Source organism: Sphingobium sp. 15-1 (assembly GCF_013375535.1).
GTDB classification, from domain to species: Bacteria; Pseudomonadota; Alphaproteobacteria; order Sphingomonadales; family Sphingomonadaceae; genus Sphingobium; species Sphingobium aromaticivastans.
Map to the genome: position 1 here is coordinate 2,460,001 of NZ_JABXJG010000001.1, position 56,831 is coordinate 2,516,831.

Here is a 56,831-nt window from a genome sequence, read left to right on the forward strand (position 1 = left end):
GCTATGGGTTGGTGAGCGCGCTGGTCCAGTCGGAGACGATAGAGACCCATAAATTGCGGCAGGCCTTCGGCATCATGCTGTTGCTGAACGGCGGGCTGGCATTGGCGCAACTGGCGATCGCGCCGCTGGCCGCCAGCTATTACGACCAGCCGATGGTGGCCCAACTGCTGCGGGTGCAGGCGCTGCTCTATCTGTCGACGCCTTTCATCTCGATTCCCGAGGCGATCATGGGCCGGGCGATGGACTTCCGGCGGCCCGCGCTGGTCAACCTGATCGCGGCCATCGCTTCGGCGGCGGTGGCGTTGACCGGGGCGCTGTCGGGCTGGGGCGTGTGGACATTGGTGTTCGCGCCGATCGCGGGCTTCTGGGTCAAGGGCATAGGCTATGTGCTGGCGACCGGGTTCCTGCCGATTCCCAGCTTCGATTTTCGCGGGACCGGGGCGATGGTGGCTTATGGCGCGTCATTGCTGGGCGGGCAGCTTTTCTGGATCGTGCAGAGTCAGGCCGACATCTTCATCGGCGGGCGCGTGCTGGAGCCGCATCAACTGGGCCTTTATGCCGAGGCGCTGTTCCTGACGCAGATCTTCGTCAGCAAATTCATCCCGCCGCTCAACGACGTCGCCTTTCCCGCCTATGCGCGGATGCAGAAGGACCCGGCGCGAATCGCATGGTCCTTCTGCAAGGCGGTGCGGCTGCTGCTGCTGATTTCCTGCCCGGTCTATCTGGGCATGGCGGCGACGGCAGGGCCTTTGGTCGAGACGCTGTTCGGCGCGAAGTGGCGGGACATGGCGCCCTTCGTCGCGATTCTCGCCCTCGCCATGCCGTTCATGACGTTGCAGGTGATGTTCGCGCCGGTCAGCAATGCGCTGGGCCGGCCGGGGACGACGGCGCGGGTCGCGGCGGTGGGCGCTGTGCTGATGCCGACCGCCTTCTTCATCGGGATTCGATTCGGGGCGATCGGGCTAGCCTGGGCGTGGTTTGGCGCTTTACCGATTCTGACGCTGATCACCGCCCGGCTGGCGGGCGCGCCGATGGGGCTGCGGCTGATCGACCTGATGCGGGCGGCGGCGCCGGGGCTTGGCTGTTCCCTGTTGATGGCTGGGGCAGTGATGGCGGTCGACCGAATCCTGCCACCCCTCGCCGCGCCGATTCGGCTGGGGATATTGGTTCCGGCGGGCGGGCTCGCCTTTCTGGCCGCCCTGATTCTGTGCGCGCGGGGGACGCTGATGGAACTGGTCACGCTGGTCGCGCGGCGGGCGCCGCCGGTCGAAGCGCCCGCCTGAGACGGGTCAGGCCGTCTGGATATAGTCGCGCAGGGCGGCCGCTTCCGATTCGATCGAATCGATGCGGAACTTCACCAGATCCCCTATCGACACCAGCCCGACCAGCGTGCCGTCGACCACGACGGGCAGATGCCGGATGCGCCGCTTCGTCATCAGCGACAGGCAATGGATGACGGGCGTATGGTCGTCCGTGGTGATGGCCGGGGCGGTCATGATCTCGCCCACCGGACGCTCCAGCACCGCCGCCCCTTCATGCGCCACGCGATAAACCAGATCGCGCTCGGAGAAGATGCCGACCACCTTGCCGTCGTCCACCACCGGCACGCAGCCGATCCGCCGCTCCGCCAGCAATTGCACCACGGACAGGACCGTGTCGCTCGATTGCGCCTGGACGACATCCTGTCCCTTGCGTTGCAAAATCGCCGCGATCGTCATGATCCATCTCCCTCCCTGCCGACTAAATGCCTCAGTCCCTTGATGATCCCACTTTCACACCCCAAAGGAAAGGGATGACGCGCAAACAAGCCCTTGATGATCCAGAGATTGCCAGGACCGCATGGCGGCGATTCCGCCGCATCATGGGGTGGATGGCGCTGGGCGGCGCGCTATGCGTGGCGGCGGCGCTGCTCTTCCTACGCTGGTGGGCCGGTCCGATGCCGATCCACATGATCATCGCGACGATATTGGGCGTCTGGTTGACCTTCATGCTGGGGACGGGTTTGATGGCGCTGGCATTTCTGTCGAGCGGGACGGGGCATGACGAACAGGTCCTCGACCGGATGAAAGATGAGGTTTCCGCTGATGACTGAACAGAGGGGCGAAGTGGTGTTGCGTGTGGTGCCGCACCTGACGGACATCAACACCAACGGGCATATCTTCGGCGGCTGGGTGCTCAGCCAGATGGATATTGCAGGCGGCATCGTGGCCACGCGGATCGCCCAGGGCGCCGTCGCGACGGTGGCGATCGAGAGCATGACGTTCATCGCCCCAATCCTGCTGGGCGACATCGTGTCGGTCTATGCCCATGAGGAACGGCGGGGACGGACGTCCGTCGCCATCCGGATCGACGTCATCGCGACACGGGGACGGCAAGGGGAGACGGTCGAACTGACGAGCGGCCTGTTCACCTTCGTCGCGCTCGATGAAAATCACCGGCCGCGTCCGCTGCCCGGTGCCTGATCCTTCGCCGCACGGCCATGAAAAAAGGGGACAGCGCGGCAGCACTGTCCCCTTTTTCATGCCTCATCCCGCCATCAAGCGGGATAGAGACTTATTCGGCCGCTTCAGCCGCAGGCCGGGCGCGGCGCGTGCGCTTGCGCGGCGCTTCCTCGACAGGCTCGGCATCATTGTCGGCGCGCCCGATCGAGGGCGGCAGCACGGCGAGGTCCAGACCGCCCTGTTCCTCATCCTTGACCGCCGTCTTGCGGGGACGGCCGCGGCGGGCGCGGGGCGCCTCGGCGGCTTCGGGCTGGGCTTCCGGAGCAGGCTGCGCGGCGGCGACCGGCTCGGGCGCGGGCTTCCGTTCGGGGGCCGCTTTGGGCCGGGGCTGTTCCACAGCTTCCTCGGCCACCGTTTCCTCTACCGGCGGACGCTCGCGACGGCGGTCGTTCCGGTCATTGCGATCATTCCGATCGTTGCGCTCATTGCGGTCGCGCCGGTTGCGGTCGTTCCGGCCCTCACGATAGTCGCGCGGTTCGTCACGGCGGCGCTCGAAATCCTGCCCGCGATCGGGGGCCTGATCGGCGCGAATGTCCTCGCCGCCTTCATCGCCCGCGTAGAAATCGTCGAAATTATCGTCGAAGCCCTCATCGCGGGGGCGGAAGCGCTGTTGCTGCTCCTCCTGCCGGGCGCGGTTGTCGGCCAGGACGCGGAAATAATGGTCGGCAAACTGCAGATAATATTCCGCATTCACCCGATCGCCCGCCATCTGGGCGTCGCGCGCCATATTCCTGTATTTTTCAAGAAGCTGGGCCGCATTGCCGCGCGCGCGGTTGTCAATCCGGTTGCCATTGTCGCCACCGCCCCGATTGCCACCATTGGGACGACCACCATTGTTGTTCCGGCCGCGATTCCGGCGACCGGCCTGCCTGTTGTTGATCAAGAGCTGATCCTTGCGTTCACTTTGCCATCATTCACTGAAAACACTGTTCAGTCGCCATCCTCAAAGCTCAGCCTGAACAGTCAGGCCGGGTAAGGCTCCGCCGGACAGGGGCCGCACAACCGGCCCATGCCCTTGCCTGCCAGCGGCGCTTGCGCAGCAGCGCCGTCGTGACTTTGAAGGAGCGGGAAAACGGCCTTTTCTTGTCGCGGCCCCACAGGGCAGATCCTCAGGATAGTGCCGTCCCTAAGCCCCATGTAGTGGCTTCCATGCCATAAACCAAGCAATTTTAGCTTGTCGAAGCGCAAATCCTTCGTCCGGTCAGGCCGGGCGCGCCGGCGCCGCGACCAGACAGCGGTCATGCCCGGCCAGATCGCGGCGCAGCGACACGCTAAGTCCTTGATCGGCAAGCAAGGCCGAGACGGCAAAGCGCTGATCATAGCCGATCTCAATCGCGGCGATGCCGTCCGATGCGAGCAGGCGCGGCAGCATCGGCGCGATCCGGCGATAGTCGTCCAGCCCCTCCGCCCCTGCGAAAAGCGCGCCTTCGGGTTCATGGAGGACGTCGCCCGTCAACGCGACGTCGCGGGCGATATAGGGGGGGTTGATGAGGATCAGGTCGAAGGGGCCGTCCAGCCCTTCGGCCCAGTTGCCCAGCCGGAAGGCGGCCCGTTCGCTGAGGCCCAGCCGATCGGCATTGCCCTGCGCCACGGCGAGGGCGGCGGGAGAAATGTCCACCCCCACCCCCCTCGCCTGCGGCCATTGGCTGAGCGCGGCGAGCAGCAGCGCGCCGGAACCGGTGCCGAGGTCGAGGATGCGGGCGGGGCTCCGCCTGCCGAAATGGTCGATGGCGGCTTCGATCAGCGTTTCGCTGTCCGGACGGGGGATGAGGACATCGGGCGTGACGTGCAGGCTGATCGTCCAGAAATCGCGGGTGCCGGTGATATAGGCGATGGGTTCGCCGGTCAGGCGGCGGTCGATCAGGGATTCGAAACCGGGCGGGACGGTCAAGTCGCGCTGGCGCATCAGCAGGTCGTTACGGTCGATCTCCAGCGCGTGGGCCAGGAGCAGTTCGGCGTCGAGGCGCGGGGTGGCGCTGATGGGGGCGAGGCGCTCGGTTGCTGTGCGCAGGGCGGCGGGAATATCCATATCCGTCATCCCCGCGAAGGCGGGGATCCATCTCCCATCAGTTGCGACCAGATGCGGCGTCCGGAGATGGATCCCCGCCTTCGCGGGGATGACGATGCTCGACAGGGCCGAATGCGCTCACGCCACGCCGTCCAGTTGGGCAAGGCGGGCGGCTTCATCCTCCGCCACCAGCGCGTCGATGACTTCGGACAGGCCCGGCCCTTCCAATATTTCCGGCAGGCGGTGCAGCGTCAGGTTGATGCGGTGATCCGTCACCCGGCCTTGCGGAAAATTATAGGTACGGATGCGCTCCGACCGGTCGCCCGATCCGACCATCGCCTTGCGCGCGCCCGCCTGTTCGCTCTGGGCGCGCTCGCGCTCCACTTCGTAGATGCGGGCGCGCAGTACCTGCATCGCCTTGGCCTTGTTCTTGTGCTGCGATCGTTCGTCCTGCTGCGTCACCACGATTCCGGAGGGCAAGTGGGTGATGCGCACGGCGGAGTCCGTCGTGTTGACGTGCTGACCGCCCGCCCCCGAAGCGCGATAGATGTCGATCTTGAGGTCACTGTCCGCAATCTGGACGTCGACCTCCTCCGGTTCCGGCAGCACCGCGACCGTGGCCGCCGAAGTGTGGATTCGCCCACCGCTTTCGGTGGCGGGAACGCGCTGGACGCGATGGACGCCGCTCTCGAACTTCAGCTTGGCGAACACGCCGATGCCGGTGACGCTGGCGACGACTTCCTTATAGCCCCCGACTTCGGAGGCGTTGGCGGAGATAAGTTCCATCTTCCAGCCCTGCGCGTCGGCATAGCGCTGATACATGCGGAACAGGTCGCCTGCGAAGAGCGCCGCTTCGTCGCCGCCCGTGCCTGCGCGGATTTCCAGCATGGCCGGGCGCGCATCAGCGGCGTCCTTGGGCAGAAGCTGGAGCGCAAGGGCGCGTTCGGCGTCGGGAAGCTTGCCCTTGATGAGCTGCATCTCCTCCTGCGCCATTTCACGCATCAGCGGATCGGAATCCGCATCCTCGCCGCCCGCCATATATTCGAGCGCGCCCAGTTCCTGACGGAGACGGCGGACTTCATGAGCGGCCTTGGCTACCGGCTCGATCTCGGCATATTCCTTGGACAGCCGCACAAATTCTTCCGGCGCGAGGTCGGCGCGCGTCATCGACGCCTGCACTTCGTCCCGGCGCGCCTCGATCTGCGCGATGCGTTCGGCGGAGATATGCATCAGAGGGCCGTCAGCTTCCCGATCAAGGCGTCCAAGGCAACGGCTTCCTGCTCGCCCGTGCCGAGATTGCGTAAAGCCGCCTCGCCCCGCGCCAGTTCATCATCGCCCAGGATCACCGCCCATGCCGCGCCCGAAGCATTGGCCCGCTGCATCCGCTTCTTCATATTGCCGCGATACCCCATGTCGCAGGCGATCCCGGCGCGGCGCAGATCGGCCACGATGCCGGTAGCCTTGACCTCAGCCGCTTCGCCCATGGGAATGACCGCCACGACCGGGCCGGCAATCTCCGGCATATCCACCAGCATCGCCAGCCGCTCGATCCCCGCCGCCCAGCCGACCGCCGGGGTCGAGGGACCGCCCAGATTCTCGATCAGCCCGTCATAGCGCCCGCCGCCGAGCACCGTGCCCTGCGCGCCGAGCCGGTCGGTGATGAACTCGAACGCGGTGTGGCGGTAATAATCGAGGCCGCGCACCAGCCGGGCATTGCGCTCCCACGCCACGCCCGCCGCGTCGAGACCCGCCGTCACCTTCTCGAAGAAGCTGCGCGCTTCGTCCGTCAGATAGGCGTCGATGTCCGGCGCGCTGTCCGCCACCGGGCGGTCGCGCGGGTCCTTGCTGTCTAGGATGCGCAGCGGATTGCGGTGCAGGCGATCGAGGCTCTCCTCCGAAAGCTGGTCCTTATGCGCCTCGAAATGCGCGATCAGCGCGGCGCGCCAGGCTTCGCGGCTTGGCCCGTCGCCCAGCGTGTTGAGATTGAGCGTCACGCCTTCCGACACGCCCAGTTCGCGCAGCAACTGGTCGGCCAGCACCAGCAGTTCCACGTCCGCGCCCGGCTCGCCCGCGCCGATGATCTCGGCGTCGAGTTGGTGGAACTGGCGGAAACGGCCCTTTTGCGGGCGCTCGTAGCGGAAGAGCGGGCCGTGGGTCGCGACCTTCAGCGGCGCATATTGCTGCCAACCCTCAGTGATATAGGCGCGGGAAATGCCTGCCGTGAATTCCGGGCGCAGGGTGATGCTGTCGCCGCCGCGATCCTCGAACGTGTACATTTCCTTGGAAACGACGTCCGTGCTTTCGCCCAGGGAACGGGCGAACACCGCCGTCGATTCGAACACCGGCACTTCCACCCGCTGGAAGCCGTAGAGCCTGCGCACCCGGTCGAAGGTCGCGACCACATGCGCGAAACGTTCCTGAAACGCTTCGCTCGTGCCGCCCAGCATGTCCTGCGTGCCGCGTACCGGACGCGGGGTTTCGATCTTCGCCATGGGGGAGCGCCTTTAACGATAAAGACGCCGCAAGGAAACGCGCTTTTTTGTCGTGCAATATGCCAAGAAGAGTTGGGGGTGGACGAGAGCGGAATGGCTCGCCATGCTGCTGTTATACGGTCGTTCGACCGCACGCTTTTTCGGAGACGTTCATGATCCGCAGCCTTGCTGCCGCCCTTTTCCTTTCCACGGCGATCGCAACCCCGCTGATCGCGCAGGATGCGATCCGCTCCAAACCCACGGCGCTGCCGGTCGACAATGCCGCGCCGACGCCCAAGGACGCCCCCTATCCCGGCGGCACGATCAAACTGGAGGTCGACGCCACCGACACGGTGCAGCGCATCTTCCGCGTCAAGGAAACCATCCCCGTCGCCGCCGCCGGGCCGATGACGCTGCTGATGCCGCAATGGCTGCCGGGCAATCATGCGCCACGCGGGCAGATCGAGAAGCTGACCGGCCTCACCTTCACCGCCGACGGCAAGCCGCTGGCGTGGAAGCGCGATCCGCTCAACGTCTATGGCTTTGTGATCGACGTGCCGCAGGGGACGAAACAGGTCGTCGCAAGCTTCCAGTTCCTCTCGGCCACCCAGCCCAATCAGGGCCGCGTCGTGGTGACGCCCAAGATGCTGAACATCCAGTGGGAGTCGGTGTCGCTCTATCCGGCGGGCTATTATACCCGCCAGATTCCGATCCAGGCGACCGTCACCTATCCGGACGGCTGGCAGGCCGCGACCGCGCTGCGCGGCAAGAAGACCGGATCGACCGTCGCCTATGAGACGATCGATTATGAAGCCTTGCAGGATTCGCCGGTGTTCGCAGGCCTCTATTTCAAGCCGGTCGACCTCGGCCATAATGTGACGCTCAACATCGTCGCGGACGATGCCGACGAGTTGGACGCCAAACCCGACCAGATCGCCCATCACAAGAAGCTGGTCGATGAAGCGGGCGCGCTGTTCGGCACCTATCATTTCAACCATTATGACTTCCTGTTCGCCATCACCGACGAGATGGGCGGCATCGGGCTGGAGCATCACCGCTCTTCCGAAAATCAGGTCGAGCCGGGCTATTTCAAGAAATGGGGCGATGGCGAGGCGCTGCTGGACCGCAACCTCTTGCCGCATGAGTTCACCCATAGCTGGGACGGCAAGTTCCGCCGCCCGGACCTGCTGTGGACGCCTGATTTCAACGTGCCGATGCAGGACAATCTGCTCTGGGTCTATGAAGGTCAGACGCAATTCTGGGGCTATGTGCTGGGCGCGCGTTCGGGGCTTTTTTCCAAGCAGGAGACGCTGGACGCCTACGCCCATATCGCCGCCAAGCTCGACACCACGCGGGGCCGCGAATGGCGGCCGATGGAGGACACCACCCACGACCCGATCATCTCCGCCCGCCGCCCCAAGGGCTGGTCGAGCTGGCAGCGGTCCGAGGATTATTACAATGAAGGCCTGATGATCTGGCTGGAGGCGGACGCGATCATCCGCCAGCAGACCAAGGGCGCCAAGGGCCTCGACGATTTCGCCCAGGCGTTTTTCGGCATCAATCCCGGCGATTGGGGCCAGGTCGTCTATAATCGCGGCGACGTGATCAAGACGCTGAACGCGGTCGCGCCCTATGACTGGACGGGCTTCTTCCAGAAATATGTCGACAGCACGACCAGGGAGACGCCCAAGGGCGGCTTCACGCTGGGCGGCTACAAGCTGGTCTATGGCGACACGCCCGGCGCCATCACCAAGGCGGCCGAGGGTTCGGGCAAATTCACCGACCAGAGCTTCGGCATCGGCATGATCGTCAAGAATGACGGCGAGATCAGCAACGTCGTCTGGGACAGCCCAGCCTTCAAGGCGGGCCTTGCCATCGGTTCCAAGATCGTCGCGATCAATGGCGACGAATATTCGGGCGATGTGTTCAAGGCCGCGATCAAGTCCGGCAAACCGCTCCAGATCATACTAAAGCAGGACAAATATTATCGCACTTTGAGCCTCGCTTATTCCGGCGGCCTGCGCTATCCGCGCCTCGAAAAAATGGGAGAGGGTGAAGGCAGTCTCGATCGGCTGCTGAAACCGAAAACATAACCGCCCGCAAAGACCAACGCGTTTACAAAGGCTTGTAGTCTCATGAATATCGAACTGATCCCCGTTGGCGACGATCCGCCCAACAGCCTGAATGTCATCATCGAGGTTCCGGTCGGCGGCGAGCCGGTCAAATATGAGTTCGACAAGGCTTCGGGCGCGCTGTTCGTGGACCGCATCCTGCACACGCCAATGCGCTATCCGGCGAATTACGGCTTCGTGCCGCACACGCTGTCGCCCGATGGCGATCCGCTGGACGCGCTGGTCATCGCCCGCTCGCCCTTCGTGCCGGGGTCGGTCGTGCGCGCCCGCCCGATCGCCGTGCTGAATCTGGAAGACGAAGCCGGCGGCGACGAAAAGCTGGTCTGCGTGCCCGACAACAAGACCTTCCCTTATTATAGCGAGGTCGATGAAAAGGACGATCTGCCCGGCATCGTGATGGAGCAGATCGAACATTTCTTCACCCACTATAAGGATCTGGAAAAGACCAAGTGGGTGCGCATCGGCACCTGGGGCGGCGCCGAAGATGCCCGCCGCATCACGCTGGAAGCGATCGAGCGCTACAAGGCGGCGAAATAAGCCGCCTGAGCTGCAAGGCTTGATGAAAAAGGCCGCGTGGATTTTTCACGCGGCCCTTTTTGCATATATCCCATAGCGCCGCTGTTTCGGGTGGGAAGCGGACCGCCTGCTTTCCTTGAAATACACCGTGCTCCTGCGAAGGCAGGAGCCCAGTCCCGCCGTCTGTGGATCATCGCACTGTTTGAACTGGGCTCCTGCCTTCGCAGGAGCACGATGCGCTTAACGGCTGAGAATGACCGCAACTGGCCAAAACCTGCCGGAAAAGCGTTCGCATCAGATCAACCGGTCGGCCTCCAACGCCGCGGCGAGCGAATCGCGGCCTCGCGGCATGCGGGCGTGCAGCCGCGCATCGGCTTCGGCCAAGCGCTCGACCCCCGCCGTCAACTGCTCCTCGGATAAAGTGAAGGGCAGCCGCAGGAAGCGTTCGAATGCGCCGCTGACGCCGAAACGCGGCCCCGGCGCGACGCGCACGCCATGGCTTTCGGCAATGGCCGCCAGCGCCGTCGCCTCCCCACGCGGCAGCTCCGCCCAGAGCGATAGCCCGCCCGCAGGCGATTCGACGCGCCAGTGCGGCAAATGCCGCTCGATCAGCCCCAGAAGATGGTCGCGACGCCCGCGCAGCATCTCCGCCCGAGCGCCCAGCCCTTCGTCGCCGTCGATCAGATGCGCGACGGCAAGCTGCTCCACCACCGGGCTCGCCATGTCCATCGTCGTGCGCAGGCGGCCCAGCGCGGCGACGGTCTGCGGATCGGCGCGAATCCAACCGACGCGCAGCCCGCCCCAGAAAATCTTGCTGGCCGAACCCAAAGTGATCACCTGCCGCCCCGAAGGATCATGCACCGCGACGGGCGGCGGCGGCATATTGTCCAGCCCCATCGCCGCCATCGTCTCGTCGATGATCAGCGGCGTGTGCGACCGGGCGGCGGCGGTCACCAATGCGCGGCGGGTGGCCGGGTCCATGCTGCGCCCGGTCGGGTTGTGGAAATCCGCAATGATATAGGCGAAGCGCGGGCTGGTCTGGCGGAAGGCCGCCTCCATCGCGTCAATGTCCCACCCCTGCGCGGGCAGGCCGACCGGCACCGGCACGACATGGGCGCGCTGCAAGGCCTGAATCGCATTATGATAGGTGGGATGATCGATCACCGCCCGGTCCCCCGGCCCGGCCAGCCAGTGCAGCAGGAGCGAGAATCCCTGCTGCGCGCCGTTGGTGACGATGATCTGGTCCGGACTCGTCGGGCATCCCCGCCGCTCATAATGGGCCGCGATCGCCCGACGCAGCGGCGGCAGGCCCAGCGGATCATAGCCCAGCTCGCCCAGAAAGGCGGGCAGCGCCTCCACCGCCACCTGATAGGCGCGGCCGACGCCCGGCGCGGCGGGCAGCGCGGCATGGGTCCAGTTCAGGATATTGCCGCCGCTCGCCGTATCGATCTCTGGCACGGTCTGTTCCATCCGGCCCGGCGGCAGGCGGGTGACGCTGCCCGACCCCTGGCGGCTTTCCAGAAATCCCTCGTCGCGCAACCGATCGAAGGCGGCGGCAATAGTCGTACGGCTGAGCCCCAGCGCGGCGGCCAGTTCCCGTTCCCCCGGCAAGCGGACATTCAAGCCGACGCGCCCGTCCAGCACCAGCATCCGCAACGCCTGCGCCAATTGGCGATAGGCGGGCTCGGCGCTGTCCTCGGCGCGCCAGGCGCCCAGCAGGCGCAAAAGGGATGGTGGCCGCAACAGGGAAGTGGACATGGCAATCCGTTCCAATCCAGAGAATGAAGGGGCCACTTACCCAATACTGGCCGTTTTGTAAAAGGCCATTTCGGGCGATGTCCTCCGCCATGATGATGCACCGCCGCCTGTTTCAGCTTTTCTGGGGCCTGGGCCTCTATGGTTTTTCCATGGCGCTGATGCTGCGCGCCAATCTGGGGCTGGACCCCTGGGACGTGCTGCACCAGGGGCTGGCGCCGCGCCTGGGGCTGAGTTTCGGCATGACGGTCAATCTGATCGGCGCGGTCGTACTGCTGCTCTGGTGGCCGCTGCGCCAAAGGCCCGGCATCGGCACCGTCTGCAACATCGTGGTGATCGGGACGGCGGTGGACCTGAGCCTGATGATCCTGCCAGTGCCGGAGGGCTACGCATTGCGCTTCGCCTGGCTGGCGGCCGGGATCGTGCTCAACGGCATTGCGGGCGGCGCCTATATCGGCGCGGGCCTGGGGCCGGGGCCGCGCGACGGGCTGATGACCGGATTCTGCCGCCGCACCGGATGGCCGGTCAAATGGGTGCGCACCGGCATCGAGATCGGCGTGCTGGCGATCGGCTGGCTGCTGGGCGGCACGGTCGGGCTTGGCACCATCCTTTATGCGGCGACGATCGGCTGGATCGTGCACCATGCCATGCCCTTCTTCACCATCGCGCCCCGCGAGCGTCCCGCGCTGACCTGATCCGGTTGCCCCCTGACCGGCCGGCATGGAGCCCGCCGGCCGGTCCTTTTATTTCGGCAGGGTATCGACAGAGGCGATCGGCGCCATATCTTGGCCTCTCACATCATGAGGAGAGCTTGGTGGCCACCGACCTGTACGACCTGACCGTTCCCGCCTTCATCCGGGGCCTGCGCAACCTGTCCGCGCTTCTGGACAAGGGCGCGGCCTATGCCGCTGAAAAAGGGATCGATCCGCTGACATTGACGCAGGCGCGGCTGATCGAGGATATGGCCCCCCTCACCGCCCAAGTGCAATATGCCAGCGATGGCGCCAAGGGCGCGGTGATCCGCATCGGCGCGCTCGATCCGGTACCGATGGCCGACAGCGAACAGAGCTTTGCCGATCTGCAGGACCGGATCGCGAAGACGATCGCCTTCCTCGAATCCGTGCCCCGCGAACGGATCGACGGCCGGGACGATGTGGAGGTGGTGCTCAAGACCCCGCGCGGCGAATTCCCCTTCACCGGGCGCAGCCATGCGCTGGGCTTCGCCCTGCCCAATTTCTATTTCCATGTGACGACGGCCTATGCGCTGCTGCGGCAAGCGGGTGTGCCGATCGGCAAGCTCGATTATCTGGGCGGCATCTAACCGCCTACCTGCACGGCAAGCCCGGCCTTCAATTCAAGGCTGGGCTTGATCGTCCCGCATACCGCCGCAGCCGCTCAGCGTCCCTTCGCCAAAGGCGATCGCTACCCGGTCGGACCAGACGGCATCGCTCATCCCGTCGCTGCATGGTCCTTCGGTGACGGTCATCGAAAAACCAACGCCCATATAGCGGATGGCCCGCCCGTCGTCGTGGCGCGAAACGGCGTAGCGGACCGGCGCCTTGTCCGGTCGCTCCAATGTGACGACCGATCCCTTCACCGTCACAGCCCAAAAGGGCTCTGTCCCGATCGCCCGATACCGATTCTCAGCGGGTCGGCCGGGATCGGGCGGCGGCGCAGCCGGTTCCTCCTCTGTTCCACGTGGAACCCTTTGCGCCTCGTTTTCAACGCTTTGGTTCGCCACTTCATTCTGGATGATGATCGGCGCGGATGCCTGGGACTGCGCGATATTCGCGGCGGGCACTTCCTTCTCGCCGCCACAGCCCGCCATCGTCAGGGCGGAAGCCAGAAGCCAGAACCGCCTCACGCCGCCGCGACCTGCCCCCGCCGGAAGCAGCTTGCCGCATGATCGTTCACCATCCCCACCGCCTGCATCCAGGCATAGACGATGGTCGGCCCGACAAATTTGAAACCGCGCTGTTTGAGGTCCTTCGAAATCGCTTCAGACAGCGCGGTCTTCGCCGGGAAGGTCAAGCCATCGTTCCGGATCGGCTTTCCCTTCACAAAGCCCCAGGCATAGGCGGAAAAATCCTCGCCCCGCTCACGCATTTCGCAAAATATCTGCGCGCCCCGGATCGTCGCGTCGATCTTCGCCCGCGCCCGGACGATGCCGGGATCGCCCATCAGCCGCTCGACATCCGCCGGGCCAAAGGCTGCCACCTCGTCCGGATCGAAACCGGCAAAGGCGGCGCGGAACGCCTCCCGCTTGCGCAGGATCGTGATCCAGGAGAGGCCCGCCTGGAACCCCTCCAGCATCAGCGTTTCCCAGAGCATGCGCGAATCCCGCTCCGGCACGCCCCATTCTTCATCATGATATTGGCAGTAAAGCGGGTCGGTCCCGGCCCAGCCGCAACGGACCCGCTCCATGAGTTAAACGTCCAGATTGGCGACGTTCAGCGCATTATCCTGGATGAATTCCCGCCGCGGCTCGACCACGTCGCCCATCAGACGGGTGAAGATCTCGTCGGCCACGTCCGCCTGCTCGACCTCGACCCGCAGCATCGAACGATTGTCCGGGTCCAGCGTGGTTTCCCACAACTGCTCCGCGTTCATCTCGCCCAGACCTTTATAGCGCTGGATCGCCAGCCCCTTGCGCCCGGACGCCAGGATCGCCTCCAGCAATTCGCTCGGTCGGGTCACGGTCACCGCGCCCTTGGACGCGACCGGCAGATCGTCGTCGCCCGCTTCCTCGGCGGCGGCGGCGGCCTTGGCCGTCACCAGACGGCTACCGGTGCGATAGCTGTCCGCTTCCTCGGCGGCGATGGCGTGCAGCTTGCGCGCCTCGGCCGAACCGATGAAGCCCGCTTCGATCATATGATGGTCGGTGACGCCGCGCCACAGCCGCTCGAAGTGGAAGCCGCCCTCCTCCGCGATCCGGCCGCTCCACTTCCCCTCATCATCCTGCGCATCCATCCACTGGACAGTCGTGGTCAGCCGCGTGGCCTGCGCGTCATGCGAAAGTTCCGGATCGAGCGCGCCGTTGATCGCCAGCGCCTCGATGATCGCCGGATTGTAGCGGCGCGGCACATAGCGCATCACCGCGCGCATCCGCCGGCCATGCTCGATCAGGTGACGCAGATCCTCGCCCGAACGCATGCCGCCGGTGGTTTCCAGCGCCATCGAATCGACGCCATTGTCGACCAGATAATTTTCCAGCGCGGCTTCATTCTTGAGGTACACCTCCGACCGGCCCCGCGTCGCCTTGTAGAGCGGCGGCTGGGCGATAAAGAGATGCCCCGCCTCGATGATCTGCGGCATCTGGCGGTAGAAGAAGGTCAGCAGCAACGTGCGGATATGCGCGCCGTCGACGTCGGCGTCGGTCATGATGACGATCTTGTGGTAGCGCAGCTTTTCCAGATTGAAATCGTCGCGGATGCCGGTGCCCATTGCCTGGATCAGCGTGCCGACTTCCTTGGACGAGAGCATCCGGTCGAAACGGGCGCGCTCGACGTTCAAAATCTTGCCCTTGAGCGGCAGGATCGCCTGATTATGCCGGTTGCGGCCCTGCTTGGCCGAACCGCCGGCCGAGTCACCCTCGACCAGGAAGAGTTCGGACTTGGCGGGGTCGCGCTCCTGGCAGTCGGCCAGCTTGCCGGGCAGCGAGGCGATGTCCATCACCCCCTTGCGCCGGGTGAGTTCCCGCGCCTTCTTCGCGGCTTCGCGGGCGGCGGCGGCGTCGATCACCTTTTGCACGATCATCTTGCCGTGCTGGGGATTTTCCTCCAGCCATTCCGCCATCTTGTCGGCCATCAGGCTTTCCAGCGGCTGGCGCACTTCGGAGCTGACCAGCTTGTCCTTGGTCTGCGACGAGAATTTGGGGTCAGGCAGCTTCACCGACACGATGGCGGTCAGCCCCTCGCGCATATCCTCGCCGGTCAGCGACACCTTCTCCTTCTTCAACATGCCGGACTTGTCGGCATAATTGTTGAGGGTCCGGGTCAGCGCCGCGCGAAAGGCCGCGAGGTGCGTGCCGCCATCCCGCTGCGGGATGTTGTTCGTGAAACAGAGGACATTCTCATAGTAAGAGTCGTTCCACTCCAGTGCGACGTCGATGGTCACATCGTCGCGGCTACCCGAAATCGCGATCGGATCGGGCATCAGCGGCTGCTTGTTGCGGTCGAGATATTTCACGAAGGCCGCGATGCCGCCCTCATAAAACAGCTCGACTTCCTTCCTTTCCTCATGCCGCGCATCGGCCAGGAATAGCCGCACCCCTGAATTGAGGAACGCCAGCTCGCGATAGCGATGCTCCAGCTTCTCGAAATCGAATTCGGTGTGGTTCTTGAACGTGCCGCCGTCGCCGGGCACCTTCTCGGTCGAGGGCAGGAAAGTGACCTTCGTCCCCTTCTTGCCCGCAGGCGCGTCCCCGATCACCTTCAACGGCGCCACGGCATCGCCATAGGCAAAGCGCATATAATGCTCCTTGCCGTCCCGCCAGATATTGAGGTCGAGATATTCGCTGAGCGCGTTCACCACCGACACGCCGACGCCGTGCAGGCCGCCAGACACCTTATAGGCGTTGTCGTCGGACGTGTTCTCGAACTTGCCGCCGGCATGGAGCTGGGTCATGATGACCTCGGCCGCCGACACGCCTTCTTCCTTGTGGATGTCGGTCGGGATGCCGCGTCCATTATCCTCGACGCTGACGGAGCCGTCCGGGTTCAGGGTGATGAGGATGCGGTCGCAATGCCCCGCCAGCGCCTCGTCGATCGCATTGTCGCTGACCTCGAACACCATATGATGCAGGCCCGAACCGTCGTCGGTGTCGCCAATATACATGCCGGGCCGCTTGCGCACGGCATCCAGCCCCTTCAGGACCTTGATGCTGTCGGCGCCATAGCTGTTGGGGTTGGGGTTGTTCTGACTTTCCTCGCTCATGCACGAGCATATAGGGAAAAGGGGCAAGAAACTAAAGCGAAACATGCCGTCTTTCGCCCATCGGAAGCAGGGTCTATCAGGCGGCTATGCGTGTCGTCCTTGCCCTGGCCCTGATGCTCGCCGCCTGCTCCAAAAGCAGCGACGTGCTGGAGGATTTGCCCAACAGTTCCCTGGCCGGCGCACCGCGGGAGGATGTGCCTGAAACCCGCCTGGAATCGACCCTGACGCGCCCGGTGACGATTGGTGAGGACGGTCCGCGTCTCGACGCCTGCGGGGCGATGGGACAGGCGGCGCGGGTCGGCGCCAAGGGGCTGGCGGTGCGCGCCGCCCCCTTTGCCGACGCGAAGGAGGTCGCCCGGATGGGAGAAGGCGGCCGCGCCTGGGTCTGCACCCGCAGCCTCGACCAGAAATGGCTGGGGGTGGTGATCGTGCCGCCGCCTCCGGCCGACAATGCGGCGGAGCCGGCCGATTGCGGCGTCTCCGAACCGGTGGACCGCAAGCAATCCTATGACGGCCCCTGCCCCAGCGGCTGGGTGTCGAGCGCCGCAATCAGGCTAATCGCGGGTTAGGGGTGGGTGGCGGGTACTGATGTTCGCCCTATGGCGCACCGTGCTCCCCTTCAGAAGCGCCTATCCACCCCATTCAATCCGTCCGCATCGCTTCCGCCACCAGGGCTTCCGCTTCGATCAGCAGCGCGTCCTCCACCTCATGCTGGGCGACCTGCTCGCGGCCGATGAGGATCAGGACCGGAACGGCGAGCGGACTCACCCGATCCAGATCGACGTGCAGCATCGTGGCCGAGGCGCGATCGATCAGATCGCCCAGACGCCCCACATCGGTCATCTTTGCCCGGGCATCGGCCCAGGCCGCCCTCAGCAGCAGATGGTCGGGCTGATATTTGCGCAGCACGTCGTAGATGAGGTCGGTCGAGAAGGTGACCTGCCGCCCGGTCTTGCGCTTGCCGGGATGCTGGCGCTCGATCAGGCCGGAGATCACCGCCACGTCGCGGAACGCGCGCTTCAGCAGGCTCGACTGTTCCACCCATTCGATGAACTCATGGTCCAGAATGTCGGCGGAAAAGAGACTTTGCGGGTCGGTCACAGGCTTCAACCCATAGACGGCAAGCGCATAGTCGTTGGAGACGAAGCCCATCGGCATCAGCCCCTGCGCGTCCATGCGGCGGGTGAGCAGCATCCCCAGCGACTGATGCGCGTTCCACCCTTCGAAACTGTAGCAGACGAGATAGTGGCGCCCTTCATGGGGGAAGGTCTCGATCAGAAGCTGCCCCGGTTCCGGCAGGGCCGAGCGATATTTCTGCACCTCCAGCCAGTCGCGCACATCCTCCGGAAAGCGGCTCCATTGATCGGGTTCGGCCAGGAAATGGCGCACCCGTTCGGCCAGGCGCGTCGACATCGCCATGCGGGTGCCGCCCCAACTGGGAATGCGCGCCTGCTTCGACGTGGCGCGAACGATCAGGTCGGTCGTGTCCATCCGCACCGCCTCCAGCGCCATGCCGGAGAAGAAGAAGCTGTCGCCGGGCCGGAGCGTGGCGGCGAACCCCTCCTCCACCGTGCCCAATTTGCGGCCATTGGCGAAACGCACGTCCAGCGCCGGCTGGTCGACGATGATGCCCGCATTCAGCCGATGCTGCTGGATGAAGCGGGGGTGAGAGACGCGCCATGTTCCATCAGGATCATGGGTCAGCCGCTTGAACCGGTCATAAGCGCGCAGGGCATAGCCGCCGCCCTCGATGAAGTGGAGGACGTTGGCGAAGGCCTCTTTCGTCAGCGCGCCATAGGGGGTGGCGGAGCGGATTTCCGCCAGCAATTGCTCTTCGCGGAAGGGCGCGGCGCAGGCGAGGCCCATGACATGCTGGGCAAGGACGTCGAGGCTGCCGGGGCGGAAATCGTCGGTGTCGCGTTCGCCCGCTTCGACCGCGTCGAGGGCGGCGCGGGCTTCCAGATATTCGAAGCGGTTGCCGGGGATGAGGATGGCTTCGCTAGGCGTGTCGAGCCGATGATTGGCGCGGCCGATGCGCTGGAGCAGGCGCGAGCTGCCCTTGGGCGCCCCCATCTGGATCACGCAATCGACATTGCCCCAGTCGACGCCCAGGTCGAGCGAGGCAGTGGCGACCAGGGCGCGCAGCTTTCCCGCCGCCATCGCCGCCTCGACCTTGCGCCGGGCCTCGATCGACAGGCTGCCATGGTGGATGGCGATCGGCAGGTTGCCGTCGTTGGCCGACCATAATTCCTGGAAGATGAGTTCGGCCAGACCACGAGTGTTGCAGAAGACCAGCGTCGTGGCCCGGCGCTCGATTTCCTCCATGACCTGGCGCGCGGCATATTTGCCGCTGTGGCCGGACCAGGGGATGCGGCCTTCGGGGATGAGGATCGCGACATGAGGCTCCGCCCCCTGCTCACCGATGACTGGAGTGACCGCGCCAATGTCTCCGTCCGGCGCGAGCCAGGCGCGATAGGCGTCGACATCCGCGACGGTGGCGGACAAAGCGACGCGGCGCAGACCGGGATTGATCGCCTGTAGGCGCGAGAGGGAGAGGTTGAGGATGTCGCCGCGCTTTTGCGTGGCGAAGGCGTGGACCTCGTCGATGATGACAGTCTTCAGGCTCGCGAACATCAGGAAGCTGTCGGGATAGCTCAGCAGCAGCGACAGCGATTCCGGGGTGGTGAGCAGGATTTGCGGCGGGCGGGCGCGCTGGCGCGCCTTGCGATCGGAGGGAGTGTCGCCGGTGCGGGTCTCCACGCGGATCGGCAGGCCCATTTCCTCGATCGGCGCGAGCAGGTTGCGCCGGACGTCGACGGCGAGCGCCTTGAGGGGCGAGACATAGAGGGTGTGGAGCCCGTCCGCCGGGTTTTCGATCAGGTCGGTCAGGGTCGGCAGGAACCCCGCCAGCGTCTTGCCCGCGCCGGTGGGCGCGACGAGCAACGCATGGCTGCCGGATCGGGCGGCGCTCAACATGTCGCGCTGATGGCGGCGGGGTGTCCAGCCGCGGGAGGTGAACCATTGCTCCAGCAGTTCGGGTAGGCGTTGGTTCATGGGGAGGATGTAGGATGAGAATATATAAACGTCATCTTGTTCAACGCTGCCTCGCCTCAAAACGCTCCGTGCTCCTGCGCAGGCAGGAGCCCAGTTCAAACGGCAGGACTGGGCTCCTGCCTGTGCAGGAGCACGGAGCGCCTAGTAATTTAAGTTTGGTTCCATGAAATAATCTAACAAATCCGCTCTGGCCCCCTCCCCCCGAAAAGCGTTACACTCCCTGCCATCAGAGCGGCGCAGCAGACGCCGCAGAGACATGCAGGAGAATAGAATGACCGGCGAAACCGAAGCCGACCTCACCGGCGTGGAACCCGCGAACAACCGCCGCCGCCCCAAGCAACCGATCATGGAGATCGAAGGCCGCAAGCTGAAACCCGCGACGCTGATGATGGGGCATGGCTATGACCCCACCTTGTCCGAAGGGTCGCTGAAGCCGCCGATCTTCCTGACGTCCACCTTCGCCTTCGAAAGCGCGGCGGCGGGCAAGCGGCATTTCGAAGGCGTGACCGGCATCCGCCCCGGCGGCGCCGAAGGGCTGGTCTATTCGCGCTTCAACGGCCCCAATCAGGAGATTGCCGAGGACCGGCTGTCCGTCTGGGAAGAAGCGGAAGACGCGCTGCTCTTTTCCAGCGGCATGTCGGCCATTGCGACCACCCTGCTCGCGCTGGTGCAGCCGGGCGACGTGATCGTGCATTCGGCCCCGCTCTATGCCGCAACCGAATCGCTGATCGGGCGCATCCTCGGCAAGTTCGGCGTGCAGTGGCTGGACTTCCCCGCAGGCGCGACCGAGGAGGAGATCGGCGCGGTGATCGAAAAGGCCAAGGGCCTGGGCCGCGTGGCGCTGATCTATTTGGAAAGCCCGGCCAATCCGACCAATGTGCTGGTCGATCTGGAGGCGGTAGTTGCGCGGCGCGACTTTTCGTTCGCAGGCGAAGCAAATCTGCCGCCGATTGCGATCGACAATACGTTTCTGGGCCCGCTCTGGCTGCATCCGCTGAGCCATGGCGCCGATCTGGTCATCTACAGCCTCACCAAATATGCGGGCGGGCATAGCGATCTGGTCGCGGGCGGCGTGCTGGGGTCCAATGCGCTGATCAACACGATCCGGCTGATGCGCAACACGATCGGCACGATCCTCGACCCGCATTCCGCCTGGATGCTGCTGCGGTCGCTGGAGACGCTGGAGCTGCGCATGAGCCGGGCGGGCGAGAATGCGGCCAAGGTCTGCGCCTGGCTGAAGGACCAGCCGCAGGTGGAGAAGGTCGTCTATCTCGGCTTTCCGGAGACGGAGCGGCAAGCCGACATCTACCGCCGCCATTGCACGGGCGCGGGATCGACCTTCTCGCTCTATCTGAAGGGCGGCGAGGCGGAGGCCTTCGCCTTTCTCGATGCGCTGAAGATCGCCAAGCTGGCCGTCAGCCTGGGCGGGACCGAGACGCTGGCGAGCCATCCGGCGGCGATGACGCATCTGTCCGTGCCCGCCGAACGCAAGAAGGCGCTGGCGATCAGCGACAATATGGTGCGCATCTCCATCGGTTGCGAGGATGCGGACGATCTGATCGCGGACTTCGCCCAAGCCTTGCGGGCGGTGGGATGAGGGAAGCGCGCCCGCTGATCCTGGTGGCGCAGCCGCATCTGGCGCCGCTGCTGGACATACTCTCCTCGCACTATGACGTCATGGCCTTGTGGGAGGAGAGCGGGCAGGCGCGGCTGGCGGAGGTCGAGGTGCTGGTGACGGCGGGCGAGTTCCGGCTCGATCCCGCGATGCTGGATCGGATGGCGGCGCTGCGGCTGATAGCCTGCTTCACCGTGGGCTATGACGGGGTGGACCTCGACTGGGCGCGGGCGCGGGGCGTGGCCGTGACCCATGCGGGGGACGCCAATGCAGCCGATGTGGCGGATCATGCCCTGGGGCTGATCCTCGCCCATCGGCGGCAGATCGTTCTGGGTGACCGGCAGGTGCGCTCGGGCGAGTGGACGGCGGGGGCGAAGATGCTCACCCGGTCGATGGCGGGCGCCAGGATCGGGATCGTCGGCATGGGGAGCATCGGGCTTGCCCTAGCGGAACGGGCCGGTGCGATGCACATGCGGGTCGGCTGGTGGGGGCCGCGGGACAAGCCGGAACTGGGCTGGCCACGGGCGGAAAGCCTGGCGGCGCTGGCGCGGGACAGTGACGTCATGGTGGTGGCGGCCAAGGCGACCGACGAGAATCGCGGGATGATCGATGCTTCGGTGATGGACGCGCTGGGGCCGCAAGGGCTGCTGGTGAATGTCGCGCGGGGGCAGTTGGTGGATGAGTATGCGCTGATCGCGGCGTTGCGCGAGGGGCGGCTTGGCGGGGCGGCGCTGGACGTGTTCGAGAGCGAGCCTACGCCCGCGGCGCGTTGGGCCGATGTGCCGAATGTTGTGCTGACCCCGCATACGGGCGGCGCGACCTATGAGGCGGTCGGGCGGATGCGGGACATGCTGTTGGCGAACCTCGCCGCCTTTTTTGCGGGGGAGGCGCTGGTGTCGCCGGTGATCTAGCGAAACCCGGGCGCATCGTGCTCCTGCGAAGGCAAGAGCCCAGTTCTGCCGTCTGGACTGGGCTCTTGCCTTCGCAGGAGCACGTTATCTCGAGCCGCCTATCACGCTCCCTGCTCCCGCTACGCCCAATCCACCCGCTTCCACCCCCGCTCCGCCGCCAGCTTCGCCAGCGGCTTATGCGGGTTCGAAGCGAAGGGAACATCCGCGAACTCCAGCATCGGCGCGTCCGAAACATGATCCGAATAGGCCCGGATATGCGCCTGCGTCCGGTCGATAGCTTCGGCCGCCATCCACGCCTTGATCATCCGCAGCTTGCCGGTGTCGTAGCAATTTTCGCCCGCGATTTTGGCGCGAACATAACGCAGATCCTGCGACAGATGGTCGGTCGCGATCACCGCGTCGAAGCCCAGCCGCCGGGCGATCGGCTCGACATAAAGGCGGTAGGAGGCGGTGGCGAGCACCAGCCTGTACCCGTCCGCCTTGTCCTTCGCGATCTGCGCCAACGCGCCTGAGCGGACATTTTTCGCCACCACCCTGGCCGCATAGCTTTCCACATGCGGCATCAGCCGGGCGCGTTCGACATTATGACCGATCATCAGCGCCTGATTCAGCTCCTTCAGCCGCTGCCGGGTGATGAGTTTCAGCACATAGGCCAGCATCAGCAGGAGCACGCCGGGAAACAGCGCCAGACGCCACGGCGCCATGCGTTTCGCCACGTGCAGCAGAAAGCCGGTATAGGTGCCGCTGAACGTCACCGTGCGGTCCATATCGTAGATTGCGAGCCTGTGCGTCATGCCGTGTCCGAAACTTTTTGGGGCGTCCCTTCGTTTGATCGTGCGGATGGGCCGTTTCGGCTTGCCGTGCAACCGATAATGGACCACATCTCCGCCTTGATGAACAAAGCCGCTGATCTTGCTCAGGAAGTCCGCGACGGCGAGACGGTCATTCGGCTTTCGGGCAATCTTTCCATAGCTTGCCTCAACCAGCTGTCCGACCGGCTGGATGCCATAGAAGGCCCGGTCGATACGATCGACCTGTCGGACGTGGATCATATGGACACGATCGGCGCCTGGGTGCTGCATCGCACGATCAAGCGTTGGGACTGCAGGATCACAGGCGACAAGTGCGACGCGGAGCGGTTGATCGCGGCGGTCGGCCGGGTCGATGAGCCGGTCAACATCCGCCCGGACTATGTGCCGCCCTGGCAGCGCGTGGTCGGCCAGATCGGGGAGGCCGTGCTCAATGCAGGCAGCACCTTGCTCGGCCTGCTTGGTTTTTTCGGCGGCACGCTGGTCGCGACGTGGAATGTCATCCGCCACCCCAGCCGCTTCCGCATCAATGCCGTGGTGCAGCGTTTCGAGGTGGTGGGCGTGTCGGCGCTCGGCATCATCGGCCTGATGAGCTTCCTGATCGGCATCGTCATCGCCCAGCAGGGTTCGGTGCAACTCCGCCAGTTCGGCATGGAGATGCTGACCATCAACCTCGTCGGCCGGCTGACGTTTCGGGAACTGGGCGTGCTAATGACCGCGATCATGGTCGCGGGCCGGTCCGGTTCCGCCTTTGCCGCGCAATTGGGCACGATGAAGCTGACCGAAGAGGTCGACGCCATGCGCACCATCGGCGTGTCGCCCATGGAGGCGCTGGTGCTGCCGCGCACACTGGCTGTCGTGGTGATGATGCCGCTGCTGGGCTTCTATTCCTCCGTCGTTGCGATCATCGGCGGCGGATTTCTCTGCGCCGTGTCGCTCGACATCCCGCCGATCACCTTCGTCCAGCGGCTGCGGGAGGTGGTGCCGATCCATGACCTGTGGGTGGGCCTGATCAAGGCGCCCGTATTCGGTGTCATCATCGCATTGGCGGGCTGCTTCCAGGGCATGCAGGTCAAGGGCAATGCCGAGGAAGTCGGCCTGCGCACGACGGCGGCGGTCGTGCAGGCGATCTTCCTCGTCATCGTGCTCGACGCCATGTTCGCGGTCCTGTTCACTTGGGTGGGCTGGAACTGATGGAGCCCGAAGAAGAAATGACCGCGGAGGAAGCGCGGGTCGAAAAGGCCGTGGAGCGGGATGGCATCGCCATATCGGTCCGCAACCTGCGGAACAGCTTCGGTGAGCAGGTGGTGCATGAGGGGCTGAATCTCGATGTGCGCAAGGGCGAGATTTTGGGCGTGGTCGGCGGATCGGGCACCGGCAAGTCAGTGCTGATGCGCTCGATCATCGGCCTCCAGACTCCCGATGAGGGCGAGGTTCACGTCTTTGGGGAATCCATGATCGGCCGGCTGGACGACGAGGCGCTGGCGATCCGCAAGCGCTGGGGCGTGCTGTTCCAGGGCGGCGCGCTGTTCTCCACCCTCACCGTGGCCGAGAATGTCGAAGTGCCGATCCGCGAATATTATCCGAACATCGGGCCGAAGCTGCGCGACGAGATCGCCGCCTACAAGATCCGCATGACCGGCCTGCCAGCCGAAGCCGGCCCCAAATATCCCGCCGAACTGTCAGGCGGCATGAAGAAGCGGGCGGGCTTGGCGCGGGCGCTGGCGCTCGATCCCGACCTGCTGTTCCTTGACGAACCCACGGCCGGGCTGGACCCGATCGGCGCGGCCGCCTTCGACGATCAGACGCGCAAATTGCAGCAAACGCTGGGGCTGACCGTCTTCCTCATCACCCATGATCTCGACACGCTCTATTCGATTTGCGACCGGGTGGCGGTGCTGGCGGACAGGAAAGTGACGGCGGTCGGCACCATCGATGAGCTGCTGGCGACCGACCATCCCTGGATTCAGGAATATTTCAACGGCCCGCGCGGGCGTGCGGCGACCGCAGCCGTGGCCCGCGAGAAGGACAAGAGGCGATAGACTATGGAAACCCGCTCCAACCATGTGCTGGTGGGCACGGTCACGCTGCTGTTGCTGGCCGCGATCATGATCGCGGCGTTCTGGTTCTCGCGCCTCTCCCAAGGCGACAATATGGAATATGACATCTTCTTCAAACAGTCGGTCAACGGCCTCGCCAAAGGGTCGAGCGTCAACTATTCTGGCGTCCCCTCCGGCCAGGTCGAGAAGATCGAACTGTGGAAGCGCGATCCCGGCTTCGTGAAGGTACGCATTTCGGTGAAGGAAGGCACGCCGGTCCTGCAGGGGACCACCGCGACCATTGCCGGGGTGGGCTTTACCGGCGTGTCGGAAATCGTGCTGGACGGCGCGGTCAAGGGCGCGCCGCCGATTGCCTGCCCGGCGGAAAACCCGCTCGCCGCCTGCCCGGACGGCGTGCCGGTGATCCCGACCAAGCCGGGCGCGCTGGGCGAGCTGCTCAACAATGCGCCGCAATTGCTGGAACGGCTGTCCACCTTGACCGAACGGCTGACCGAGCTGCTCAACGACAAGAATCAGCAGTCGATCGCGAGCATCCTCGCCAATGTCGAGCGCATTTCCGGCTCATTGGCCGACCGCAGCCCGGAAATCGCCGCCACGCTGGCCGAGGCGCGCATCGCCGTGCAGCGCACCGGCATCGCCGCCGAGCAGATCGGCAAGCTAGCCGCGTCCACCGACGCCATGGTGAATGATGAGGGCCGTCCGCTGCTGGCCGACCTGCGCAAGAGCATCCAGTCGGCCACGCGCAGCATCGACACGCTCGACAAGACCATCGCGGAAGCGCAGCCAGGCGTGCACGCCTTCAGCAACCAGACCATGCCGGAGGTGAACCAGTTGGTCCGCGATCTGCGCGAAATGTCGCGCTCCTTCCGCGGCGTGGCGGAAAAACTCGATCAGCAGGGCGCGGGGTCGATCGTCGGATCGCCCAAATTGCCCGATTACAAGCGATAAGAGGACAGCGATGATGTTCCACAAGAAACTTGGCTCCGCGCTTGCCCTCCTCTTCCTGCTGGCGGGTTGCGTGTCCTTCGGCGGCAAGCCGCCCGAGCGGCTGCTGTCGCTTAACGCCGCGCAGAAGGTCGCGCCGGGCACGCTGCGCAGCGCATCGGCGGGCGCATCCATCACGGTGGCCGATCCCGAAGCGCCCAAGATGCTGGACACGGTGCGGGTGCCGGTGATCACCTCGCCCACGTCGGTCGCCTATGTGACGAAGGTGCAATGGGCCGACACGCCGCGCCACCTGTTCCAGAAGCTGCTGGGCGAAACCATCGCCGCCACCAGCAACCGCATCGTGCTCGACCCCGGCCAATATTCCGCCGACGCCGGGCAGCGGCTGATGGGCGAGTTGGTCGATTTCGGCGTGGATGAGGCAAGCAACAGCGCGGTCGTGACCTATGACGCGATGCTCGCCGGACCGGGCGGAACGGCGATCGCCAAGCAACGCTTCACCGCCAGCGCGCCGATCGGAGGCAAGATCGACGCCAACAGCGTGGGCGCCCCGCTGAATGCCGCGGCGAACAAGGTGGCGGCGGATGTGGCCGCCTGGCTGGCGACTTCGGGGCGTTAGAAATCCATCACTCCGCGCTCCTGCGAAGGGAGGAGCCCAGTTCAGAGGGTCGGACTAGGCTCCTGCCTTCGCAGGAGCACGATGGAAGTCATTCCAGACTCTTACTCACCTGCTCCGTCACATCCTTCGACAGACCCGGCTCGGCCAAAATCCGCTGCAACTCCGCCCGCATCAGCGCCGCGCGCCCTTCATCGAACCGCTTCCAGCGCCCCAGCGGCGGCACCAGCCGGGCGGCGGTCTGGGGGTTGAGCTTGTCGAGCGCGATGATGCAGTCCGCCACCAGGCGATACCCCTTGCCCGTCCCATGGTGGAACGCCCATTGATTGCCCGCGAAGGCGCCATAGAGCGCCCGCACGCGATTGGGATTGGCGAGTGTGAAATCCTTGTGCCTGCCCAGTTCCTCGACCAGATCGACCGTGTCGGGATGGAAGGCGAAGGCCTGGGTCTGGAACCATTTGTCCAGCGTCAGCGCATCGTCCCGATAGCGGTTGTAGAAAATGTCCAGCGCCGCTTCCCGCTCCGCGCTGGTGCCGTTCGCCAGGGTGGCGAGCGCCGCCTGCCGCTCGGTCATATTGTCGGCCTCGCTGAACTGGCCGAAGGCGACGGTCGCACCATCGCTCGCGCCCGATGCCGCGAGATAGAGCAAGGCGGTGTTGCGCAGTTTGCGCGCGCCCTTGGCGGCTGGCGACAACGCAAAGGCGTTGGCCTTGGTCTTGCCGTGAATGTCGCGCCACAGCGGCTCCAGCTCGGCGCCGATCCGCCGTTGCAGCGCATCGCGGGCGGCGTGGATCGCGTCGGGATCGACCACCGCCATCTGATCGCCCAGATAGGCTTCGCTCGGCAGGCGGATCGCTTCCGCGACAAAGGCGGGGTCAAGCAGCGGATCGGTGGCGGTGTGTCTGATCGCGGCGATCACCGCATCCTCATCCACTTCCTGCCCGCCGATGCGGCCGACCAGCACATTGACCATGAGTTGCTGCATCGCCTCATAGCGGGCGAAAGGATCGTCGTCATGGGCGGACAGGAAGGCGAGATCGGCCTGGCTGCGGTTGGTTTCGACAATCACCGGAGCGGAAAAGCCCCGGTTGATCGAGAGGATCGGCGCCATCGCCCAGCCTTCGAAGGTAAAGCTCTGGCTCGCCTCCGTCAGCATCAGCAATTCGTCGCCCCGATTCTCGCCGGTTTGCGGATCGAACAGGGCGGTGCGCAGCGGGATCGCCATGGGCTGCTTCTCAGGCTGGCCGGGCGTCGGCGGAATCGTCTGTTCCAGCAGCAGGGTCGCGCTCCGGGTGACGGGATCATGGCTCAGCAAGGCCCGGACATGGGGCGTGCCGGCCTGCTCATACCAGCGGCGGAACTGACCAAGGTCGATCTCACCCCCCTCCTCCATGGCGCGGACGAAATCCTCGCAGGTGGCCGCTTCGCCGTCATGCCGGTCGAAATAGAGGTCGGTCCCGGCGCGAAAGCGCTCCGGCCCCAGCATCAGCGCCATCATGCGGATCAGCTCCGCGCCTTTGTTATAGATGGTCGCGGTGTAGAAGTTGCTGATTTCCATATAGGATTCCGGTCGAACCGGGTGCGCCAAAGGCCCGCTATCCTCCTGGAACTGGGCCGCCCGCAGGATGCGGACATCCTCGATCCGCTTCACCGCATGCGACCCCATGTCGGCGGAGAAATTCTGGTCGCGGAAGACGGTGAAGCCTTCCTTCAGGCTGAGCTGGAACCAGTCCCGGCAAGTGACACGATTGCCCGACCAGTTGTGGAAATATTCATGCGCGACCACGCCTTCCACGCCGTCATAGTCGATGTCGGTCGCGGTCTCCGGATCGGCCAATATATAGCGTGAATTGAAGATGTTGAGGCCTTTATTCTCCATCGCGCCGAAGTTGAAATCGGCCACGGCGACGATGTTGAACACGTCCAGATCATATTCGCGGCCATAGACACGCTCGTCCCAGGCCATGCTGTTCTTGAGCGCCTGCATGGCATGGGCGGTGCGCGGAAGATCGGCTTCCTTGACCCAGATGCCCAATTGCACCTCGCGCCCGCTGGCGGTCACGAAGCGGTCGGCATTGCAGGCTAGATCGCCGGCGACCAGCGCGAACAAATAACAGGGCTTGGGGAACGGGTCGTTCCAGCGCGCCCAATGGCGCCCATCCGGCAAGTCGCCCTGCTCGACCGGATCGCCATTGGCGAGCAGCACGGGATAAAGCGCCTTGTCCGCCGCCATCCGCACCGAATAGCGGGACAGCACGTCGGGCCGATCGGGGAAGAAGGTGATGCGGCGGAACCCTTCGGCTTCGCATTGGGTGCAGAGCAAACCGCCGCTGGCATAGAGGCCCATAAGCTTGCTGTTCGCCTGCGGGGCAATTTCCACCCAGGTCTCCACCCGATGCGCCGCGCCGGGCAGCGACAGGACTAGCGCGCCGCCCTCTAGCGACCATTGGTCAGCGGTCAGCGGCTCGCCATCGACCTTGATCTCCAGCGGCAGAAGCCCATCGCCGTCCAGTTTCAGCGCCCGATCATGATCGCCATTGCGGGTGACCGATAATGTCGCATGCACCCGCGTCGCCCCGGCATCCAGATCGAAATCCAGCGCAATGTCGGGCACCAGCCAATCCGGCGGACGATATTCTGAGCGGCGGACGATATGTGGGACGAGGGGGGAGGATGAAATATCTGCCATCCGCACAGGCTAAGGAGTCGGCGCGGAAAAGGCCAGTGGCCGCCTCGCGGAAATGCGAGCGGCCATGGATGTTTCTGGGGTGGAAGCGTTTGGAGCGCGGGGCGTTGAATCGGACGCAGGCCACGCGCTCCAGTGTTTTGTCATCGCATCAGTTTTTGCGGAAAAAGCCGAGCTTGGAGGCATGTGACTCCGGCTCGCCCGCTTTTCCGCACGATGCTCTAGGGCGTGTGAGGATTTAATTCAGGGGGGCGAAAATGGTGGATTTCGAGAACCGGCGCGCAGCATACTTCAGTACGTGAGCACCGGAAGCGCAGAAGGCCGCCATTTGCAGCCCGCCATGGGCTGAATCCGCACACACCCTAGATTCGTTCGCCCGAGAGGCGCTGGCACAACATGTCGAGCTGATCCAGCGTCGAATAATGCAAGGAGAGGATGCCGCCCCCGCCCTGATCATAATCTATGTCCACCTTCACACCCAAAATGTCCGCCAGATGCTGCTCCAGGGCGGCGATGTCGGGATCATTTTCCTTGGGCGCGGCCACGCGCTTCCGGCTGGGCGCGTCGCTTCCCTTCTTGGCGCGGCGGACGAGCTGTTCTGTGTCGCGCACCGAAAGGCCCTTGGCTTCGACGGTGCGGGCAAGGCTCTCGCAATCGGGCGCGCCGATCAGGGCGCGAGCATGCCCCATGCTGAGCTTCTGTTCCATCACCTGCTGCTGGACCGGCGCGGGCAGATCGAGCAGGCGCATCAGATTCGCAACATGACTCCGCGACTTGCCGACGAGACGGCCCAGCGCCTCCTGGCTGTGCTGGAATTCCGCGATCAGCTTGCGATAGGCTTCCGCTTCTTCGATCGGATTGAGGTCTTCGCGCTGGATATTCTCAATCAGCGCGATTTCCAGCGTTTCCGCCTCGTCGAAATCCCGCACGATGGCGGGAATGCGGTGAAGCTGGGCGCGCTGCGCGGCGCGCCAACGGCGCTCGCCCGCAACGATCTGGAATCCGCCGCCATGCGGACGCACGATGATTGGCTGAATCACGCCCCGCTTGGCGATGCTGTCAGCCAGCTCCTGCAAGGCGCCCTCGTCGAAATGCCGGCGGGGCTGTTCGGGATGCGGCTGAATCAGCGCGACTTCAATGCTCTGGATTGCTTTGGTCGATGGCGGCGTGGCGGCAGTCGGCGCCACCGGCTCTTCCCGCGCCACGTCACCCAGCAGCGCGGACAGGCCCCGCCCAAGCCCATGAGGACGCTTGGCGGACTTCATCGCATTTTCGTTACTCAAGCAGCAACCTCCTGACGGGGCAGGCGCGCGATCAATTCACGGGCCAGGCGCATATAGGCTTCCGACCCCGGACAGCGGAAATCGTAGATCAAGGCCGGAACGCCATGACTGGGCGCTTCCGACAGACGCACATTGCGGGGGATGACGGTGGAAAAGACCAGATCGCCCAGGCAGGCGCGCACATCGTCGGCCACCTGATCGGTCAGCCGGTTGCGCCGGTCATACATGGTCAGCGCCACGCCCATGATGGAGAGGCCGGGATTGAAGCGGCCGCGAATGCGCTCAACGGTCTGGAGAAGTTGCGACAGCCCTTCCAGCGCGAAAAATTCGCATTGCAACGGTACCAGCAGCGATTGCGCCGCCACCATGGCATTGATGGTCAGCAGGCCGAGCGAAGGCGGGCAATCGATCAGGCAGATGTCCCAACGGCCAGGCTGCGCCTCCGACAGCACGCGTTCGAGCCGATGGGTGCGCTCCTCATATTCGATCAGTTCGATCTCCGCGCCGGACAGGTCTTGCGTCGCGGGCACGATGTCGAGCTTGGGCACCCGCGTGGTCAGAATGGCGTCTTCCAACGCGCAATTGCCCAGAAGCAGGTCATAGCTGGATTGGGCACGATCAGACTGGTTCACGCCCAGGCCGGTCGAGGCATTGCCCTGCGGATCGAGATCGACCAGCAACACGCGCAACCCGGTTGCGGCCAATCCCGTGGCCAGATTGATGGCGGTGGTGGTTTTTCCGACGCCGCCCTTTTGATTGGCGATGGCAATACGGATCATCCTCGGCCTTTCCTCCTGACGGATCGGACCGCCTGTGCGACGATGATGGCGCTGTCCGCGTCAGTCACACTGCGTTCCACGTGAAACGCACCTTGCCATGATCGACTCGCCGCCTCCAGTTCATTCTGCGCATTTCGTCCTTTTGGCAGCACCCAAATCGTTTTTTCGTCAGACAGATGCACCGCCGACTCCCATAATTTGGGCAAGGGCGCATAGGCGCGCGCGCTGATGACAGCAGCACAGGCAGGCGGAACAGCCTCGACCCGTCCACCGAACACGCTGGCTTTGGACAGGCCGAGGTCGGAAATCACCCCGTTCAGAAAATCGATCCGCTTGCGGCGCGATTCAACCATTTGGACAGGCCGGTCGGTGAGGATCGCGACGACGATGCCCGGCAGCCCGGCGCCCGATCCAAGATCGATCCACTCCCCTGCCCCAGCCCCTTCCGCGAGCGGAATGAGCTGGGCCGAATCGACGATATGCCGCGCCCAAATATGGGGACGCGTCGATTCCGCGATCAGGTTTTGCTGCTCCATCTCCGTCAGGAGAATGGCGACATAGCGTTCCAGCCTGTCCCATGTTCCACGTGGAACATCGAACTGCCGGTTGAGCCATTCCCGCGCCTCGTCCTCCGTCACGCCGCGCGCCGCCGGATATGCACCAGAACGGCCGCCAAGGCGGCGGGGGTGATGCCGCGGATACGGCCCGCAGCCGCCAGCGTATCCGGACGCGCCGCATGCAACCGCTCGATCATTTCGGTGGACAAGCCGCCGACCGAAGCGAAATTGAAATCGGCGGGAATGGTGACGCGCTCATTCCGACGCATTTCGGCAATCTCCGCCTCCTGCCGTTCTAGATAAGGCGCATAATGGGCGTCTTCCAAAATCTCATCCCGCACATCCGGCGCTATGGTCAAAAGCGATGGCGCAAGAGCGAAAAGCAAATCCCGACTCACCTCCGGGAAGCGTGCCCATTCGAACAGTGAACGGCGCGCGCCATCCTGCCTGACCGCCGCCCCGGCCCGCGCCATCTCGGTGGCGGACAAGCTGCGGTTCAATTCGCTCTCAGCCGCTTGGCGCTCCGCCTGACGCGAGGCGTAATGAGCGGCACGCTCCGGTCCCAACAGGCCATGTCGAGCGCCGACCGGGCCCAGCCTGGTCCCCGCATTATCGGCGCGCAGCCGCAGACGATATTCGGCTCGCGCCGTCAGCATGCGATAAGGTTCGGTGACCCCCTGCAAAACCAGATCATCGATCATCACGCCGATATAGCTGCTCGCCCGGTCCAGGATCAGCGGTTCCTCGCCCCGCGCCCGCGCCGCCGCATTGGCGCCGGCCACCAGGCCTTGCGCAGCCGCCTCTTCATAGCCGGTCGTGCCGTTGATCTGGCCCCCGCAAAAAAGGCCGGGGATAAGCCGCACTTCCAGCGTGGAGTCGAGCGCCCGCGGATCGATATGGTCATATTCCACCGCATAGCCGGGCACGACGATCTCCGCCCTTTCCAACCCTGCCATAGACCGGATCATCGCCTGCTGAACATCGGCGGGCAAAGAGGTGCTGATGCCATTGGGATAGACGAGGTGGTCGTCCAGCCCTTCCGGCTCCAGGAAAATCTGATGCCCGTCCCGATCTCCGAAGCGGATGACCTTGTCCTCGATCGAGGGGCAATAGCGTGGCCCGCGCCCTTCGATCGCGCCGCTGAACAGCGGCGAGCGCCCCAGCCCTTCCCGGATGATGGCGTGGGTGCGATCATTGGTCCGGGTGATGGCGCAATGGAGTTGCGGCAAGACGCGGGCAGGGGAAACAGCGGACATGGTCCAACCGCCGCCATCGGAGGGCTGCTCTTCCAATCGCGCCCAGTCGATCGTGCGGCCGTCGATACGCGGCGGGGTGCCGGTCTTCAGGCGGCCGATCGGCAAATCCAATGCGCGAAGCTGGATGCCCAGGGCCGTCGCCGCCCGCTCGCCCGTGCGTCCCCCGGCGCTGCTTTCCTCCCCTCTGAAAAGCTTGCCGCCCAGAAATGTGCCGGTCGCGAGAACCACCGCCGACGTGGGGAGCGTCCGCCCATCCGCAAGCGCCAATCCCGCCACCGCGCCTTGCGACAGGACCAATCCAACCGCTTCGCCCTCGACAATATCCAAACCTGATTGGGCATCCAGCAAGCGGTGGATTTCGGCGCGATAACGCTTGCGGTCAGCCTGAATGCGCGGCCCCTGAACGGCCGCCCCCTTGCTGCTGTTCAGCATGCGGTAATGGATCGCGGCGGCATCGGCGGCGCGGGCGATCAATCCATCCAGCGCGTCCACTTCGCGCACCAAATGGCCCTTGCCCAATCCGCCAATGGCGGGGTTGCAGGACATGGCGCCAACGGTCGCCTTGTCGAAGGTCAGCAGGGCGACCGAGGCACCCTTGCGCGCCGCCGCAGCCGCCGCCTCGCAGCCCGCATGGCCGCCGCCGACCACGATCACATCATAGCTTGTTCGCATGCGCGCCCCTTAACAGAAGTGGGGCGCTCGGGTCAAAACTGTTCCACGTGGAACAGGACTATTTGCCGATGCAGAAACCGGCGAACAGACGATCGAGCATATCCTCGGTTCCCGCCTGTCCCGTCAGCAGGTCGATCGCGTGGCGCGCCTGCCGCAATTCTTCCGCCACGATCAATGAATCGCCGGATGCATGAGCTGCCGACAAATGGCTTTGCAACAGCGCCGCCGCGTCACGCTGCCGCTGATGCAGGGCATAGTCGCCCTCCCCCGGCAGCAGATTCTTTGCGCGGTCCAGCAGAAGGGAAACCAGTTCCCCCATCCCTTCCCCCGTCACCGCCGAGAGCCGGAGACCTGGACGGTCTTCGTCAGCCCGGTCGCATTGCGCCGACACCAGCACGGCGTCGCTGCGCGGCGCCTCATCCGGCGCGCCGAGCCATAAAATGATGTCCGCCGCTTCCAGCGCTCCCCGCGCCCGCTCCATGCCGATCGCCTCAATCCTATCGTCCGTCTCGGCGCGCAGCCCCGCCGTATCGGTGAACAGGAAGGCGACGCCACCCAATGCGGCCGGCACTTCGATGCGATCCCGCGTCGTCCCGGCTATGTCAGACACGATGGCCGCATCCCGCCCGACGAGCCGGTTCAGCAGCGTCGATTTTCCCGCATTGGGCGGCCCGGCCAAAACCACCCGCACGCCATCGCGCAGCCGCTCCGCCGAGGGAGCCGCCAGCACGGCTTCGACATCTTCCGCCAGAGCGCAAATGCCCTCCCCGATCCGCGCCTCAATGCCCTCGTCAGGCACATCATCTTCATCGGAAAAATCCAGCGCCGCTTCGGTCATGGCCGACAGATCGAGCAACGTCCGCCGCCACCCATCCACCCGGCGGGAGAAATGCCCTTCGGCCATCAACAGCGCGGTGCGGCGCTGCTGCTGCGTCTCCGCGGCGAGAAGGTCGGACAGGCCCTCCACCGCATTCAAATCCATGCGGCCATTGGCGAAGGCGCGCCGGGTGAACTCCCCCGCTTCCGCCCGCCGCAATCCGGGCAAGACGCCCAGCGCCTCCTCCACCGCCGCGACGACGGCGCGTCCGCCATGGCAATGCAACTCGGCCAGATCCTCGCCAGTTGCCGTGCCGGGACCGGGGAACCACAGGACCAATGCGCGATCCAGCAGGCCGCCGTCACGCGGGTCGGTCAACAGGGATAGCCTTGCCCGGCGCGGGGACGGCAAATTGCCTGCCAGCGCGATAATAGCCGACCCCGCCGAGGGCCCGCTGATGCGAATCACGCCGATGCCGGATGGGGGCGCGCCGCTCGACAGGGCGTAGATGGTGTCCGTCACGGCGCTATCGGGAGAAGCGGTCAGCCCGCGCTCTTGTCGCCATTCTTGCTGGGCATCCCCGCCAGGCCGATGTCCATCATCTGCTTGAACAGCCGCATGCCGGCGTCACCCAGCGGCGAGAAGCTCTTGAACAAGGTTTCCATCTGCTCGACATTGGCGACCCCATCGAAGCTGTCGAGCATCGTCTTCACATATTTGTCGTGAATAGGGGTGACATCCGGCAGGCCAAGGAAAGCCCGAGCCTCCGCAGGGGTGCAGTCGACGTCCACGCTTACCTTCATAACTCGCTACCTTTTGTTGCGGGCTCCCTTTACAACGCCTCATGCCGCAACATGGGCAGGCAAGGCAAATTTTTTGACGGCAAGGACGGTTGCGCTGAGCGAGGCAAGGCCCATTATAGAAATCCGCAAGCAAGGAAAGGATAACCCATGGCAGCATTCACATCCGTCTCCACGCTGGAGGGCGATGCCCAATTCGATGTCTATGTTGCCCGGCCGGACGGCACGCCAAAGGCCGCCGTCGTGGTGATCCAGGAAATCTTCGGGGTGAATGAAGGCATTCGCCGCAAATGCGACAATTGGGCAACGGCGGGCTATCTTGCCTTGTCGCCGGACCTGTTCTGGCGGGAAAAGCCGCATATCGAGCTGGACGCCGATGTCCCGGAAGATCTGCAGACCGCCTTTGGTCATATGCAGAAGTTCAACCAGGATCAGGGCATCCGCGATATTGAGGCCACGATCAAGGCAGCGCGCGCCGAACTGGGCGAAGGCGGCAAGGTCGGGCTGGTCGGTTATTGCATGGGCGGGCGATTGGCGTTCATGTCGGCCTGCCGCACCGACGGCGATGCCTTTGTCGGCTATTATGGCGTCGGCATCGACGGCCTGCTGAACGAGCAGCATGCGATCGGCAAGCCGGTATTGCTGCATATTCCGACCGCCGACGGCTTCGTCCCGGCCGACGTGCAGCAGAAGATGCATGAGGGGTTGAAGGACAACCGCCATGTGACGCTGCACGACTATGCGGGACTCGATCATGGATTTGCCGCCGAAATGGGCGCGCGCCGGAATGAGGCTGCCGCGCAGCTCGCGGACGGCCGCACCGCCGATTTCTTCGCGGCCCATCTCTGACGGGAAGAGGACGGCATGACGCAGGCATGGCGGATGGTGGCCCTGAGCCATGGCGGGCCAGAAGTGATTGCGCGGGAGGATTTCGATCCAGGCCTGCCGGGTGAAGGTGAACTGCTGATCGCGCAGGATGCCGTCGGGCTCAATTTCATCGACATTTATTATCGCACCGGCCTTTACCCCGCGCCGCTGCCCACCCCGCTCGGCGCGGAAGGCGCGGGCCACGTCGCCGCCGTCGGCGCCGGGGTGACGGGCTTTGCCGTGGGGGACAAGGTGGGCTGCGCGACCGGGCTTGGCGCCTATGCCACCCATCGGATCGTGCGGGCGGACCAGACGGTGAAAATTCCCGACGCCGTCAGCACGCAGGATGCCGCGGCCATGATGCTGAAGGGCATGACCGCCTGCTATCTGGCGGAGGACATCGTCCCCCTGCGGGCCGGGCAGGTCGCGCTCGTCCATGCGGCGGCCGGCGGCGTCGGCTCTGTACTGGTGCCCTGGCTGCGGGACAAGGGCGTCATCGTGATCGCCCATTGCGGCTCGGCGGAAAAGGCCGCGCAGGTGGATGCGGAGCATAGCCTGCACGGCGCCTTCGATGGCCTGGCCGCGACCGTGCGGGAGATCACGGCAGGCAAGGGCGTGGACGTCGTCTATGACGGCGTCGGCAAGGATAGCTGGAGCGCATCGCTGGCTTCGCTCAAGCGGCGCGGGATGATGGTCAGCTACGGCAATGCGTCGGGCGCGGTGCCGCCGGTCAGCCTGCTCGACCTCAGCCGGGGCGGGTCGCTTTACGTCACTCGCCCTGGCCTGTTCGACTATATCGCCACGCCCGAAGAACTGGCGCGCACCGCCGAACGGCTGTTCGACCGCATGGCGCGAGGCATCGTCAGCGCGGTCGTGGGTCAGCGCTTCGCCCTTGCCGACGCCGCCGAAGCGCATCGGGCGCTGGAGGCGCGGAAAACCACGGGCAGCACGCTGCTGATCCCATGAGCGGTAGCGGGCGGGAGTAACGCGTGGGAAGCCGGCCCCATGAAGGGCCTGGCTTCACAGCGTTGAAAACAGGATATTTTCCCCGGCATATGGCATATTATGCTCGACCACGGCAGGCCGGAATGGCAAGGCGCGGTTGATGCATGTTCTTGCGCCCTTGCTCGCGCCCTTCTGGCTCGCTCAGCTTTCACCGGCGCCAAATCCTTTGCCGACAATCCGCTGATCGGTTCGCCCCGGCTGAATGCGCTGGGGCTGCACGCCGGGCGGGCGCGGCTGGCCCAGGCGATGACAGCGCGGCGGCGCAAGCGACTGGCGGCCGCCGTCGATCCCGCTGACCGCGCCGCGTTCGACCGGGACGGGGTGGTCGAGATTCGCGACTTCCTGCCGGGCGCGACGTTCCGCGCCTTGCAGGACCAGCTCTTCTCCTACCGCGGTCCGGCGCGGGAGATGGTTCAGGGCGACACGATCACGCGGCGGCTGGCGCTGGACCCCGCCGCCCGACGCGCCATCCCGGCCTTCGAAGCCTTCCGCCGGGATGCTCGCTGGCAGGCATTGTCCCGCTATGTTTCCGGCTTCGACATAGAGCCGCTGCTCTACGTCCAGTCCATCCTGCCGCAGCGGCGCGACGCCGCGCCCGACCCGCAACTCGCTTTCCATGCCGACACCTTTTATCCGGCGATGAAGGCATAGCTGTTTCTGGAGGATGTGCCGGTCGAAACCGGTCCCTTCGCCTATGTGAAGGGTTCGCACCGGTTGACGCCGCAGCGGCTGGCCTGGGAAAAGCAGCGCAGCCTGAACGCGCGCGACGGCGATTGCCGCCTTTCGGCGCGGGGGTCGCTGCGCATCGATGTCAGCGAACTGGCCGCGTTGGACCTGCCGCAGCCCAGCATCTATTCGGTGCCCGCCAACACATTGCTGATCGCTGACACGTTCGGCTTTCATGCGCGCAGCCGGGCCAGCACCCCCGCCACGCGGGTCGAGATTTGGGCCTATGGCCGCCGCAACCCGTTCCGGCCAGCCAAGGGATGGGATGTCTGGAGCCTGCCCGGCATAGCCGAACGCCGGATTCCGCTGCGCTGGTGGCTGGGCGACAAGGCCGCCCGTCTGATCAGGCAACCGTGGCGGCCAGTGGGCCTCAAGGGCGCGGCGGACGGGTGATCCGCGGAACCCCCACCCCTTATCATAGCGAGCCGTGTTGCTGCGCAGGCAGGAACCCGGTTCAAGCGGCGGGACTGGGTTCCTGCCTGCGCAGCAACACAGGTGCCCAATCTCTTTAGACGAAGAGCGTCAATATGCCGACCTGATGGTCGACGACGCCGTCATAGATCATCTTGATCGCGACATAGATGATGACCGCCAGGCCCAGATAGGCGATCCAGCGGAAGCGCTCGATATATTTGGCGATGATGTTCGCGGCGATGCCCATCAGCGCCACGGAAAGAATAAGCCCGATGATCAGGATGCCGGGATGATCCCGCGCCGCGCCGGCCACCGCCAGCACATTGTCGAGGCTCATCGAAACGTCCGCGACCGCGACCGCCCAGGCCGCGCCCGCAAAGCTCTTGGCCGGACGCAGGCCGGATATGTCGTCGTCGCTGGTGTCGGGCGTGTCCCCGCCCCGCTTTGGGTGAAGTTCGCGCCACATCTTGAACGCGACCCAGAGCAGCAGCAGCCCGCCCGCCAGGATCAGGCCGACGATCTGCATCAACTGCGTCACCACCAGAGCGAAGCCGATGCGCAGCACCAGCGCGGCGATGATGCCGATCAGGATCACCTTCTTGCGCTGCTCCGCCGGAAGGCCCGCTGCCAGCGCGCCGACGACGATGGCATTGTCCCCCGCCAGCAGCACGTCGATCATCAGCACCTGACCGAAAGCGGCCAGCGCGGCGGGCGAACCGATATTACTGAAATCATTGACGATATGCGCCCAGATGTCGGCAGGCGAACCCAGCCCTTGAGCGGCAGCGGCGGCTGTGGCGATAAGATCGAGCATTGCGCCTGATGTCCCCTGAAATTACGGCCCTAAAATAATGGCCGCCAGACCGAAGTCTGACGGCCCGAAAAATCGCGGCGCTGGGCCGAATATCGGGTTTGCGCATTCGGCCCGCCGAACCGCAAACCGCCCAGCCGCTTACTGGTTCATCGAGTCGAAGAAATCCTCGTTGGTCTTGGAATCCTTCATCTTGTCGAGCAGAAATTCCATCGCATCGACCGTGCCCATCTGCATCAGGATACGGCGCAGCACCCACATCTTGGAAAGCTTGGCCTTGTCGACCAGCAGCTCTTCCTTGCGGGTGCCCGACTTGCCGACGTCCAGCGCCGGGAAGATGCGCTTGTCCGCCACCTTGCGGTCGAGGACGATTTCCGAGTTGCCGGTGCCCTTGAACTCTTCGAAGATGACTTCGTCCATGCGGCTGCCGGTGTCGATCAGCGCGGTGGCGATGATCGAGAGCGAACCGCCCTCCTCGATATTGCGCGCGGCGCCGAAGAAGCGCTTCGGCCGCTGGAGCGCGTTCGCGTCGACACCGCCGGTCAGCACCTTGCCCGAGGATGGAACGACGGTGTTGTAGGCGCGGCCCAGACGCGTGATCGAGTCGAGCAGGATCACCACATCTTTCTTATGTTCCACGAGGCGCTTGGCCTTCTCGATCACCATTTCGGCAACCTGGACGTGGCGCTGCGCCGGTTCGTCGAAGGTCGAGGAAACCACCTCGCCCTTCACGCTGCGCTGCATGTCGGTGACTTCTTCCGGGCGCTCGTCGATCAGCAGGACGATCAGGAAGACTTCCGGATGATTGTCGGTGATCGCCTTGGCGATATTCTGGAGCAACACGGTCTTGCCGGTGCGCGGCGGCGCGACGATCAGGGCGCGCTGGCCCTTGCCCTGCGGCGAGACGATGTCGATGACGCGGGCCGACTTGTCCTTGACCGTCGGGTCAGTCGCGTCGAGCGTCAGCTTCTGCGTCGGATAGAGCGGCGTCAGGTTATCGAAATTGACGCGGTGGCGGACGACTTCGGGATCGTCGAAATTGACCGAGATCAGCTTGGTCAGGGCGAAATAGCGCTCGCCATCCTTGGGGGCGCGGATTTCGCCTTCCACCGTGTCGCCGGTGCGCAGGCCGAATTTGCGGACCTGGTTGGGCGAGACGTAGATGTCGTCGGGACCGGCCAGGAAGTTCGCCTCCGGGCTGCGCAGGAAGCCGAAGCCGTCGGGCAGCACCTCGATCGTCCCCTCGCCCATGATCTGCTCGCCATTGTCGGCCTCGACCTTGAGGATCGCGAACATCAGGTCCTGCTTGCGCAGGGTCGATGCGCCTTCGACGCCCAGCTCCTCCGCCATGGTCACGAGTTCGGCGGGCGCTTTTTTCTTGAGATCCTTAAGGTGCATTCGTGTGAAGTCCGATGGAATGAGAGACGAGAGAAGGAAGGATGGGGAAGGCAGACCCGGCAATGACTCGGGAGAACCCGCGCCGGACGGGCGGGATAGAATGTTTGGCGTTTAGCGATCCGACCTAGCCCAAGTCAAGGTGGCTGAGCCCAATGGATCGACAGAAAATTGCCGATATGCGCCCTGGCGCGAATGAAATGGGATGGGCGGAACAGGCCCCCTCATGCTATACGGGAATAAAATAAGGAGGAATGGGAGATGGGACGCTTTCGCGCCGCTCTGGGCATCGCCGTCGCGATCGTCAGCCCCTCCCTTGCGGCGCAGGATCGCCCGGCGCTGGACCCCGACGACCCGCCAGCGGTGGTCCGCACGGTTCCCAATCCCGACGCCCGCATCACCATCCCGATCCGGATCGACGGCAAGGGGCCATGGAATTTCGTGGTCGATACCGGGTCGCAGCGGACCGTGATAGCCCGCGATCTGGCCGAGCGGCTGGCGCTGCCGGTGCGGGAGCGAGTGACGGTGATCAGCATGACCGGCCGGGCGGAGGTGAATACGGTCGCGGTGCCGCGCCTTGGCTTCGGCAAGACGATCGTGGACGATATTGAGGCGCCGGTGCTGGAGGGTGAGAATATCGGCGCCGCCGGGCTGTTGGGCCTGGACGGGCTGCATGCCAAGCGGCTGCTGCTCAATTTCCGCACGGGGCGGATGGAGATCAGCAACAGCAAACAGAGCTGGCGCGATCCCAACGTCATCATCGTGGAAGCGCGGCGGCGCAAGGGTCAGCTCATCCTGCTCGATTCCGAAGTGAACGGGACCAAGGTCAACATCATCCTCGACACCGGCACGTCGATCAGCGTGGGCAATATGGCGCTGATGAACAAGCTGGCGCGCAAGAAGAAGACCCCGGCGCTGAGCTTGGTGACGCTGACCAGCGTGACGGGCGAAACGCTAGTCGGTCAGTTGGGGCTGATCGACCGGGTGCGCATGGGGCAGGTGACGCTGAAGGACACGCCGGTCATGTTTGCTGATGCCCAGCCCTTTGCGGAGCTAGACCTTCAGGACAAGCCCGCGCTGCTGCTCGGCATCGACGCGCTCAAGGTGTTCGACCGGGTGGCCATCGATTTCGGGCGGGGGAAGGTGGACTTCCTGCTGCCTGATACCGGGTTGCTGGAACGGGCGCGCTTCGCGGCGGCGCGGAGGGCGGCGGGTTAGTAGCCGGCGCTTTTGTCTTATAGCGTCGCGTGCTCCTGCGAAGGCAGGAGTCCAATTCTAACGGCGCAACGTGCGCAAAAGTGGGAACCGGTTTTGCGCTTAAAACGATGCGACAACAAAAGCTTAGAGCGCGCGGCCTGCGTCCGATTTAACGCAGCGCGCTCTAGTCAAATCAAGGCATAGCCTAGCGCTGCGGCGCCTGTTGCTGTTGCCGGTTCCGGCCCAGCACATTGTCGATCCACTGCTGGTCGAGCCGCGGCGGCTGTGGCCGGTCGGCGGGGTTGGGCGCGGCCTGATCGCTTTCATCGGGCTGCTGGTCGCCTTCGCTCTGCTGCTGGCCGCGCTCGATCGGCAAGCCATTCTCATCGACCATCATGCCCCCGTCCGTTCCACTGTCGGGCTGGCCGTAATAAGCTTCCTCATCCGGCTCCAACTGCCATTCGGGCAGCGTCACCTGCGTTTCGAACTGCTCGACCGGCCGTTTGGCGACAGCGACCTTCATATAGTCGGCAAAGGCATGGGCCGGCGCCCGACCGCCCTGCAACACGCCCACGGCACGGGCGTCGTCGCGGCCCATCCAGACGCCGGTGGTGATGCCGCTGGAGAAGCCGAGGAACCAGCCGTCCTTGTTGCTGCTGGTGGTGCCGGTCTTGCCCGCGACCGGGCGGCCGATCTGCGCCGCCCGGCCGGTGCCGGTGCTGACGGCGGTCTGCATCAGGTCGGTCATCCCCGCCGCGACCCATGGCGCGACCAGCACGCGGCTGGTGTCGTCCTGATGCTCGTAGAGCAGGCGGCCGTCGGCGGTCGTGACCTTAGTGATGCCGTAAGGCGTCACCGCCACGCCCTTGCGCGCGATGGAGGCGAAGGCGCGGGTCATGTCGATCAGCCGCACGTCGGACGTGCCCAGCACCATGGAGGGATGGGTGTTGATCGGCGTGGTGATGCCGAAGCGTCGCGCCATGTCGGCCACGGTCGGAAAGCCGACCTCCACCCCCAGCTTGGCCGCCACGGTGTTGACCGAATAGGCGAAGGCCGTGCGAATATCGATGTCGCCGGAAAAGCGCCCATTGCTGTTGCGCGGCTTCCACCCGTTAATTTCGACCGCGCTGTCGGTGACGCCGGTGTCGGGCGTGTAGCCCGCCTCCAGCGCCGCCATATAGACGAAGATCTTCCAGGAAGACCCCGGCTGACGGGTGGCGGTGGTGGCGCGGTTGTAGTTGGAACTCACATAGTCCAGCCCGCCGACCATCGCCCTGACCGCGCCGTCGCGGTCGAGCGAGACCAGCGCGCCCTGCGTGCCGCTGGGCACATTGGCCTGGATCGCCGCCGTCGCCGCCTTCTGCATGCCAAGGTCGATGGTGGTATAGACCTCCAGCGGCTCATTGGGCTCGTCGATCAGCGTGTCGAGCTGCGGCAGCGCCCAGTCGGTGAAGTAACGCACGCTGTTCTGCGGCGGCTCGGGCGCCATCTTCACGTCCTGGAGATTGGCGTTGGCGCGTTCGGCGGCGCTGATCTTGCCATTTTCCTGCATCAGCTCCAGCACCACGCCTGCGCGGCCGATGGCGGCGTCGGCGTCGGCGGTCGGGGAGTAGCTGGACGGAGCCTTCACCAGACCGGCGACGATCGCCGCTTCAGGCAGGTTCAGGCTGGTCGCGGGATGACCGAAGAATTTCCGGCTCGCGGCGTCGATGCCATAGGCGCCGCCGCCGAAATAGACTTTGTTCAAATAGAGTTCGAGAATCTGCCGCTTGGAGAATTTGCGCTCCAGCGCGAGGGCCAGCACCATTTCGCGGACCTTGCGGCCCCAGCTATAGCTGTTGTTGAGGAAGATGTTGCGCGTCACCTGCTGCGTGATGGTGGAGGCGCCCTGCCAGCGGCGGCCGCTGCCGCGCCGCTCCATCGCCACCCAGGCGGCGCGGGCCATGCCGATGGGGTCGACGCCGGGGTGCAGATAATAGCGCTTGTCCTCGGTCGCGACCATCGCGTCGACCATGACGGCCGGGATCTGGTCATAGCTCAGCCAGCGGCCAAAGCTCGGGCCCAGCGAGACGATGACGCTGCCGTCCGCCGCATGGACGCGGATCATCTGGCCGTTGGGCGATGATTTCAGCGATTCATAATCGGGCAGCGACTGATAGGCGATGACGACGGCGACGACGATCGCGACGATCGCGCTGAGTCCGCCGACAAGGCCGATCTTCAGGCCCCGCACCAGCCATTTCTTCACTCTGCCCCGCGGTTCGCTGCTCTTGCCTGATCGTGCCATGGTTCGCCCGGATATGCGCTAAACGGAAAGGCGGCCAGTGGAAAAGCCGTGCAGGCCGCGCAAAATCTCCAGCGTCTTTATGTTTTCCGCGATTTCCCAGCCGCCAGACATGCCATCCGGCCCGAAATCGCTCGGGGTTTCAAGAGAAAGTCCGCTGTACCGGCGATGAACGATTATTCTGCGTCGTCACGCGGCTGGAAATCCAGCGACGCGCTGTTCATGCAATAGCGCAGGCCGTTGACCCCCGGCCCGTCGGGGAAGACATGACCCAGATGCCCGCCGCAATTCGAGCAGCGGACTTCGGTGCGGATCATGCCATGGCTGGTGTCGCGGATTTCATCGACCGCGTCGATGTCGACCGGCGCGGTGAAGCTGGGCCAGCCCGACCCGCTGTCATATTTTTCCTCGGCGTCGAACAGCTCCGCGCCGCAGCCCGCGCAGAAATAAAGGCCGTCGGCCTTGTTGCTGTTATATTTGCCGGTGAAGGCCCGCTCCGTGCCGCCCTCCCGCAAGACATGATATTGTTCGGGGGAAAGGCGCTCGCGCCATTCGGCGTCGGTCAGGTTGAGCTTGTCCATGCGCGGCAATATGGCGACGGGTGGGCGCGCGATCAAGCGGTTAGGCGTGAGCCTTGAGGTCTTTAGGAAGTCGTGTTCCTGCGGAAGCAGGAACCCAGTTCCGGCCTTGCCTTATTGGATGAAGCGTGGACCTGGGCTCCTGCCTGCGCAGGAGCACCTGGAATAAGAGCTACCGCTCCCGCGCCGCTTGACGGGCGATGGCGAGCAGTTCGTGGCGGACCATCAGGTCGCCCAGCCCCCTGCCCGACCGGCTGGCGCGCTCGGCCTGGGCCAGACGCTGGATGACGCGGGCGATGCCGCTTGCGTCCCAGATGCGGACCTGCCGCGTGACGACGCCCTTTTCCTTCCAGAACACCGCCTTGCCTGCCGCCTCAACCGCACCCTCCAGGCGTCCGCTATCATCGAAATCGGCGCGGATATTGGCGAGCAGCATGGCGCGGGTGAGCAGCGGACGCAGCACCGCCGCCATCGCCGTCCCCGCTTCCGCCAGACGCCCCAATTCCCGGTGCATGCCGCGCAAGTCGCCGCCCAGCACTGCGTTCACCAGCGGCGCGGCGTCGCTGTCGGGATTGTCGGCGGAGAGCGCGTCGAGCGCTTCCTCGGTCGCCTCGCGTGGGCGGTCGGGCGCGGCGTCGAGATAGAGGATCAGCTTCTCCACCTCCCCCGCCATCAGCGTACGGTCGCCATTGGTAAGGTCGGCAATGCGGCGGCCCAATTCGGACGAGAGCCGCAGCCCCCCTTCCCGCGCAATGGCGATGGCGATCTGCTCCGCCTCCCGCGCATCGGGCTGGTAGGAAACGAAGGCCATGGTCTGCTTATGGTCGAGGGCGAGCTTGAGCAGCTTCGACGTGGCCTTGAGCGCGCCGGCAATGGCAATGACGGGATTGCCCGCCGCCTCCGCCTCCAGCAGCGCGGTCAGCGCGGGGAGCGATTCCTCGCCCATGCCGTTGACGCGAATCCAGCGCTTGTCCCCGAACATGGAGAAGGACGCCGCCTCGTCCGCCAGCCGCGCCGGATCGTCGCGCAAGGTCGGTGGGTCGAGGTCGATCCGCTCCGCATCCGGCCCCATGGCGCGTTCCAGCCGCTTGGCGAGCGTGGCGCTGCCCGCCTCGTCAGGACCGTAGAGCAGGAAGAAACGGCAGTCGGCAGGCGGCGCGTCGAGCGCCTTTTCGATCTGGCCGCGATTGGCCTTCAACGGCCCTTGTCCCTGGTCGCAAAGCGGGCGAGCCGGGCGACGATCTGGTCGGCAATGGTCTGCGACAGGCGTTCCAGCGCCGTGTCTTCCGCCGCGATCGTCGCATATTCGCTGGACACGACGTCGATGCCGACATCCGATCCGGCGGTGTCGTCCAATATCTGCGCGCCGGTGGCGTCATCGATGAGCTGATAGCGGGCGCGCAAGGTCCGCCGCTCGCGGGTGACGGCGGCGTCGGAACGCAGACCGAAGCCGCTGATATTGTCGTCCAGCTTCACCACCAGCTTGTAGCCGGGGCCCGTGCCGCTCATCGCCGCCAGCCGGTCGTTCAGCGCATTGCGCACCAGCCAGCCGCCCTTGCCCTCGATCGGCTGCACCTCGACGCGCCCCAGCGCTTGCGCGACCGCGCCATGGCTGCCCCCGCTGTAGACGGGGCGGAGGCCGCAGGCGGAGAGGGACAGGGCGACAAAGAGCAATGGCCAGAACTTCATAAGACCTACCCTTAACCGTTCGCCCTGAGCTTGTCGAAGGGCCGTTCTTCTTCAAAGAGAAGTGAAGGGCTTCGACAGGCTCAGCCCGAACGGATGTTGTTAAATAACCAAATTCACCAGACGGTCCGGCACCACGATCACCTTTTTCGGTATCGCGCCTTCCAGCGTCCGCATCACATTGGGTGCGGCAAGGGCCAGCTTTTCCAGCTCGTCCTTGGGCGTGCCCTTGGGAACGGTGATGGTGTCGCGCAGCTTGCCCATGACCTGGCAGGCGATGGTGACTTCATCCTCCACCAGCAGAGCGGGATCGACGGCGGGCCAAGCAGCCTCCGCGATCAGGCCCTGCTCGCCCATGTCCGCCCAGGCCTCTTCGGCCAGATGCGGGGTCATCGGCGCGACCAGCAGCGCCAGCGCCCGGATCGCGGCGCTGCGGCTGGCGGAGGGCTTGGCCTTTTCCACCGCATTGGTGAGTTCGTAGATCTTCGCCACCGCCTTGTTGAAGGACAGGGCCTCGATGTCCTTCGCCACGCCGTCGATGGTCTGGTGGAGCTTGCGGTCGAGGGGCTTGTCCTGCCCTTCGGCGGCCTTGTCGGCTTCCCCGAACAGCCTCCACAGGCGGTTCACGAAGCGCCACGAGCCTTCGATGCCCGCCTCGGTCCAGGGCAGGTCGCGCTCCGGCGGGCTGTCGGACAGCATGAACCAGCGCACCGCGTCCGCGCCATATTGGGCGATGATGTCGTCAGGATCGACGACATTCTTCTTGGACTTGGACATTTTCTCGACGCGGCCGCGATCTATGCTCTCGACAATCACATCTTCGGAGTCCGAAAACTCTTCTTCAATCCCGGGCGCACGCAAGCTGCCGTCAGCTTGAACTATCACTTCCGACGGCGCGAGCCATCGTCTGGAATATCCTGAGAACTCAGAATATTTCTCATGGACCTGCTCCTTGGAGAGGCCATTTTGACGAGCATCATTCAATATGCTCGCAAGCTTGTTTCCAGCATCGATGAATTTGAGACGCGCAGAATAGGTCTCATGCGTCACCATGCCCTGGGTGAAGAGCCCGGTGAAAGGCTCGGCAAAGCCGATCTGGCCCATATGCTGAAGCGCGCGGGTCCAGAAGCGGGCGTAGAGCAGATGCAGGATCGCATGTTCCACGCCGCCGATATATTGCCCGACCGGCAACCATTTCTCGACCGTTTCCCGGTCGAAGGGCTTATCCTTGGGCTGGCTGGCGAAGCGGATGAAATACCAGCTCGAATCCGCGAACGTGTCCAGCGTGTCGGTCTCGCGCCGTGCCGCCTTGCCGCATTTGGGGCAGTCGACATGCTTCCAGGTCGGGTGCCGGTCCAGCGGATTGCCGGGAATGTCGAAGCTGACATCGTCCGGCAGCACCACGGGCAACTGGTCCTTGGGCACGCCCACAGGACCGCAATCCTCGCAATGGATGACCGGGATCGGCGTGCCCCAATAACGCTGGCGCGACACGCCCCAGTCGCGCAGGCGGAACACGGTGGTGCCGGTGCCCCAGCCGCCCTCTTCAGCGCGGCGGATGACTTGCGCCTTCGCCTCCTCAACGCCGAGGCCGTTGAGGAAGTCGGAGTTCACCAGCCTGCCGGGGCCGACATAGGCTTCGTCGCCAATGCCCTTCTGCTCATCGCCCTGCGCGGCGACGACGCGCTCGACCGGCAGCATATATTTGCGCGCAAAGTCGAGGTCGCGCTGGTCATGGCCCGGAACCGCCATGACGGCGCCGGTGCCATAGTCCATCAGCACGAAATTCGCGACGAACAGCGGCAGCTTCCGCCCGGTGAAGGGGTGGATCACCGACAGGCCGGTGTCATAGCCCTTCTTCTCCTGCGTCTCGATCTCGGCGGCGGCGGTGCCGGTCTGGCGGCATTCATCGGCAAAGGCGGCGAGCGCCGCATCCTTTTCGGCCAGCGCTAGCGCGATTGGGTGATCCGCCGCGACCGCCGCGAAGCTCGCGCCGAAAATCGTGTCGGGGCGGGTAGAGAACACCTCCAGCTCGCTGATCTCGCCCACGGGCGCGTCCAGCTTGAAGCGGAATTGCAGGCCAACCGACTTGCCGATCCAGTTTTCCTGCATCAGCCGCACCTTTTCGGGCCACTGGTCCAGGGTTTTCAGGCCCGCCAGCAGATCGTCCGCGAACTGGGTGATCTTGAGGAACCACTGGCTGAGCTTGCGCTTTTCGACCGGCGCGCCGGAGCGCCAGCCCTTGCCGTCGATCACCTGCTCGTTCGCCAGCACGGTCATGTCGACAGGATCCCAGTTGACCGCCGATTCCTTGCGATAGACCAGGCCCGCTTCCAGCATGTCGAGGAACAGCGCCTGTTCATGGCCGTAATAGTCGGGGTGGCAGGTCGCCAGTTCCCGGCTCCAATCCAGCGCGAAGCCCAGTTTCTTGAGCTGCGCCTTCATGTTGGCAATGTTTTCATACGTCCATTTGCCGGGATGGACCTTCTTCTCCATCGCGGCATTTTCGGCCGGCATGCCGAAGGCGTCCCAGCCCATCGGATGCAGCACTTCATGGCCGGTCATACGGCGGAAACGCGCCAGCACGTCACCCATCGAGTAATTGCGCACATGGCCGATATGGATGCGCCCCGACGGATAGGGGAACATCTCCAGCACATAGCTGCGCGGCTTTTCGCTGCTGTCGGACGCCTTGAACGTCTGCTTCTCGTCCCAGGCGGCCTGCCAACGGGCATCGGCCTCAAGCGGGTTGAAGCGCCTTTGCATGGAATGGGTCCTCAAAATGCATTCGGGCTGAGCTTTGTCCAAGCCCAGCCCCTGGTCCTACAACAAAATCGACGGAAAGGGACTTTAGGGTGTGTGTGGATTCAGTTCAGGGCGAGGCGAAAATGGTGGATTTCGAGAACCGGCGCGCAGCGTACTTCAGTACGTGAGCACCGGAAGCGCAGAAAGCCGCCATTTGCAGCCCGCCATGGACTGAATCCACACACACCCTAGCCTGCGATCGCCATGCGGCGCAGGTCGCGAGCCTTGGTCAAGATGATCTCTTCCAGCTTCTGCACCGTCGCGGCCTGCACCGGGGCGTCGACCCACTGGCCACCCTGGCTGACCTGACGGCTGGCGGCGACGCGCAGGGCGTCGGCGCGCAGATCCTGATCCAGAATCGAAACGGTCAGCTTCATCCGCTCATTGGGGCTGTTCGGATTGGCGTACCAGTCGGTGACGATGACGCCGCCGTTGGAATCCGTCTGCACCATCGGCATGAAGGACAGCGTGTCCAGCGTCGCGCGCCACAGATAGGCGTTGACGCCGATCGTCGTCACCTTCGACGCGGCCAGATCAGCCTTGGGGCGATCCTTGGCCCCGCCCCCGCAGGCGGCGAGCGGCAGAAGGGCGGCCAGCAGCAGACCGGCGGAAAGGCGCGAAGAAAGGCGGCGGACCATCATGACTGTTCCATCAAACGAGAAAAACGCCCCGCTTCTATAGAGAAGCCGCGCCAATGGGCAAGGGGGACCGGGGGATCGGGCCGCAACGGCCGGTCGCGCAACCGGCAGGAGTCCTGTGTGTTCCGTGCAACAGCTCAGACAAAAAACAGGGGGCGCTCTACCAATTCCAGAGCCTTGGGTATATGAACCAACCTAGAAAAGTAGTCGGTGGGGAAGAGATTCGTAACATGCGCCTGAAAAGGGGACATATCGCATTGGCAGGCTCGGCGGTTGCCGTGGCCGGCTTCATGCTGTCTCCCGCTATCGGCGCTGCGACCGATCTTGTCCGCATGCGCGCCGAAACCCCGGTATCGCTGGGCGCCCTGGGCAGCATCTCCTCCTTCACCCCGACGACCAAGGATTCGCGCCTGGCTGCAGCCTATGCAAAGATCGCCGCGTCCGCGAGTCGCCAGAATTTCCGCTTCACGCCCACCAGCGGTTCGCTGAGCGGGCAACGCTCGGTCACGGTCATGGTGCGCGCCGCCGACCTGAACGACCGGGTGGCCGTCAGCCGGACGCTCGATACAGTGAATATCGCGCCGGTCGCATTCAGCCTGAACAGCGCGCATAACTGGCGCAAATTCGCCCTGCCCGAAGCGGTCGGCCGCAAGGAACTGGACCCTGTGGCGGTCGAACCGATTGCGGGCGCGAAGAATTTCTCGCTGGATCAGAGCCGCAAGGACCGCTTCAGCACGAAGGTGCTGATCGAAAGCCGCCGCGAACCGGCCGCGACGATCCGCAATCCCAGCGCGGACAAGGATTATTCGCTGGATCTGGCCAGTTCCTATTCGCTGACGCGCAATCTGAACGTCACGGCGGGCGTGCGCTATAATAACAGCTTCGCCGGTCGCCTGACGCCGATGACCGACGACCGGCAGGATGCGCAAGCCGTCTATCTGGGCACGATCTTCAAATTCTGACCGGCCTTTTGGGGGTTCGGATGTGGTGATTGGCGTTTGGGCTGATTGGTGATGTGGTTGTGTTTGGCCATTCTCTGCCATTAAGCGCACCGTGCTCCTGCGAAGGCAGGAGCCCAGTCCTGCCCTCCATGCGTCATCGCAGCACCTGAACTGGGCTCCTGCCTGCGCAGGAGCACGTTGTGCTTCAAGGAGCGGACAGTCCGCGCTCTACCCCAAACAACCCTCCCCCTAAACCGACAAGCCGTCGATCGCTGCCCAGCCGGATGCGCCGATTCCTCTCAACATAGGTCGATGCGTCGCGCGAACACCGCCCAGAGCGATCACCGGCGCATGGGCCAGCCGCGCCAGGGCCGCGAATCCGGCCCGTCCCAATACAGGTGAACCAGGGTGCGAGCGCGTCGGGAAAAGCGGCGAGAGAAAAACGAGGTCCGCCCCATCCCGCAAAGCCGCCTCCATCTCTCGCCCGTCATGCACCGGCATGCTGTGCAGCAACGCCTTCCTCGCCACCCGCCGGTCACGCCCATGCCAGCCATCGGCGCGCCAACCCTGCGCCTGCGCCGCCGTTCCGCCAAGCATCAGTACCAGCCGCCGCCTCCGGGCAATCCGCGCCACATGATCGAACAAAGCCCGGCGCTCCGTCCCGGCGGTGCGATAGTGCCGGAATATGATGCCCGCCTTCCCTTTCGGCAGTTGCGCGACGGCGGCCAGCAAGGCCGCCTCCCCCATGCGTTCATCGGTCATCAGCCAGATCATCGGCAGTTTTTTGCGGTGGCGGCGTTGCATGACCCTCGCCTATAGCAGCCCGCATGACGACCGACAGCATCGAAGCCGCAAACCGGCTGGCCGCAAATCGACTGGCAGACGTGCGCGACGCCATGGGCCGCGCCGCGCGCCTGACCGGCCGCACCGCCGACGACATCACCCTGATCGCCGTATCCAAGACTCAAGGAATGGACGCCATCCGCCCGCTGATCGCGGCAGGCCAGCGGGTCTTCGGGGAAAATCGCGTGCAGGAGGCGGAAAGCAAATGGCCGATCCTGCGGGAAGAATGTCCCGACCTGAAGCTGCATCTGGTCGGTCAGCTCCAGTCGAACAAGGCCGCCGACGCCGTCGCGCTGTTCGATGTCATCCATTCGCTCGACCGTCCGTCGCTGCTGACCGCGCTCGCCAAGGCGATGGATGCGGCGGACCGGCGCGTCCCCTGCTATATCCAGGTCAATATCGGGGCCGAGGAGCAGAAAGGCGGCTGCGCCATTGCCGACACCCCCGCGCTGATCAAGGCGGCGCGAGCAGCCGATATACCCCTGCTCGGCCTGATGTGCGTGCCCCCCGCGAATGTCGAACCCGCGCCCTTTTTCGCGCTGCTCGCCAAGATGGCGCGGGAGGAAGGACTGGAACGGCTCTCCATGGGCATGTCGGGCGATTATGAAACGGCGATCATGCTCGGCGCCACCGACATCCGCGTCGGCACGGCCCTGTTCGGGGAGCGCCCTGCCGCCCGCCCGACGCCGGCGAGCGGCAGGGGCATGATCAGAAACTCCCGCGCAGGGTGATGCCATAGGTGCGGGGGTCGCCCAGATAGGCGGAGATCAACTGGTTCGCCATGACATTGCCCGGCCGCCCGAACTGGCCGATGGTGGATTGGTCGGGGCTGCTCGACTGGAGCGGGCTGCTGAGAGCGACCTGGGTATAATCCTGGTTGAAGATATTCTGACCCCAGAATTCCACCGCCCAGCGCTGCTGCGGGCCGCGGATGCCGACGCGGGCGTTGAACACCGCATAACCGTCCTGCCGCTTTTCCGGGAACAGGTCGGAGCCGGTATTGAAGTCGCTGCTCATGCGCCCGTCGACATAGAAAAGCGCCGACAGGCCGTTGGAGCCCAGCGGCGGCGTCCAGGACGCGCTGACCGTCGTCACGACCTCCGGCGCCTGGGAGTTGATCGATCCCGGCAGCAGGAACAGCGCAGGATCGAGCGGCACCGCCCCATTGCCGCTGCCCACCAGCCGGTTGGCGAATTTGGCGCGGGCATAGGTGAACCCCCCGGCGAAGCGGACGTTGCGCACCGGCGTAGCCGACAGTTCCAGCTCCACGCCCTGGCTGATCAGGCCCGGCCCGACATCCCCGCTGGCGCAGGTCCGCGCCGCCGTCAGCGCACTGTCGCAGCCGTTGATGTTCTGGACGACGAAGCTGGTGCCGTTGAAGGTGTTCAACTGGAAATCCTTGAACTCCTGCCGGAAGACGGCGATGTTCGCGCTCCATTTGGGCCGGGTATATTTCAGGCCGACTTCGAACGCATCGACCTTCTCCGCGGCGAAACGCAGGCTGGTCACGTCGGCGTCGCTGCGCGGCGCGAACACGGCGGGCACCGGATTGAGGCCGGTCGATCCCAATTGGAAGCGGTCGAGATTATAGCCGCCCGCCTTATAACCCTTCGAATAGCTGCCATAGACCAGCAATTCGTCGACCGGCTTCCATGACAGGACGGCGGTGCCGGAGAATTGGCCGTCGCTCATCTTGTCGTTCAGATTGAGCGCGCTGAGCCCCGTCGAACCATTGCCAAGACAACCCAGAGTCAGGATGCCCCCGGCCAGCGCCGCGGCCCGTCCGAACAAGGGCTGCCCCGTGGCGGGATTGATGGTCGTCGCGATCTCATACAGATCGTTCGTCGCGCCGGGGGTTCTGGCCTGAAGCAGCGGGCAGATGGCATTGTCGTTGTTCAGGTCGGCGCTGAACCGCTTGGTCTCATGCGTGTAGCGCAGGCCCAGCGTCAGATCGAGCCTGCTGGTCAGATGAACGATATTATGGGTGAACAGCGCCCAGTTCTCGCTCTTCTGGAAATAGCGGCTGTCGAAATCGCCCACCGTACCGGCGCTGCCGATGCTCGCCAGCCGGGTGAGATTTCCCGTCAGGATCGGCACGAGCGGCGCGGGAAGGCCGCCATTGACAAGCGCTTGGCCAAGACCGGCCAATCCCAGCGGCGAGGCGCAATTGGGCGCCAGCGCCAGCAGCGCCGAGGGTTGCGCATCCGCGCCCGCCATCAACCGGCACGCCGCGAACCGGCCATAATCCGCGCCGAAGCGGATATTATCCTCCAACGTCAGCTTCTCATGCGCATAATAGCCGCCGACCAGCCAGTCGAGCACGCCGTTGAAGGCGGAACCCTGCGCCCTGAGTTCCTGGGTGAAGGTTTTGAACTGGCGATAGGTGTTGGGATCGCGATAGACCAGGTCGGCACCGCTATAGTCGTAATCGCCGTAATCCCGGCTCTTATAATCGCGATAGGCGGTGATGCTGGTCAGCTTGGCGCCGCCCAGATCGTAATTGATCTCGCCCGAAACGCCCCAATCCTTGAGCTTGCTCACATAATCGCGGCCGGGCGTGATGGTGAGGTCGCGGTCATAGGGATCGGCGGCGAAGACGCTGCCCTGCCGGGACAGGATGGTGACGATGCGGTTGGACGGCGCGGTCCTGTAGCCCCCGCCCGCCAGCGGCAGTCGTTCGCGCGTCTCGATATAGGCGGCGCCGCAGCAGCTTTCGTCGCGATGGGTATAATCCCCGATCAGGCGGATGGAGAGCGCGTCATTGGGTTCGAACAGCGCCTGACCGCGCAGGAAATAACGGTCGCGATCATTGGTGTCCCCGACCTTGGCGCCGCTGGCGTTCACCAGATCGTAGAAGCCGTCGCGCTTCGACCAGACGCCGTCCAGGCTGAGCGCCAACTGGTCGCTGACCGGCCCGGTGATGCGGCCCGCCAGACGCCAATAATCATAATTGCCGTAGGTGATCTCGGCCTTGCCCGCGAGTTTGAACTCCGGCGCCTTGCTGATGATGTTGATGAGGCCGGCCGAAGCGTTGCGCCCGAACAGCGTGCCCTGCGGCCCGCGCAGCACCTCGACCCGCTCGATCTCGCCCAGTTCGTTGAGGCCCGCGCCGGTGCGCGAGCGGTAAACGCCGTCGATGAACACCGCGACCGAGCTTTCCAGCCCTGGATTGTCGCCCACCGTGCCGATGCCGCGGATGCGCGCCGACGCATTGGCCTCCGTCCCCGTGGAGGACAGCAGCAGCGAGGGCGCCAACTGGTTGAGCGCGCGGATGTCAGTCGCGCCGCTATTCTGCATCGCCTGCGCGGTCACGGCGGACACGGCGATCGGCACGTCCGACAACGGACTGGCGCGCCGGGTGGCCGTGACGATGATGTTGACGCTGTCCGGATCGACCGCGGTTCCGCTTTCCTGCGCCGATGCGACCGGAACGCTGCTGCCCAATGCGATGCCACTCCATGCGACGACACTGGCAGAAATCAGCCAAAGGCTCTTATGCATGATGATGCTCCCTCTCCTCATCCGCGCGACTTGCCGCCGCGTCGATATTATCGTGCCGACTATGCTGACACAGCAGGGCGAAGGCAAGATAGCCGTGATTTTCTAAGCCCTTGGCTGCCCGCTGCGACCAGATTTTCATTCCCTGTTGCTTAACGGCGACAGTTTAAATTCCGGTTTCCGTTACGGTCCGTTATGCGATCGGAAATCGCAGCAGCCGGCCGGCCACCGGCACCAAAGCGGCCGCGCCCGCGCCCATGACGCGCTGAATCTCGCTATGACCGGCGTCCAGACCCCCGGTCAGCGCGCCCAAGGCAGGCAATATCAGCTTGGTGCGCGATCCCACGAAGCAGCGCCGCGACACATGGCGGCCCCGCACCGACAGGCGGAATTTGGGATGGAAATGGCCCGATATTTCGGGTCTGGGATCGGCCGGGTCCGCCTCATGCCGCAACCAGACGCCGTCGACCTGCATGTCCGCGCAGCGTTGCCCGCCCGGCGTCTCCGCCATGCCGACATCGTGATTGCCGGTGATCCACACCCAGTCGAGCCGCCCGGTCAGCGCCGCCAACCGCGCCCGCGTCGCCTGGTCGAGCCGCGCCGCACCATCGGCATCGTGGAAACTGTCCCCCAGCGACCAGACCGCCCGCGCGCCCGTCCGTTCGACCAGCATCTCGATCATGTCCAGCGTCGCCCGGCTGTCATGCGGGGGCAGAAACTGGCCGAAGCGGGCATACCAGCTCGCCTTCTCGAAATGCAGATCGGCCACCAGCAAAGCCGAGCGCGCCGGCCAGAACAGCGCCGCTTCCGGCAGCGCCATAAATTCGTGACCCGCGAACGAAAGGGGAACCATGACCTGCCTATGCGCCCTTGTCCTGCGGCTTTCAAGAGGGCGGCGAAGCGGCTATGGGCGCACCATGGAGTCCGCTTTCACCATCGCCGCGCTGTACCGCTTCGCATCCTTTGCCGATCCGGATGCGATTGCCCGCGACTTGCGCCTGCTTTGCGCGGATTTAAGCACATGCGGCACGCTGATCGTCGCGGGCGAAGGGATCAACGGCACGGTCGCGGGGAGCGAGGCGGCGATCGCGGCGCTGGTGGCGCATATCCGCGCCCTGCCCGGCTGCGCGGACCTCGATGTCAAATATGCCCAAAGCGATGAGGCGCCCTTCGCCCGGATGAAGGTGAAGGTGAAGGCAGAGATCGTGACCTTGGGCGCGGGCGACCTCGATCCAGCGCATCAGGCGGGCATGCATCTCGATCCGGCGGAGTGGAACGCCCTGATCTCCGATCCCGACACCGTCATTATCGATACGCGCAACGCCTATGAGGTGTCGGTCGGCAGCTTCGCGGGCGCGATCGATCCGGGCACCCGTTCCTTCCGCGATTTCCCCGGCTGGTTCGACGATTTTGCCGGAAAGCTGCGCGAGGAGGGCCGCACGCCCCGCATCGCCATGTTCTGCACGGGCGGCATAAGGTGCGAGAAATCGACGGCGCTGGTCCGGGCGCGGGGCTTTGACGAGGTCTATCACCTGCGCGGCGGCATATTGCGCTATCTGGAGGAAATGCCCGAGGCGGACAGCCGCTGGCAGGGCGATTGCTATGTCTTCGACGAGCGCGTGGCGGTAGGGCATGGGTTGAAGGCAGGCGATTATATCACCTGCCGCGCCTGCGGGTTGCCGCATGTGCGGGACGTTGCGCACGATTGCGCGGCGGACGGTTCGGGCGTTTGGCCGCATCGGGATCGAACCACATAACGCTGTGTTCCCGCAGAGCAGACAGGATTTGCTTGCCCAATGCCGTCATGCTGAACTTGTTTCAGCATCCATTTCTCCCCAAATGCCAAGGTTCTTGGGGCGCGATGGATGCTGAAACAAGTTCAGCATGACGACGGTATAATTGAGCATCTGGTTGAATGCCGTTGCGGCTAAACGGGCGCCTCCACCAGTTCCGCTATCTCGAACG

The 56,831-nt window shown here is 64.8% G+C and carries 50 protein-coding genes and 1 pseudogene (2 of these 51 only partly in view); 21 read left to right on the forward strand and 30 right to left on the reverse strand.

Going from position 1 to position 56,831, the window contains the following annotated elements; translation table 11 throughout:
• A protein-coding gene (locus HUK72_RS11740; protein ID WP_176597831.1) for a lipopolysaccharide biosynthesis protein crosses the window boundary here: on the forward strand, positions 1-1,283 show its 3' portion. Its footprint begins 205 nt before the window's first position; the window shows 1,283 of its 1,488 coding nt (coding positions 206-1,488); the start codon falls outside the window, past its left edge; its stop codon occupies positions 1,281-1,283.
• 6 nt (positions 1,284-1,289) lie between these two features.
• Here the strand turns inward: HUK72_RS11740 and HUK72_RS11745 are convergent, their stop codons facing one another.
• Positions 1,290-1,718, reverse strand: a complete 429-nt coding sequence (locus HUK72_RS11745; protein WP_176596927.1) for a CBS domain-containing protein — start codon at positions 1,716-1,718, stop codon at positions 1,290-1,292.
• Positions 1,719-1,792: 74 nt separating this feature from the next.
• Between HUK72_RS11745 and HUK72_RS11750 the strand changes: the two genes are divergently transcribed.
• Both HUK72_RS11750 and HUK72_RS11755 read left to right on the forward strand, forming a co-directional pair.
• Entirely contained in the window at positions 1,793-2,092 is a 300-nt protein-coding gene (locus HUK72_RS11750) for a hypothetical protein (protein ID WP_176596928.1), read from the forward strand.
• On the forward strand, positions 2,085-2,462 hold the full coding sequence (locus tag HUK72_RS11755; protein WP_176596929.1) for an acyl-CoA thioesterase: 378 nt from the start codon (positions 2,085-2,087) through the stop codon (positions 2,460-2,462). Before HUK72_RS11750 ends, HUK72_RS11755 begins: the two co-directional genes overlap by 8 nt.
• A 91-nt stretch (positions 2,463-2,553) precedes the next feature.
• On the opposite strand, the gene HUK72_RS11760 is transcribed toward HUK72_RS11755, so the two are convergent.
• From HUK72_RS11760 to hisS, 4 genes are all read right to left on the reverse strand, one after another.
• Positions 2,554-3,384: a DUF4167 domain-containing protein gene (locus HUK72_RS11760; RefSeq protein WP_176596930.1), complete on the reverse strand. Its 831-nt coding sequence runs from the start codon at positions 3,382-3,384 to the stop codon at positions 2,554-2,556.
• A gap of 318 nt (positions 3,385-3,702) precedes the next feature.
• A complete protein-coding gene (prmC, locus tag HUK72_RS11765) occupies positions 3,703-4,530 on the reverse strand; it encodes a peptide chain release factor N(5)-glutamine methyltransferase (protein WP_176596931.1) in 828 nt (275 codons plus the stop codon).
• Positions 4,531-4,647: 117 nt separating this feature from the next.
• Positions 4,648-5,739 carry a peptide chain release factor 1 gene (prfA, locus tag HUK72_RS11770; protein ID WP_369805946.1) on the reverse strand — a complete coding sequence of 364 codons (1,092 nt, stop codon included), beginning with the start codon at positions 5,737-5,739 and terminating at the stop codon, positions 4,648-4,650.
• Positions 5,739-7,001, reverse strand: coding sequence for a histidine--tRNA ligase (gene hisS / locus HUK72_RS11775; RefSeq protein WP_176596932.1), 1,263 nt, complete (start codon positions 6,999-7,001; stop codon positions 5,739-5,741). The genes prfA and hisS overlap by 1 nt, the downstream gene beginning before the upstream one ends.
• 152 nt (positions 7,002-7,153) lie before the next feature.
• Between hisS and HUK72_RS11780 the strand changes: the two genes are divergently transcribed.
• Both HUK72_RS11780 and ppa read left to right on the forward strand, forming a co-directional pair.
• Complete coding sequence (locus HUK72_RS11780) at positions 7,154-9,073, forward strand: M61 family metallopeptidase (RefSeq protein ID WP_176596933.1); 1,920 nt, start codon at positions 7,154-7,156, stop codon at positions 9,071-9,073.
• A 42-nt stretch (positions 9,074-9,115) separates the two neighbouring features.
• A complete protein-coding gene (gene ppa, locus HUK72_RS11785; protein WP_046762033.1) occupies positions 9,116-9,649 on the forward strand; it encodes an inorganic diphosphatase in 534 nt (177 codons plus the stop codon).
• A 273-nt stretch (positions 9,650-9,922) separates the two neighbouring features.
• Here ppa and HUK72_RS11790 read toward each other — a convergent pair whose 3' ends face one another.
• Complete coding sequence (locus HUK72_RS11790; RefSeq protein WP_176596934.1) at positions 9,923-11,386, reverse strand: PLP-dependent aminotransferase family protein; 1,464 nt, start codon at positions 11,384-11,386, stop codon at positions 9,923-9,925.
• An 89-nt stretch (positions 11,387-11,475) separates the two neighbouring features.
• On the opposite strand from HUK72_RS11790, the gene HUK72_RS11795 reads away from it, so the two are divergent.
• Together HUK72_RS11795 and HUK72_RS11800 are read left to right on the forward strand one after the other, a co-directional pair.
• On the forward strand, positions 11,476-12,078 hold the full coding sequence (locus HUK72_RS11795; RefSeq protein WP_176596935.1) for a YitT family protein: 603 nt from the start codon (positions 11,476-11,478) through the stop codon (positions 12,076-12,078).
• A 119-nt stretch (positions 12,079-12,197) separates the two neighbouring features.
• Entirely contained in the window at positions 12,198-12,704 is a 507-nt protein-coding gene (locus HUK72_RS11800; RefSeq protein WP_176596936.1) for a DUF1993 domain-containing protein, read from the forward strand.
• A gap of 33 nt (positions 12,705-12,737) precedes the next feature.
• Here HUK72_RS11800 and HUK72_RS11805 read toward each other — a convergent pair whose 3' ends face one another.
• Genes HUK72_RS11805 through gyrB form a run of 3 tightly spaced genes read right to left on the reverse strand, consistent with a single transcriptional unit; the run spans position 12,738 to position 16,318 of the window.
• Entirely contained in the window at positions 12,738-13,247 is a 510-nt protein-coding gene (locus tag HUK72_RS11805) for a membrane-like protein (protein ID WP_369805947.1), read from the reverse strand.
• Positions 13,244-13,807, reverse strand: coding sequence for a DNA-3-methyladenine glycosylase I (locus HUK72_RS11810; protein WP_176596937.1), 564 nt, complete (start codon positions 13,805-13,807; stop codon positions 13,244-13,246). The genes HUK72_RS11805 and HUK72_RS11810 overlap by 4 nt, the downstream gene beginning before the upstream one ends.
• A 3-nt stretch (positions 13,808-13,810) precedes the next feature.
• Positions 13,811-16,318, reverse strand: a complete 2,508-nt coding sequence (gene gyrB / locus HUK72_RS11815; RefSeq protein WP_176596938.1) for a DNA topoisomerase (ATP-hydrolyzing) subunit B — start codon at positions 16,316-16,318, stop codon at positions 13,811-13,813.
• Positions 16,319-16,404: 86 nt separating this feature from the next.
• Between gyrB and HUK72_RS11820 the strand changes: the two genes are divergently transcribed.
• The gene (locus tag HUK72_RS11820) at positions 16,405-16,887 is read left to right on the forward strand and encodes a hypothetical protein (RefSeq protein WP_176596939.1); all 483 of its coding nucleotides are present in this window, start codon (positions 16,405-16,407) and stop codon (positions 16,885-16,887) included.
• Positions 16,888-16,960: 73 nt separating this feature from the next.
• On the opposite strand, the gene HUK72_RS11825 is transcribed toward HUK72_RS11820, so the two are convergent.
• Positions 16,961-19,372: a ligase-associated DNA damage response DEXH box helicase gene (locus tag HUK72_RS11825; RefSeq protein ID WP_176596940.1), complete on the reverse strand. Its 2,412-nt coding sequence runs from the start codon at positions 19,370-19,372 to the stop codon at positions 16,961-16,963.
• A 271-nt stretch (positions 19,373-19,643) separates the two neighbouring features.
• On the opposite strand from HUK72_RS11825, the gene HUK72_RS11830 reads away from it, so the two are divergent.
• Positions 19,644-20,969, forward strand: a complete 1,326-nt coding sequence (locus HUK72_RS11830) for a cystathionine gamma-synthase family protein (RefSeq protein ID WP_176596941.1) — start codon at positions 19,644-19,646, stop codon at positions 20,967-20,969.
• Positions 20,966-21,898, forward strand: a complete 933-nt coding sequence (locus HUK72_RS11835) for a 2-hydroxyacid dehydrogenase (RefSeq protein WP_176596942.1) — start codon at positions 20,966-20,968, stop codon at positions 21,896-21,898. The genes HUK72_RS11830 and HUK72_RS11835 overlap by 4 nt, the downstream gene beginning before the upstream one ends.
• A 119-nt stretch (positions 21,899-22,017) precedes the next feature.
• On the opposite strand, the gene HUK72_RS11840 is transcribed toward HUK72_RS11835, so the two are convergent.
• The gene (locus HUK72_RS11840; RefSeq protein WP_176596943.1) at positions 22,018-22,692 is read right to left on the reverse strand and encodes an HAD family phosphatase; all 675 of its coding nucleotides are present in this window, start codon (positions 22,690-22,692) and stop codon (positions 22,018-22,020) included.
• 99 nt (positions 22,693-22,791) lie between these two features.
• On the opposite strand from HUK72_RS11840, the gene HUK72_RS11845 reads away from it, so the two are divergent.
• From HUK72_RS11845 to HUK72_RS11860, 4 genes are read left to right on the forward strand one after another with little or no spacing between them, the layout of a single operon-like run.
• Positions 22,792-23,901, forward strand: coding sequence for an MlaE family lipid ABC transporter permease subunit (locus tag HUK72_RS11845; RefSeq protein WP_087574016.1), 1,110 nt, complete (start codon positions 22,792-22,794; stop codon positions 23,899-23,901).
• A complete protein-coding gene (locus tag HUK72_RS11850) occupies positions 23,901-24,749 on the forward strand; it encodes an ABC transporter ATP-binding protein (RefSeq protein ID WP_176596944.1) in 849 nt (282 codons plus the stop codon). The genes HUK72_RS11845 and HUK72_RS11850 overlap by 1 nt, the downstream gene beginning before the upstream one ends.
• Before the next feature lie 3 nt (positions 24,750-24,752).
• Complete coding sequence (locus HUK72_RS11855) at positions 24,753-25,715, forward strand: MlaD family protein (RefSeq protein ID WP_176596945.1); 963 nt, start codon at positions 24,753-24,755, stop codon at positions 25,713-25,715.
• Between the two features lie 10 nt (positions 25,716-25,725).
• Positions 25,726-26,331, forward strand: coding sequence for an ABC-type transport auxiliary lipoprotein family protein (locus HUK72_RS11860; RefSeq protein ID WP_369805948.1), 606 nt, complete (start codon positions 25,726-25,728; stop codon positions 26,329-26,331).
• 88 nt (positions 26,332-26,419) lie between these two features.
• Here the strand turns inward: HUK72_RS11860 and pepN are convergent, their stop codons facing one another.
• The 7 genes from pepN to HUK72_RS11895 all read right to left on the reverse strand — a co-directional run bounded on the left by pepN (position 26,420) and on the right by HUK72_RS11895 (position 35,181).
• Complete coding sequence (pepN, locus tag HUK72_RS11865) at positions 26,420-29,017, reverse strand: aminopeptidase N (protein ID WP_176596947.1); 2,598 nt, start codon at positions 29,015-29,017, stop codon at positions 26,420-26,422.
• 359 nt (positions 29,018-29,376) lie between these two features.
• Positions 29,377-30,279, reverse strand: a complete 903-nt coding sequence (locus tag HUK72_RS11870) for a ParB/RepB/Spo0J family partition protein (RefSeq protein WP_176597834.1) — start codon at positions 30,277-30,279, stop codon at positions 29,377-29,379.
• 14 nt (positions 30,280-30,293) lie between these two features.
• Complete coding sequence (locus tag HUK72_RS11875) at positions 30,294-31,076, reverse strand: ParA family protein (protein ID WP_176596948.1); 783 nt, start codon at positions 31,074-31,076, stop codon at positions 30,294-30,296.
• Complete coding sequence (gene rsmG / locus HUK72_RS11880; RefSeq protein WP_176596949.1) at positions 31,073-31,714, reverse strand: 16S rRNA (guanine(527)-N(7))-methyltransferase RsmG; 642 nt, start codon at positions 31,712-31,714, stop codon at positions 31,073-31,075. Before rsmG ends, HUK72_RS11875 begins: the two co-directional genes overlap by 4 nt.
• Complete coding sequence (mnmG, locus tag HUK72_RS11885; protein WP_176596950.1) at positions 31,711-33,561, reverse strand: tRNA uridine-5-carboxymethylaminomethyl(34) synthesis enzyme MnmG; 1,851 nt, start codon at positions 33,559-33,561, stop codon at positions 31,711-31,713. Before mnmG ends, rsmG begins: the two co-directional genes overlap by 4 nt.
• Positions 33,562-33,619: 58 nt before the next feature.
• Positions 33,620-34,900 (reverse strand): tRNA uridine-5-carboxymethylaminomethyl(34) synthesis GTPase MnmE, encoded by a 1,281-nt coding sequence (gene mnmE / locus HUK72_RS11890; protein WP_176596951.1) that lies wholly within the window; start codon positions 34,898-34,900, stop codon positions 33,620-33,622.
• 20 nt (positions 34,901-34,920) lie between these two features.
• The gene (locus tag HUK72_RS11895; RefSeq protein WP_176596952.1) at positions 34,921-35,181 is read right to left on the reverse strand and encodes a DUF6489 family protein; all 261 of its coding nucleotides are present in this window, start codon (positions 35,179-35,181) and stop codon (positions 34,921-34,923) included.
• Positions 35,182-35,328: 147 nt separating this feature from the next.
• Here HUK72_RS11895 and HUK72_RS11900 point away from each other — a divergent pair, with 147 nt between their 5' ends.
• The 3 genes and pseudogenes from HUK72_RS11900 (at position 35,329) to HUK72_RS11910 (ending at position 38,169) form a co-directional block, all read left to right on the forward strand.
• Entirely contained in the window at positions 35,329-36,027 is a 699-nt protein-coding gene (locus HUK72_RS11900) for a dienelactone hydrolase family protein (protein ID WP_176596953.1), read from the forward strand.
• A gap of 15 nt (positions 36,028-36,042) precedes the next feature.
• On the forward strand, positions 36,043-37,011 hold the full coding sequence (locus HUK72_RS11905) for a quinone oxidoreductase (RefSeq protein WP_255325676.1): 969 nt from the start codon (positions 36,043-36,045) through the stop codon (positions 37,009-37,011).
• A gap of 139 nt (positions 37,012-37,150) precedes the next feature.
• A pseudogene (locus tag HUK72_RS11910) lies at positions 37,151-38,169 on the forward strand (phytanoyl-CoA dioxygenase family protein).
• 115 nt (positions 38,170-38,284) lie between these two features.
• Here the strand turns inward: HUK72_RS11910 and HUK72_RS11915 are convergent.
• Together HUK72_RS11915 and rho are read right to left on the reverse strand one after the other, a co-directional pair.
• Complete coding sequence (locus HUK72_RS11915; protein WP_176596954.1) at positions 38,285-39,004, reverse strand: YjbE family putative metal transport protein; 720 nt, start codon at positions 39,002-39,004, stop codon at positions 38,285-38,287.
• A gap of 138 nt (positions 39,005-39,142) precedes the next feature.
• Positions 39,143-40,399, reverse strand: coding sequence for a transcription termination factor Rho (rho, locus tag HUK72_RS11920; protein ID WP_007689303.1), 1,257 nt, complete (start codon positions 40,397-40,399; stop codon positions 39,143-39,145).
• A gap of 258 nt (positions 40,400-40,657) precedes the next feature.
• Here rho and HUK72_RS11925 point away from each other — a divergent pair, with 258 nt between their 5' ends.
• A complete protein-coding gene (locus HUK72_RS11925) occupies positions 40,658-41,614 on the forward strand; it encodes a retroviral-like aspartic protease family protein (RefSeq protein ID WP_176596955.1) in 957 nt (318 codons plus the stop codon).
• A 184-nt stretch (positions 41,615-41,798) separates the two neighbouring features.
• On the opposite strand, the gene HUK72_RS11930 is transcribed toward HUK72_RS11925, so the two are convergent.
• The 6 genes from HUK72_RS11930 to HUK72_RS11955 all read right to left on the reverse strand — a co-directional run bounded on the left by HUK72_RS11930 (position 41,799) and on the right by HUK72_RS11955 (position 49,584).
• The gene (locus tag HUK72_RS11930; RefSeq protein ID WP_176596956.1) at positions 41,799-43,880 is read right to left on the reverse strand and encodes a transglycosylase domain-containing protein; all 2,082 of its coding nucleotides are present in this window, start codon (positions 43,878-43,880) and stop codon (positions 41,799-41,801) included.
• 173 nt (positions 43,881-44,053) lie between these two features.
• The gene (msrB, locus tag HUK72_RS11935) at positions 44,054-44,458 is read right to left on the reverse strand and encodes a peptide-methionine (R)-S-oxide reductase MsrB (protein ID WP_176597836.1); all 405 of its coding nucleotides are present in this window, start codon (positions 44,456-44,458) and stop codon (positions 44,054-44,056) included.
• A 169-nt stretch (positions 44,459-44,627) separates the two neighbouring features.
• Positions 44,628-45,653 (reverse strand): DNA polymerase III subunit delta, encoded by a 1,026-nt coding sequence (holA, locus tag HUK72_RS11940; RefSeq protein WP_176596957.1) that lies wholly within the window; start codon positions 45,651-45,653, stop codon positions 44,628-44,630.
• A complete protein-coding gene (gene lptE, locus HUK72_RS11945) occupies positions 45,650-46,144 on the reverse strand; it encodes an LPS assembly lipoprotein LptE (protein WP_176596958.1) in 495 nt (164 codons plus the stop codon). The genes holA and lptE overlap by 4 nt, the downstream gene beginning before the upstream one ends.
• 99 nt (positions 46,145-46,243) lie before the next feature.
• Positions 46,244-48,907, reverse strand: coding sequence for a leucine--tRNA ligase (gene leuS, locus HUK72_RS11950; RefSeq protein WP_176596959.1), 2,664 nt, complete (start codon positions 48,905-48,907; stop codon positions 46,244-46,246).
• Positions 48,908-49,134: 227 nt separating this feature from the next.
• Positions 49,135-49,584 carry a DUF3576 domain-containing protein gene (locus tag HUK72_RS11955; protein WP_176597837.1) on the reverse strand — a complete coding sequence of 150 codons (450 nt, stop codon included), beginning with the start codon at positions 49,582-49,584 and terminating at the stop codon, positions 49,135-49,137.
• 230 nt (positions 49,585-49,814) lie between these two features.
• On the opposite strand from HUK72_RS11955, the gene HUK72_RS11960 reads away from it, so the two are divergent.
• Entirely contained in the window at positions 49,815-50,546 is a 732-nt protein-coding gene (locus HUK72_RS11960; protein ID WP_176596960.1) for a hypothetical protein, read from the forward strand.
• Positions 50,547-50,774: 228 nt separating this feature from the next.
• On the opposite strand, the gene HUK72_RS11965 is transcribed toward HUK72_RS11960, so the two are convergent.
• Positions 50,775-51,329: a thiamine phosphate synthase gene (locus HUK72_RS11965; protein ID WP_176596961.1), complete on the reverse strand. Its 555-nt coding sequence runs from the start codon at positions 51,327-51,329 to the stop codon at positions 50,775-50,777.
• A 23-nt stretch (positions 51,330-51,352) separates the two neighbouring features.
• Here HUK72_RS11965 and HUK72_RS11970 point away from each other — a divergent pair, with 23 nt between their 5' ends.
• A complete protein-coding gene (locus HUK72_RS11970) occupies positions 51,353-52,099 on the forward strand; it encodes a YggS family pyridoxal phosphate-dependent enzyme (protein ID WP_176596962.1) in 747 nt (248 codons plus the stop codon).
• Here HUK72_RS11970 and HUK72_RS11975 read toward each other — a convergent pair.
• On the reverse strand, positions 52,077-54,869 hold the full coding sequence (locus HUK72_RS11975) for a TonB-dependent receptor (protein ID WP_176596963.1): 2,793 nt from the start codon (positions 54,867-54,869) through the stop codon (positions 52,077-52,079). The genes HUK72_RS11970 and HUK72_RS11975 overlap by 23 nt on opposite strands.
• Before the next feature lie 190 nt (positions 54,870-55,059).
• Positions 55,060-55,719: a ligase-associated DNA damage response endonuclease PdeM gene (gene pdeM, locus HUK72_RS11980; RefSeq protein ID WP_176596964.1), complete on the reverse strand. Its 660-nt coding sequence runs from the start codon at positions 55,717-55,719 to the stop codon at positions 55,060-55,062.
• A 64-nt stretch (positions 55,720-55,783) separates the two neighbouring features.
• On the opposite strand from pdeM, the gene HUK72_RS11985 reads away from it, so the two are divergent.
• Positions 55,784-56,623 (forward strand): rhodanese-related sulfurtransferase, encoded by an 840-nt coding sequence (locus HUK72_RS11985; protein ID WP_176596965.1) that lies wholly within the window; start codon positions 55,784-55,786, stop codon positions 56,621-56,623.
• 170 nt (positions 56,624-56,793) lie between these two features.
• Here HUK72_RS11985 and HUK72_RS11990 read toward each other — a convergent pair whose 3' ends face one another.
• Positions 56,794-56,831: the end of a hypothetical protein gene (locus HUK72_RS11990; RefSeq protein ID WP_176596966.1), read on the reverse strand. 223 nt of this gene lie beyond the right edge of the window; the window shows 38 of its 261 coding nt (coding positions 224-261); its start codon lies off the right edge, out of view — the gene reads right to left on this strand; it ends in the stop codon at positions 56,794-56,796.

Bases quoted from the DNA above. Each gene is read 5' to 3' on its own strand.
- HUK72_RS11745 (WP_176596927.1), bottom strand. From the start codon at position 1,718: ATGACGATCGCGGCGATTTTGCAACGCAAGGGACAGGATGTCGTCCAG.
- HUK72_RS11750 (WP_176596928.1), top strand. From the start codon at position 1,793: ATGACGCGCAAACAAGCCCTTGATGATCCAGAGATTGCCAGGACCGCA.
- HUK72_RS11755 (WP_176596929.1), top strand. From the start codon at position 2,085: ATGACTGAACAGAGGGGCGAAGTGGTGTTGCGTGTGGTGCCGCACCTG.
- prmC (WP_176596931.1), bottom strand. From the start codon at position 4,530: ATGGATATTCCCGCCGCCCTGCGCACAGCAACCGAGCGCCTCGCCCCC.
- prfA (WP_369805946.1), bottom strand. From the start codon at position 5,739: ATGCATATCTCCGCCGAACGCATCGCGCAGATCGAGGCGCGCCGGGAC.
- hisS (WP_176596932.1), bottom strand. From the start codon at position 7,001: ATGGCGAAGATCGAAACCCCGCGTCCGGTACGCGGCACGCAGGACATG.
- HUK72_RS11780 (WP_176596933.1), top strand. From the start codon at position 7,154: ATGATCCGCAGCCTTGCTGCCGCCCTTTTCCTTTCCACGGCGATCGCA.
- ppa (WP_046762033.1), top strand. From the start codon at position 9,116: ATGAATATCGAACTGATCCCCGTTGGCGACGATCCGCCCAACAGCCTG.
- HUK72_RS11790 (WP_176596934.1), bottom strand. From the start codon at position 11,386: ATGTCCACTTCCCTGTTGCGGCCACCATCCCTTTTGCGCCTGCTGGGC.
- HUK72_RS11795 (WP_176596935.1), top strand. From the start codon at position 11,476: ATGATGATGCACCGCCGCCTGTTTCAGCTTTTCTGGGGCCTGGGCCTC.
- HUK72_RS11810 (WP_176596937.1), bottom strand. From the start codon at position 13,807: ATGGAGCGGGTCCGTTGCGGCTGGGCCGGGACCGACCCGCTTTACTGC.
- gyrB (WP_176596938.1), bottom strand. From the start codon at position 16,318: ATGAGCGAGGAAAGTCAGAACAACCCCAACCCCAACAGCTATGGCGCC.
- HUK72_RS11820 (WP_176596939.1), top strand. From the start codon at position 16,405: ATGCGTGTCGTCCTTGCCCTGGCCCTGATGCTCGCCGCCTGCTCCAAA.
- HUK72_RS11825 (WP_176596940.1), bottom strand. From the start codon at position 19,372: ATGAACCAACGCCTACCCGAACTGCTGGAGCAATGGTTCACCTCCCGC.
- HUK72_RS11830 (WP_176596941.1), top strand. From the start codon at position 19,644: ATGACCGGCGAAACCGAAGCCGACCTCACCGGCGTGGAACCCGCGAAC.
- HUK72_RS11835 (WP_176596942.1), top strand. From the start codon at position 20,966: ATGAGGGAAGCGCGCCCGCTGATCCTGGTGGCGCAGCCGCATCTGGCG.
- HUK72_RS11840 (WP_176596943.1), bottom strand. From the start codon at position 22,692: ATGACGCACAGGCTCGCAATCTACGATATGGACCGCACGGTGACGTTC.
- HUK72_RS11845 (WP_087574016.1), top strand. From the start codon at position 22,792: ATGAACAAAGCCGCTGATCTTGCTCAGGAAGTCCGCGACGGCGAGACG.
- HUK72_RS11850 (WP_176596944.1), top strand. From the start codon at position 23,901: ATGGAGCCCGAAGAAGAAATGACCGCGGAGGAAGCGCGGGTCGAAAAG.
- HUK72_RS11855 (WP_176596945.1), top strand. From the start codon at position 24,753: ATGGAAACCCGCTCCAACCATGTGCTGGTGGGCACGGTCACGCTGCTG.
- HUK72_RS11860 (WP_369805948.1), top strand. From the start codon at position 25,726: ATGATGTTCCACAAGAAACTTGGCTCCGCGCTTGCCCTCCTCTTCCTG.
- pepN (WP_176596947.1), bottom strand. From the start codon at position 29,017: ATGGCAGATATTTCATCCTCCCCCCTCGTCCCACATATCGTCCGCCGC.
- HUK72_RS11870 (WP_176597834.1), bottom strand. From the start codon at position 30,279: ATGAAGTCCGCCAAGCGTCCTCATGGGCTTGGGCGGGGCCTGTCCGCG.
- HUK72_RS11875 (WP_176596948.1), bottom strand. From the start codon at position 31,076: ATGATCCGTATTGCCATCGCCAATCAAAAGGGCGGCGTCGGAAAAACC.
- mnmG (WP_176596950.1), bottom strand. From the start codon at position 33,561: ATGCGAACAAGCTATGATGTGATCGTGGTCGGCGGCGGCCATGCGGGC.
- HUK72_RS11895 (WP_176596952.1), bottom strand. From the start codon at position 35,181: ATGAAGGTAAGCGTGGACGTCGACTGCACCCCTGCGGAGGCTCGGGCT.
- HUK72_RS11900 (WP_176596953.1), top strand. From the start codon at position 35,329: ATGGCAGCATTCACATCCGTCTCCACGCTGGAGGGCGATGCCCAATTC.
- HUK72_RS11905 (WP_255325676.1), top strand. From the start codon at position 36,043: ATGACGCAGGCATGGCGGATGGTGGCCCTGAGCCATGGCGGGCCAGAA.
- HUK72_RS11915 (WP_176596954.1), bottom strand. From the start codon at position 39,004: ATGCTCGATCTTATCGCCACAGCCGCCGCTGCCGCTCAAGGGCTGGGT.
- rho (WP_007689303.1), bottom strand. From the start codon at position 40,399: ATGCACCTTAAGGATCTCAAGAAAAAAGCGCCCGCCGAACTCGTGACC.
- HUK72_RS11925 (WP_176596955.1), top strand. From the start codon at position 40,658: ATGGGACGCTTTCGCGCCGCTCTGGGCATCGCCGTCGCGATCGTCAGC.
- HUK72_RS11930 (WP_176596956.1), bottom strand. From the start codon at position 43,880: ATGGCACGATCAGGCAAGAGCAGCGAACCGCGGGGCAGAGTGAAGAAA.
- msrB (WP_176597836.1), bottom strand. From the start codon at position 44,458: ATGGACAAGCTCAACCTGACCGACGCCGAATGGCGCGAGCGCCTTTCC.
- lptE (WP_176596958.1), bottom strand. From the start codon at position 46,144: ATGAAGTTCTGGCCATTGCTCTTTGTCGCCCTGTCCCTCTCCGCCTGC.
- leuS (WP_176596959.1), bottom strand. From the start codon at position 48,907: ATGCAAAGGCGCTTCAACCCGCTTGAGGCCGATGCCCGTTGGCAGGCC.
- HUK72_RS11955 (WP_176597837.1), bottom strand. From the start codon at position 49,584: ATGGTCCGCCGCCTTTCTTCGCGCCTTTCCGCCGGTCTGCTGCTGGCC.
- HUK72_RS11960 (WP_176596960.1), top strand. From the start codon at position 49,815: ATGCGCCTGAAAAGGGGACATATCGCATTGGCAGGCTCGGCGGTTGCC.
- HUK72_RS11965 (WP_176596961.1), bottom strand. From the start codon at position 51,329: ATGCAACGCCGCCACCGCAAAAAACTGCCGATGATCTGGCTGATGACC.
- HUK72_RS11970 (WP_176596962.1), top strand. From the start codon at position 51,353: ATGACGACCGACAGCATCGAAGCCGCAAACCGGCTGGCCGCAAATCGA.
- HUK72_RS11975 (WP_176596963.1), bottom strand. From the start codon at position 54,869: ATGCATAAGAGCCTTTGGCTGATTTCTGCCAGTGTCGTCGCATGGAGT.
- pdeM (WP_176596964.1), bottom strand. From the start codon at position 55,719: ATGGTTCCCCTTTCGTTCGCGGGTCACGAATTTATGGCGCTGCCGGAA.
- HUK72_RS11985 (WP_176596965.1), top strand. From the start codon at position 55,784: ATGGAGTCCGCTTTCACCATCGCCGCGCTGTACCGCTTCGCATCCTTT.